Source organism: Novosphingobium sp. Sphag1I (genome assembly GCF_056279125.1).
Map to the genome: position 1 here is coordinate 286,726 of NZ_JBWBQS010000002.1, position 57,671 is coordinate 344,396.

Genomic DNA, 57,671 nt, shown 5'->3' on the forward strand with positions numbered 1-57,671 from the left:
AAAGGTCATCATCTGTTACGGCATGGGCATCACCCAGCATCGCCATGGCACGCAAAACGTTCAGGCAATTGCCAACCTGCTGCTGCTGCGCGGCAATTTCGGGCGTCCGGGCGCGGGCATCTGCCCCCTTCGCGGGCACAGCAATGTTCAGGGCGACCGCACCGTTGGCATCACCGAATTGCCGGCAGAGGATATGCTTGCGCAGCTGGACGCCGCCTTTGGCATCCGGTCCCCGCGCAAACATGGACATAATGCGGTCGAGGCTCTGACCGCCATGCGCGAGGGGCGCTCAAAGGCGCTGATCGCGCTGGGCGGTAATCTGGCCGTGGCCATGCCCGATCCCGACGCCTGTTTCGCGGCGGTGCGGGGGCTGGACCTTTCGGTACAGATCCTGACCAAGTTCAACCGCACCTGTTTGCTGACGGCACGCGAAACGCTGGTCCTGCCCTGCCTTGGCCGCACCGAACTCGACCTTCAGGCCAGCGGGCCGCAATGGGTCACGGTCGAGGACAGTATGTCGATGGTCCATGCCTCACGCGGAAAGCTGACCCCGCCGGGGCCGTTGGTGATGTCGGAACCGGCCATCGTCGCGGGTCTGGCCAAGGCGGCACTGGATGCCGAACACATCGATTGGGATGGCATGGTCGGCCATTACGACCTGATCCGCGACAAGATCGAGGAGGTCTATCCCGATTTCCACGACTTCAACCGCCGCGTGCGTGAACCCGGCGGCTTCAGCCTGACCGTCGGTCCCCGCCAGCGCGTCTGGAACACGCCCAGCGGCAAGGCGCAATTCATCACCCATCCTCATACCGAAACGACGCAGGCCCGCCCGCTTCTGCTCACCACAATCCGCAGTCATGATCAGTATAATACGACGATCTATAGTCTGGACGACCGCTATCGCGGGGTAACCGGGCGGCGCGACGTCATTTTTGCCAATGAGGTCGATCTGCACATGCTGGGCCTGAACCATGGCGACCGGGTCGATGTGACCACCGCCACGGGGCGCGTGCTGAAGGGTTTTACCATCGTGCGGCATGCCATCGCACGCGGATCGCTGGCGGCCTATTACCCCGAAGCCAATTGCCTTGTCCCGCTCGAGGATTTCGATCCGGTCAGTGGGACGCCTGCTTATAAATCGATCCCGGTATCGCTTAAACCGGCGGCGTGATGTCGGCGGAGCGATGAACCCCGCCGACATGGTTTTTTATGCGGCCACAGGCGCCTGAGCCAGAATGCGGCGGCACATTTCCTGATGGCGGCGCACCTGTTCAAAGGCGTCGGTGGTGCAATAGGCATGGCCTTCCCATTCCGACACGATCGTGCCGGTGAACCCGCCGTCGCGGAACAGCGGCAGAATGTCCTCATAGGGGATGGCTTCTTCAACGCCCTCGTCGCTCACGCCATAGAACTTGCCGTGGATGTGGATCGTGCGATCCACCATTTCGGCCCAGCTCTTGGGGTCATTGTTCGACAGGATGAAGAAGGAGAGCGTGCAGGCCTGAAGATGGGCCTGTTCATAGCCCTTCTCCTGCGCAATTTCGCGCAGCTTGCCGGCCTTAACATAGGACGGACCATCTTCGGCCCAGATTTCCTTGGTGATCTCGATCAAGGCCTCGGGCGTCCCGATTTCACGCGCGGCGTCCAGCAGGCTGGGCGGAATGGCGCGGGCGGTGCCGCCAAAGTCCGGAATCCAGCCCAGTGCGGGCGAGTTGAGCTTTTCATACATCTCGCGATATTCCAGCACCGCCGGATGGCGGGCCCACATCGGGGCGTGAACTTCCACGCCCATGCGGATGTCCAAATCCTCGCAGAAGGGCGCGAGTTCGGGCAGGAGGTGTGCGGGCAGCGCGAATTGCGAACGCGCAATCGAAAAGCCCAGCTTCTTGGCGCTGCGCAATTGACGTTTGTGATATTCGACCAGCGTGGCGTCATCGATCGGCTGTTGGCCGGGTTTCAGGAAACGGTCAGAATTGATCGCGCAGGACACCGGATTGAGGCCCGTTTCGGCAATCAGATCCTTGAAATAGGACGCGAAATCGTCCGACACATCGGGGAATTCCTTAAAGCTCTGAAAGCCGATGATTTCGATGTTCGGCCCCAGATTGCGACTGGCCACTTCGCGCAGCAGCGTGTCCAGTTCGAACTGGCGGGTCAGCCATTCATTGGTGAAGGAATACAGCGTTACGCCCATCTGCGGGCCGGTGGAGGCAGTCATTATGGCAACTCCTGTCGGATCAGTTGACGCGCAGCGTGGCGGTTTGCGGGTTCACGCGCTTCATACCCGGAATATAGGGCGGGTTCACATGCAGCAGCAGCGAGACTTCATGCTCGCTCTCAACCGCCAGTTCGACGCCGGGCAGAACCAGAAACGCACTGTCGCGCACGAACCAGAACGCATTGGTCTGCTCGCCGATTTTGCTCAGAGGGAAACTGGAATCGTCAAATTCCACCATCGCGTCCGACAGGTCGACCGGCGCGCCATCCAGCGTCACCCCCGCCACTTCCACCGTCGAAAACGGCAAGGAACGGTACCAGGGCAAACGCATGGCCAACCGCGCCCCACGCGGGGTTGCGGTTAACCCCTCCTCACCGATGATTCGTTCAACAGGCAGCATCGCGTACTCTCCCTTTTGGCTGATATTCCGGGCGGCGCCCTGATTGGGATGGCCGCGCTCCTTGATAGATTAGAATTCATCTTCTAAATGAGGCTTGACAGAGGGTCAAGCTCCGTGCTGAAGAAAAAAGAACGATGATTCTATTATAGGTTGAGAGAATCGAACGGGGATGCAGATGGCCAGTTTCGACTATATTATTGTGGGCGCAGGCTCGGCAGGCTGCGTGCTGGCCAACCGGTTGAGCGCCGATCCCCGTCATCACGTCCTGTTGATCGAAGAAGGCGGCGACAATCAGCATCCCTTCATCAAAATGGCGGGCGGCTTTGTCAAAATCATGGGCAAACCCGATTATTTCCGCGCCTATCCCGTGGTACAGCAACCCGGCCGCCGCAAGGAAATGCAAGCCTATGGACGGGGCCTTGGCGGTTCTTCGGCCATCAACGGCACATGGTATCTGCCCGGTCAGCCCGGCGACTATAATGACTGGGTCGCGCGCGGCCTTTCCGGCTGGGGCTGGGACGACATCAGCCGCTGTATCAAGGGTTTTGAATCCTATCGCGCGCCCGGCGGCCATGAAGGTCGTGGCCGCGATGGTGAATTGCAGATCACGCCATCGACCTATCACTCCCCTGTGTTCGACGCCATCGCACAGGCCGCCGCATCACTTGGCGCGCCGTGGACCGATGACATCACCGCACCCGGCAAGCCCGCCGCAGGACGAACCCAATATACCGTCGGCCGCAATGGCCAGCGCGCATCAGCCTATGAAGCCTTTGTCGCCCCGGTCCGCCATCGCCCCAATCTGACCGTCCTGACCAATAATCCGGTAAAGCGGGTGGTGATCGAAAATGGCCGCGCCACGGGCATCATTGTCGAACGCGACGGCGCCGATGTCACCATGGCGGCGCGCGGCGAAGTGATCGTGTCGGCGGGCGTTTATGGTTCGCCGCAAATGTTGCAATTGTCGGGCGTCGGGCCGGGGGCGGATCTGCAACGATTGGGAATTTCTGTTCAGGCCGAATTGCCGATGGTCGGGCGCAATCTGTTCGACCATCAAAAGATGGGCATTTCCTATGACCTGCACAACAATCCGGGCACGAACCGGGAATATGTCTCACCGCGCCTCTATTTCAACGCCTTGCGCTATTTCCTGACACGCAGCGGACCGTTGGCGCGGGTGGGCCTGCCCATCACCGTGCTGCTGCCTTCGCAGGGTACAGCGCCCGAATGGCCCGATTTTCAATTGGCCGCCGCCGCTTTTGCCATGCGCACGGTGCAGGAAATGACCGAAAAGCCCGGCAGCCCGATCAGCGATCGCCCCGGCATCACTTTCTCGGCCTATCACCTGCGTCCACGCAGCCGTGGGCATATTATCGTCACCTCGCCCGATTTTCGTGTCTCCCCCACGGTTGATCCGGCGATCTGGTCCGATCCCTTTGATCAGGAGAAGGCCATCGAATTGTTCCACCTCCTGCGCCGTTTTGCCGGGGCAGAGGCGCTGGCCCCCTATGTCGGGAACGAACGTGTGCCTGGCAACCATATCCAGAACGAGGCCGAATTGATCGACGCCGTGCGCGCCATGGCCGAACCGGGCCTGCATGGCATGGGCACCTGCGCAATGGGCACGGACCGGGCCACATCGGTCACCGATGCGCGGTGCCGGGTGCATGGCGTTGATGGGCTTCGCGTGGTCGATTGCTCGATCATGCCCTCGCCGGTTTCGGGCAATACCAATGGGCCCGCCATGGCCGTCGGCGCCCGCGCATCGGAACTCATTTTGCAGGACGCACGGTAAATCCGGGCTGGCCGCATCGGGTCTCTCCCCCGGTGCGGCCTTAATCCAGAGGCAGGCTCATACCCGCCTTGACCCGGTCCAGCGCGACCAGTGTCCGAAACCTTTCAACCAGATCGCTTTCAGAAAACAAACGCCGGGTCAGCGCCTCATAGGCGCGCATATCCTGACTGATGATGATCAGAACAAAGCTGATGCCGCCTGTGACGTAATAACATTGCTGAACCTCCGGCGCGGCGCGAAACAGCGCCTTGGCGGCGTCCACGGTGGCGGCGCGTTCGTCGCGCAAATGTACCTCGACAATCGCCGTGATCGGCAAGGCCAGCGCATCGGGATCTATCTGCGCGACATGGGCGGCGATCACGCCCACCTCCTCCATCGCGGCAATCCGCCTTTGCACCGCCGCGGCGGACAGATTGACCGCCTCGGCAATTTCGCGCTGGGGGCGTTTATTGTCGTGCTGAATGATCTTCAGGATCGCCAGATCGAAACTGTCGAGTGCGCGAGGCGATTTACCCATCACCTTGCTCTTTTACGAGTATTTGTTGCATTTATCCGCCCATATTTGCGCCAACAACCCGGCATGACGATGATATATCTCACACCATCCCTTATGGCGAGAATGATCACCATGCAGATTGCCCAAAACACCCCGGCCCCTCGCGGCCTATCATGGTTGGGCGTTGCATGCGGCGTGGGGGCGGGCGCGCTTTGGGGACTGGTGTTTCTGGCGCCCGAACTGACCGGCATGTTTCGGCCGCTCGAACTTACCATCGGTCGCTATGTCGCCTATGGCTTGATGGCCTTGGTGGCCGTGGCGCCGCGCTTGCCACGGTTGCTGCGGCATATTGGATGGGATGGTTTGCTGGCGCTGATCTGGCTCTCTCTGGCGGGCAATACGGTCTATTATTTCCTGCTTTCCGCGGCGGTACAGATGGGCGGCATTGCCATGACATCGCTGATCATCGGATTTCTGCCCGTCGCGGTAACGATCATCGGCAGCCGGGATCATGACGCGGTGCCCTTGGCGCGGTTGCTGCCATCATTGCTGCTCTGCGCCGGTGGAGGATTGTGCATCGGGTGGCAAGCGGTGCAGCAGGCCAACGCAACCCATTCGCTTGATCAGTTGTTGGGCATGGCCTGCGCGGTGGGCGCGCTGATCTGCTGGACCGCCTATGCGGTGGGCAATGCACGCTGGCTGTTGCGCTTGCACGGGATCAGCGCGCAGGACTGGAACCTGTTGATCGGCGTCATGACCGGGGCGCAGGCGCTGTGTCTGGTGCCTCTGGCGCTGGCCGCGGGCATTGCGCCCCATTCCGGCGCGGAATGGGCGCGCTATCTGGCGGTATCCTTGGGCGTGGCCCTGCTGGCCTCCATCGCGGGCAATGCTTTGTGGAACCGGATGAGCCGTCTTTTGCCACTGACGCTGGTGGGGCAAATGATCCTGTTCGAAACACTCTTTGCGCTGCTCTATGGTTTTTTGTGGGAGGGGCGCTGGCCGACCTTGGGCGAGGTCGCGGCCTTTACCCTGTTGGTGGCCAGTATATCGGCCTGCCTTGCCGCGCATCGGGGGCACATCACCAGCTAAATCTTGCGCGCAATAACGAATGCGACTTGACCAAGGGGGGAATTGTGGAGGAACTAAAGAGAACTTGAAAACGATACCAAAATGGAGGACCTGAAACATGGACAGACGCCGTTTCATCGCACAAACGGGCGCCATGGCCGCGCTTTTCACCGCGTCGCCGGCCTTTTCCGCAACAAAGCCCAAGCTGATCGGCATTCAGTTATGGACTGTGGCCAAACTGCTAGCGCAGGATTTTGAAAAGACCATCGCGATGTTGGCCGGTCTTGGTTACCGCGAATTGGAAATGTACGGCCCCTATGATTTCAGCGACGAGCGCAACAAGAAAAGCTGGGCCGCCGTCACCCCCGCGCTGGGCTTTTCGGGTAGCGGTTTCTTTGGCCGCAGCGCGTCGCAGGTCAAATCCGTCATGGATCGCCACGGGCTGAAAGTGCCCTCGCTCCACACCGACATTTACACGCTGCAAACCGGCATGGGCAAATTGGCCGAGGCCGCGCATACGCTGGGTTCGACTTATGTCACCCTGCCCTCGCTGCCCGCCGAAATGCGCAAAAACCTTGATGATTACAAGCGCGCCGCCGATCTGTTCAACAAGATCGGTCAGGATGCGCTGCGCCACGGGGTCCGCTTTGGCTATCACAACCACGGCTATGGGCTCAGCCCGGTCGATGGCAAAATTCCGCTGCGCACCATGCTCGACGCCACCGATCCCAAATCGGTTTTCCTTGAACTGGACGTCTATTGGAACTTTGCGGGCGGCGGCGATCCCAAGGAATATCTGGCGCGTTACAAGGGCCGCTACAAGATGGTCCACCTGAAGGACATGAAGGGCGTCCATCATTTCAAAGGCGACGGCGGCAACTCCGACGAATGGATCGACCTGTTCCCCTTCCTCACCTATCTGGGCGATGGCGATCTGGATATGGCCGGGATCATCAAAGCGGCCGAAGCATCGGGCGTCGAACATTACTTCGTCGAACAGGACCGCGCCGAAGACCTGATGGTGGCCATCAAGGGCAGCGCCGATTTCCTGAAAAAGAACGGTTTCCGTTGATACAAAATGGGGCGCCGGTTTGATCCGGCGCCCCTGTATTTTACCCGCCGATCCTGCGGGCGGTGAAATCCAGCCGCGCGGTATAGGGATCATCGACATGGGCCGCGCCTTTACCGTCAATCAACTGCAACGTGGTCGTTGTCGCCGTCGTCTGCGGCCAGGCCGGAACGCCCGAAGCATCAGGCTTGCCGGTCTTGACGAAATTCACCCAATAGCGATGCGTCAGGCTGGCCACCGGCTGCTCTTCGGCAATCGGCGCATCACCCTTGCGCGCGAGCACCGTATCGAAAACATAGGGCAATTCGCTGGCATGCGCGGCCCCGCCAATGGCCGCCGCCATGGATGGCACGGCATAGCCAAAGCGATAGAGCCACACCTTCTGTCCGCGTGCCGCCATCAAACGTGCAACGTGGCGCGCCGGTTCGATGAACATCTGATCCGCGCTTATGCCCATGGCGATATGGCCCGCTGGCTTGGTTCCATCGGGATCATAGACCTTGCGCGCAGCATCAGCATCGGGGCCGAACTGAGCAAAGACCTTGTCCTTATCCGTACCAAAGGCAAACCCGTCCGCCGAATTGGCGCCCACAATCACCGGCACATCGGCCGTCAGTCCCGCCGCAATCGCATCATCGGGAGCGCCAAGGATCGTGCGCCCGTCGACCATCGGGCCGGAATAGCCCTTCTGGCCCATCGACATCATCGAAAGGTCGCCCGTCACTTTGGCCTCAGGCAAGGCGCGCAATTGCGCCGCGGTCAGTCCAGGGGCAAATTCTGCCCCCACCCGCGCTGCCTTCGCCATCGTAGGTTGCGGCATGGTGCCATTGCGCCCGCCGCCGCTTTCAATCACCACCTGATTGAACAAGCCGCGCGCCAGAGGCGATTGGAGCAGCATATGCATGCTCATCCCGCCCGCGCTTTCACCAAACACGGTCACACGTGAAGGATCACCGCCGAATTTGGCGACATTGGCCCGCACCCATTTCAGCGCCTCGATCTGATCAAGGAAACCGAAATTGCCCCCCAACCCTTCGGCGGCCAGCCCCGGATGGGCAAAGAAGCCAAAGCGGCCAAGACGATAATTGAGGCTGACAAAGACTACGCCGTCACGCGCGAAATTCTGTCCCGAATAGACGCCCGGCGACGAACCGCCATTCACAAAACCGCCGCCATGTATCCACACCATCACCGGCAACTTGTCCCCGGCCTTGACCGAGGCGGGTTTCCACACGTTGAGATAGAGGCAATCCTCCGAAGGTGTGGTGGTGATGGGCGCCGCATCGGGCGGAAACGGCGCCTGCGCGCAATCATGGCCATAGGCGCTGCCGTCACGCACCCCCTTCCACGCCACAACCGGTTGCGGCGCGCGCCAACGGTTCGCGCCCGTGGGCGACGCGGCATAGGGGATGCCCTTGAAGGCCGTCACGCCTTCCGAGGTCACGCCCGAAACCGCGCCGCCTGTTACGGCGACGCTTTCGGCATGAAGGGATGCGGTGGTCGTCATAAGCGCTGCGGCCATCAACCATGATGAACGCATCGGCTTAATCCTTCCAGGTTTTGGCGGCAATCTTGGTCGTGACCGGCGTGCCCAGATGTTCCGCATCCTGCCCCAGCGCAAAGCTGTACTGACCGCCCTTCAGGCTCCAACCCTTGTCGGTCCAGTCGGACAGAATGCGCGGGTCAATGGTCAGCGTGACCGGCTTGCTTTCGCCCGCCTTCAACTCGACACGGGCAAAACCGGCAAGACGCTGCTTGGCCTCTCCACCACGCGAGGTCAGGTAAAGCTGGGCAACATAAGCGCCTTCGCGTGCGCCGGTGTTCTTGACCGTAAAGCTGGCCGATAGACCCTTCACGCTCAGACCATCAGCGGCAAAGCTGGTATAGCTAAGGCCATGGCCGAAGGGGAACAACGCCTTTTCACCCTTGCGCGCGAACCAGCGATAGCCGACATCGGAACCTTCGATATTGTAATTGGCCAGCAATTTGGTGTCGGGCGTGGGCGGGTCACCGGCAAAATTGGTTTCCAGATCCCAATAGCCATCCACCACCGGACGCGGCAATTGCGAGGCGCGGGCCGGGAAAGTGATCGGCAGACGGCCCGACGGGTTGGTTTCACCAAACAGCACGCTGGCAATGGCGTCGCCGCCACGGCTGCCGCCATACCATGCCTCGACCACGGCGGGCACCTTGTCCAGCCAGGGCATGTCCACCGGGTTGCCGGTTTCCAGCACGACGATCGTGCGCGGATTGGCGGCTGCCACCGCCGCGATCAGCGCGTCCTGACCATTGGGCAGGCTGAAATCGGCGTGGTCCTGTCCTTCGGTTGACCATTTGGTGGCAAAGACGATGGCGACATCGGCCTTCTTGGCCTGATCCACCGCATCGGCGATGACCGTGCCGTCGCGATAGGTCACATTGGCGTCCTTGGCCTGCGCCTTGATCGATGTCAGAGGGGCAACACCATGATAATGCTGGCTAAAGAAAGCGGCCCACGGACCATCTCCGCCCAGCGGGACGACCGCCTTTGGCCCGCCTTCTGGGTCGGTCTGGCTGGACCCACCACCCGACAGCACGCCCGAGGCAGCATAGCCGCCAATCACCGCAATGCGCTTGGCATTCTTGGCCAAGGGCAGCAGGTTGCCATTGTTCTTGAGCAGAACGATGCCCTGCTTTTCCGCCTCCAGCGCCACTTCGCCATTCTTGACAAAATCGATCTTGACGCCCGGCTTGGCGTCATTCTTGTCCAGATTGGTGGCGTAGATCGCGGTCAACACGCGGCGGTTCATGTCATCAAGACGCGCCGCCCATTTGGGATCGGCCTTGGCCTTGGCGGCCAGATCGTCGGTGAAGAAAACCTTGGGGTCGAGTTCGGCGCCCGACTGCTGATCCAGCCCGTGGATCGCGGTGTCGAGCGAAGGCACCGCGCCCCAGTCGGACATGACAAAACCCTTCCAGCGCCAGTCCTTTTTCAGCACCGTATTGAGCAGATAGTCATTGTCGCAGGCATTGGCACCATTAACGCGGTTATAGGCGCACATCACCGAAAGGGGCTGGCCCTGTTCGATGCCGATCTTAAAGGCCAGCAGGTCGCTTTCGCGCGCATTGGCGTCGGTGATCTGGATATCGACGAATTTGCGTCCGGTTTCCTGACCGTTCAGCGCAAAATGCTTGATGGTCGAGATGATGCCATTCGACTGAATGCCGCGAATGGCCGCACCCACCAGCATGCCCGACAGCAGCGGGTCTTCGGAAAGATATTCAAACGTGCGCCCGTTGCGCGGATCGCGGGTCAAATTGACGCCGCCCGCCAGCAGCACGTTAAAGCCCTTGGCGCGCGCCTCGGACCCAATCATCGCCCCGCCCTGTTCCAGCAGGGCCGGGTTCCACGAGGCCGCCTGTGCCAGCCCCGAAGGCAGCGCGGTAGAGCCGTCCTTGCGCGCACCGCCAACATAGGACACGCCCAGCGACGCGTCGGTTTCCTTCAAGGCGGGAACGCCCAGACGGGGGATACCTGCAATATAGCCTGCACCGGGAATCGCCCCTTCCGGGGGCTTGGCCGGATTGGGACCAAACGGCAAAGGCATGATACCATGGGTAAGGATCGTCTTTTCCTCACCCTTCATCGCCTTGACCGTGGCAGCCGCCCGCGCATCGGCGGCAGCGACATCGGCGGCCGTAGGAGCAGCAGCATGGGCCATGGTCGATCCGATCGCGATGATCGCCACGCCTGCGAGACATTGAAACTGAATTTTCATGGTCTTCTCCTGCCACTCCATGGGCCAGTGCATCAAAATTTCCTGAAATCAGCCGCAAGCCGGATAGTTGGCTTGCGGCTGATCCCTAACATACAAGCTTCAGATTTTTCTTAGAACTTCATCCCCGCACGAACGCCAAAAGTGCGCGGATCTTCAAACACGGCCGTCCCGGCAAAGGACGACGTCGGCGTCGTACCGGTCGCGCCGGTCAGCACAATGCGGTTTTCCAGGTTCTTGCCGAAGGCGCCGACATAATACTTCTTGTCGGGCGAGTTATAGGTGATCGAAATATCGGTCTTGCTGTAACCCGGCTGACGGAAGAAAAGGCCATTGCCAACGTCGGTCAGCGCATAGCTGGCCGAAACGCGGGTGCGAGCGTTCAGGACCACTTCGCCGCCATTGGCCAGCGGCTGGTTATAGGTATAGCCCAGAGCGACCACCGACTTGGGGCTGCGGTTCAATTGCAGCCCTGCAAAATTGGCATTCGCCCCGTTGATCGGCGGGGTGTAATTGCCATAACGCGCGTCAAGGAAAGTCACCATCGCATCAAACGTGTGGTTCTTGGCCGGGCGCAACACGGCTTCGAGTTCCACGCCGTCAACCTTGGCCGTGGCGGCGTTGGCCGTCACCTGGCAGGGGCCGCCGCAGACGTTCTGCACCGACGACACCTGAAGGCCGTTATAGTCGTAGTGGAAATAGTTGCCGTTAAAGCGCAGCACGTTGTCAGGCGTGTGGACCTTGAAGCCGGCTTCATAGGCAGTCAGCGTTTCGGGCGCATAATAGAGTGCCGATGCAGGCAGGGCGCAACCCGTGCCGGTGCCGATTTCGCAACCGTCGTTGAAACCGCCAGCCTTGTAGCCGGTGGCGACGCTGCCATAGAGCAGGCCGATGCCGGGCAGGTCATAGTCCACGCCCACACGCCACGTCGTCTTGCTGAAATTGCGGCTTGCGTTGTTGGTCTGGAACGTGGTGCGCGCGCCGGTCAGCAGGTTGTCATTGACGGTGGCGCCCACGCGGCTCTTGTCGTCGCTGGAATAACGAACGCCGGCCGTCAGCTTCAGATTGTCGGTGAAATTATACGACCCCTGGGCAAAGGCGCCCTTGGTGACGGCCTTGGTCGGATCCTGCGGGAAACCAAACCGGCTGTTGGGGCCGAAGAAGTCGAGGATGAAGAAGGCGATGCCCGACTGTTCCTTGAAATAGTAACCGCCGGCCTGAATAAAGATCGGCCCCTTTTTGAAAGCCAGACGCGCTTCATGGCTGGTCTGCCAATAGCTGCCGGTAAAGGTCGTGCGGTTGCCTGCACCCGCCGTGCTGGCCGAATAGAGCGAGCCCAGCGAATAGCGATCCATCGTGCGATACGAACCCAGATAGGTCGCCGTCAGCGAATCGCTGACGTTCCAGTCGACCTGGCCCATCACGCCAGCGCCCTTGTTGTGGTTCTTGCCCTGCCACTGTTCGGCAAAGTTGCTGCTGCGCAGCGCCGTGGCAGAAGCGTTGACGTTATAGGTCGGTGTGACCATCACGCCGGGCGTGGCCCCGCCCACGGTGCTGGTAAAGAAGTTGGTGATTGGCACCGAATTGACGCCGTAACCATCGTCGAGCGAATAGTCACCCTTGACCAGAACCTTGAGGTTCGGGGTCGCCTCCCACAGCGCCGACAGGCGGGCGGCGAAAACGTCCTTGAACGGACCCCAGCTGAACTTGTCGGTCGAGGTCTTGTTCACGAAAGTGTCGCGGCGGTCATAGTTGACAGCGGCGCGCAGGGCGAAGGTTTCCGTAACCGGAACGTTCACCGTGGCGGTGGCGTTAACGTGGTTGAAGCTTTCGTACATCGTGTCGACCGACGCGCCAAACTTGTGCTTGGGCGATGCGGTGATCACATTGACCACGCCAGCCGTGGTGTTGCGGCCATACAGCGTGCCTTGCGGACCGCGCAGAACTTCCACGCGTTCGACGTCAAAGAAGCTGACTTCCTGGGCCTGCGGACGGGCCAGATAGATGCCGTCGGCCAGAAATGCCGCCGAAGGGTCGCCCTTTTCGGTGCCGTCGGTGCTGGTCACGCCGCGGATGGTGATCTGAAGGCCGTTGCCGCGCACGATCGACACGTTGGGAACAGAGTCCGCCAACTGGGTCGTGTTGGTGATGCCCTTTTGCACCAGCTGATCACCGCTGACGGCCGTCATGGCGATCGGCGTTTTGGACAGCAGGGTCTCGGTACGGGTGGCGGTAACGATAATATCGCCGTCGCTGGTTACCTGGGTGGTTTGAGCATAAGCCTGCGATCCCGCGGTCAGCGCCATAGCTGACGCAACGCCCAAAAAGACGTTTTTCTTCATAGTCCCTCTCCATGTTTGAAAACGATCTTGTGTCGCTTCGCCTATCTTGATCCATCGTTCAGACATCGCTGTCAAGCGTGTCTGAATATTGCCCCCAAACTGTTGCGCAGTGAGCACAGGGGTTTTAACGGTTCAATTTATTACATTGTTTTTTATCAGAAAAATATGTCGCAAAATGCACAAGGTGTATCGTCGACCCCATTTTCGGTCTGGCGGATTTGTCGAAATGCATTGCTATTCACGCTAACTTTTGTGATCGATTACATGCTGCATTTGCACCTCGCAATCGCAGCGCACAGATAAATGGCGCCGGAGCGAATCCCCTCATGGCCGCTTGACATTCAAGTCAACGCACCCACAACCAGATGAAGACAAGAAGAACAGAACGACGGCCATCCGTCAGCCTCGATCTGGGGGTATTTGACTGTCTTGGCCGGATCTGGAAAATGAAATGACCGATACATCTGATCGCCCCGCCCCGCGCCCCCCCCATACCGGCCAACATGCCACCATGGCCGATGTCGCCAAAATAGCCGGGGTTGCGCTCAAGAGCGTTTCGCGGGTCATCAATAACGAACCCTATGTCTCGGCCGCCTTGCGGGAAAAAGTTCAGGCCGCGATCGCCCAGCTCAATTACGTGCCTGATACCGCGGCACGCTCGCTGGCCGGCACGCGCAGTTTCACAATCAGCGTGCTGTTCGACAATCCCAGCCCCAATTACACGATGAAGGTTCTGGGCGGCGCCTATCGGGCATGCCTTGCGCGGCAATACCATCTGCGCATCGACTCCATCGATACGACTGCCGATGCGACGACGCTTTACACCCAACTGGATGCCATTTTCCGTAACGCGCGATGCGACGGCTTTGTCCTGACTCCGCCGATCAGCGATGATCCGCGTGTTCTGGATGAGTTGGAACGCTATGGCGCGCGTTATGCCCGCCTGGCTCCGGTGCTGGATGCCGGGCGATCCATGTCGGTCACCATCAATGACGAGGCCGCCGCCGCCCATGTTGCCGATTTGCTCTACAAACATGGGCATCGGCGTATCGGTCTGGTCAATGGTCCCGAACAACATGGCGCAGCGCACACACGCCGCGTCGGTTTCATCAACCGGCTGCGCGCGATCGATCCGGATGTCGTGATAACCGAAGCGATGGGTGGCTTTGCCTTTGAAATGGGCATCCAAGCCGGGCGCGAACTTTTGACGGCGGCGCAACGCCCAACGGCCATTTTTGCCGCCAATGACGATTCGGCCGCAGGTGTTATGGCCGCCTGCAATCAGCTTGGCCTTTTGGTGCCCAAAGATGTTTCGATCTGCGGCTTTGACGACAGTTGGGTGGCGCGCACGACATGGCCCTATTTGACCACGGTTTATCAACCCATCGAGGCGATGGCCGAAACGGCAGCGCTCATGCTGATTGACCGCAAGGAAAATGATGAAGGCAACAACGGCTCTGAACTGGGTTTTGAGCTGATATTGCGGGATTCGGTCGGCCCTGCTCCGGCCTGAGGCCAGCCTCGTCACCCCACCTTCGAATATTCAAACCTTATGATAATTCGCGATTATTCCATCGGCGAAAGGTGTTGGGCTGCCTATGCTCTTTTGACTTGAAAATGCAAGTGAGTTGCAATAGCGAGTCGCGGCATAGATATTCATCCCCCTTGAAAGGTTGTCATGCCCCAGCGTCTTGCCCTGATGTCTTCCGTTGCTCTTTGCGCGTTTGCGGCCCCCTCCATCGCCAACGCCGCCGAAGAAAACGATGCCGGTGACGCCAATTCCATCGTCGTAACCGGTGCCGCCCAGCGCGAAACGCCCAGCGCCACCGGCCTCTCGCTTACCCTGCGCGAAACCCCGCAATCGGTGACCGTCATCGATCGCCAGCGTATCGACGATTTTGCTCTTACCAACGTGAATGATCTGCTGACGCAGGCCGTCGGCATCAATGTCGAGCGCGTTGAAACCGACCGCACCGAATATACGTCACGCGGGTTTGACGTGACCAATTTCCAGATCGACGGCATCGGCCTCCCCCTGCGCTGGGGCATTTCCTATGGCGAGGTCGACACGGTGCTTTACGAAAGGGTCGAAGCCATTCGCGGCGCCAATGCGCTGATGACCGGCATCGGCAACCCATCGGCCACGATCAATTACCTGCGCAAGCGCCCGACCAAGGACTTCCACGTCAAGGCTAATGCTCAGGCGGGCAGCTGGAACCAGTGGCGCGTCGATGGCGATGTTTCGGGCGCGCTGACCAAGGATGGTAAACTGGCGCTGCGCCTGATCTATGCCCATGATCAGCGCGACAGCTACCTGCGTTACAACCACGTGAACCGCAATGTTTACGGCGCTCTGGTGTCCTATGAATTCACGCCCCGCCTGACCCTCAACGCCGGATATACGCGTCAGGAAAACAACGCGCGCGGCGTGCTGTGGGGTTCGCTGCCGCTGCTTTACACCAATGGCACGCGGGTCAGCTATCCCGTCTCGGCCAGCACGTCGGCACCATGGACCTATTGGAACATCACCGACCAGACCGCCTTTGCCGAACTGGAATGGAAAGGCCAGAATGGCTGGCAGGCGCGCGGACGCTATACCTACAACCACCGGGAATCGAACGCAAAGCTGCTCTATGGTTTTGGCTATGCCGATGCGACGACCGGCCTTGGCAATGCGGCATGGCCGGGCATCTATCGCTCGCCCTATGACCAGAACCTGTTCGATGGTCAGGCGTCCGGCCCCGTCAAACTGTTCGGTCGCGAGCATCAGTTGTCGATCGGCGTGTCCCATGCCACGATGCATGGCCGCGAATATTCGCAATCGACGCTCTCCTATCCTTCCTATGCCTCGGTGACGGATTGGGCGGTCAATGGCATCTATCCGGCCGAAGGCTCCTATGCCTCCGAAGTCCTGTCCGAGGACAGCCGCGACAAATTGACCCGCATCTATGGCGCGATCCACGCCAATATCACCGACCGGTTAAAGGGCGTCTTCGGGGCCAGTGCCATGTGGCTGCGTTCATCGGGGGTGAATTACGATGTCGACCAGACCCGCCGCAATTCCGCGCTCAGCCCCTATGCCGGGCTGGTGTTTGACGCGACCAAAAACATCTCGCTCTATGCCAGCTATAACGACATCTATAATCCGCAGGTCGAAGTGGACGTCAACAACGTCCGCCTGAACCCGGCCAAGGGCACCAGCATCGAGGGCGGCATCAAGAGCGAATGGTTCAACAAGCGCCTGTACGCCAGCGCCGCCATTTTCCGCGCCCGCCAGACGGGTCTTGCCGAGGCCGCCGGCACATTCGGCGTGGGTGGCGCAGGTCGCGTCGGCACGACCTATTACCGGGGCGTGGACACGACATCGCGCGGCTTCGAACTGGAAGTCACCGGCATGATCACCCCGCAATGGTCGATCAGCGGCGGCTATACCGGGCTTGAAGTGCATGATCAGAACGGCGCGCCGACCCGCACCTATCTGCCCACCAAAACCTTCAAGCTGTCCAGCACCTATAGCGTGCCCACCTTCCATGACCTGAAACTGGGCACGCAATTGCGGTGGCAGAATGACATTCGCACAACCGACAGTTCGGTCGTCGCCTATGGCGTCGTCACTGATCCGGTCGTGATCACGCAAAAATCCTATGCCGTGCTGGATCTGATGGCCAGCGCCAGGCTCGCCCCCCATGTCCGCGCCAGCGTCAATTTGCGCAATGTCGGCAATGTCCATTATCAGGGCAGCCTGAAGTGGGGACAAGGCTTCTATGCCGCGCCGCGCAGCGTGTCGGGCACGCTTTCGGTGGCGTTCTGATCGATGATGGGGCGGCAATTCTGGGTTGTGGCGCATCGCTGGGCGGGGCTTACACTGGCCCTGTTTCTGGCCGTGGCGGGGTTTACCGGCATCTTCCTGTCGTGGATCGACGAATTGGAGGTGGCCACCGCGCCCCACCTGCAACTGGCCGCCCCGCCCTCGCCGGGCGCAGTTCCGCTCTCGACGCTGGAATTGCGGCGTCGGGTTTTGGCCCGCTATCCCGGCGCGCGGATCGATTACATCCCCATGGCGGTCGAGCAAGGCCATTCCCTTCGCCTTTACCTGACATGGCCCGACGCCAAGACCGGCCTGCCCCGCGCCGACGCCCCAGCTTGGGATGATCTTTTCATCGATCCCTATACCGGGGCGGAACTGGGCCGTCGCCAATGGGGGAATATCGCGCAAGGGTTCAAGAACCTGATGCCCTTCATCTATCGCCTGCATTACAGTCTGGCGTTGGGGCAATGGGGGTTGCTGGCCTTTGGCGTGGCGGCGCTGGTGTGGGTGGTGGATTGCTTTGTCGGCTTTTACCTCACCCTGCCCGTCGCGACAAAGGTGCCCGCGCGTCAGGGGTGGTTTGCCCGATGGGCGCCCGCATGGGCGGTCCGTTGGGGCGCATCGCGTTACAAACTCAATTTCGACCTGCACCGCGCGGGCGGCTTATGGATCTGGCCGGTGCTGCTGGTCTTTGCGATCTCCAGCGTGTCCTTCAACCTGCCGCAGGTCTATGGCCCGGTGATGCAGGCTCTGGGCGGCAAGGACAATAGCGCGATCTATCAATCGGCGCTGCTCCCCTCGCCGCGCTGGACCCCGCATTTGTCCTTTGATCAGGCTGTCGAGCGCGGCAAGGCGCTGGCGCAAAAGGAAATGGCGCAGGCCGGGCAAAAGGTGCTTGGCGAAGGCGAGACCTATCTCTGGTATATACCGTCCACCGGTGCCTATGTCTATGGCTTCACCTCGGACGCGGATATATCGCGCCATGGCGGCGGCTCTTTCGTCGGCTTTGACGGCAATAGCGGCGCGTTGCGCGCGGTGCAGATCCCGACAGGCCAGCGCAGCGCCAACACCATCACCACATGGGCCGAGGCCATCCATACCGCCCATGTCGGCGGCATGGTCTGGCGCATCGGGGTCAGTGTAATCGGGGCCATGGTGACGATGCTGTCGATCACAGGCGTCATCATCTGGATGAAAAAACGCAGCGGAAGGATCAGCCGGAAAGCGCGCGCCTAGAGCGCGCGCCCTGTATTCAGACCTTGGTCAAATAGAATTGACGCAGACGGAGGATCTCTCCGGCACCAAGGCCCAACTCGTCCTGAAGGTAACCCATCGCCCCGCCATTATGGCCGTCGATCACGGCAAAAACTGCTTCGATATAAGAGCGGTCCACACCTACCAGCAGCTTGAGCGCCTCAGGCGGCAAGGTTGCAAAGGGGCTGTTGGCCATCGCCTTGCCGCCCATCAATTTGGCCGGGTCCAGCGTTTGATTGGACAGCATGTAATCACCAATCACCGTTTCACGCGGCACGCCCAAAGCGGTCAGGATCAGCGCCGCACCAATGCCGGTGCGATCCTTGCCCGCCGAACAATTGAAGGCCAGCGGCGCGTGACCGGCCAAAAGCTCGCCAAACATGCGACGATATTGGCCGTTGAATTGCGTCAACAGGCGCGGATAGGACGAGGCCATCGCCCCGCGCACCTGATCGGCGGTAAACTGGCGCGGGTCGCCCCTGGGCAGGAATTGTCCATTATCCATCGCATAATCATCGGCCAGTACCCGCGGCAGAGCATGGGGCCATGCCACAGGTTCGGCCTGACGCTCGGCGGTGGAACGCAAATCGCAAACCACGCGAATACCGCGCTTTTCCAGCGCCGCGTAATCATCGGCGGTCAGGCCCGTCATCGAACCCGAACGATAGAGCAACCCCCATTTGACCTTGCGCCCATCGGCGGTGCGATAGCCGCCAAGGTCGCGGAAATTGCGCCCGCCCTGCAACGGCACCACGCGCGAGGGCGCAATGCCGGCGGGAGCGACAGGCCCAGAAACAGGCGCCACCGCAACGGGCCGCGCCTGCAAAGCAAAGCTTGTGGGACAAGCCAGCGCCAAAGCGCCAAGCATGGCTATCGAGGTGAATTGACGCATGGCTGTTCCCTTTTGCATCATCAGAACTTAATGTTGACTTCACCACCAAAGGTACGCGGATCGTTAAAGAAACCGCTGACTCCGGCCTGCGCGCTGCCCGATTTGTAGAACATGTGTTCTTCGTTGAACAAATTGCGCGCCCACAAGGCGATCGTCATTTTCGCGCCCGTCTGCGGCATTTCCATATCGGCCAGAGCGATACGGCCATTAAACACCAGCCCCGCATCGCCCTTGGGCTGGGCATAGCGGACGGCGCGGGTCACGCTGTCATAATTCGAATCCGTATAGTTGGCATAAAAACCGGAGTCATAATTGCCATCGATGTGGAAGCGCAGCTTCACGTCGCCCTGACCCACCAGTGTTTCGTAATCGATCGAACCGCTGGCCGAATGTTCAGGGGTATAAACCTGATAGATCGGCACGGGCACGGTGATGAACACGCCGCCGGTCTGGGGGAATGGGTTGACCGTCGCGGGGATCGAAACATGGTTATAGGCATAGGACGCGCTCATCGTCAGGCCCTTGACCGGGGCCAGCGTCAGTTCAGCCTCAATGCCCTTCATATGGCCGGTGCCCGGCGCATTGACGGTGTCGGTGGTGGTGCGGGTGGTGGCCACGCGCACGCCATTGACGACGTCTTCATACAGGCCGCTGAAGTCGAGCTGGATATTCTTGTAATTGCCCGCATAGGCGGCAATGTTGAAACGGGCGCGGTGATCGAAAAATTCGGTCTTGGCGCCGATTTCGAACATAGAAACCGTTTCCGGGTTGAACTGGCGATAGGCCAGCGAGCGCGAATTGGCGCCCCCTGCACGATAGCCCGTGCTCCATTTGCCATAGAGATGAACGTCGCGCGACGCGTCAATGGCCAGATTGATCATTGGATCTACGCGCGACCACGAAGCGTTGAGCAGAACCGGCGCCCGGACATTGACGCCATTGACCGGCACCACCGGCGTCGCGCCATTGACCAGGAACAGGCTGCCGTCCTTCTTGTCATTGGTCCAGCGTGCGCCGACCGTCAGATGCGCGGCATCGTTCAGCATCGGTGGCGTATAGGTGGCCTGACCATAGACGCCGGTGCTGGTGGTTTTCACATGGCTGGCGCGCTGGATGACCTGCCCGTTGTAATCGACCGAGAGGACCGAATAGGTGCTGCCTGCCGCATCATTGAAACGCACGGTGTTGAAGGCCTGCGCGGCGTCCTGCACACGCTCGACATAATAGAGCGCGCCGGCCTGATATTTCAGGCGCGGCAATTCGCCCACGGCCTGAATTTCCTGGCTGAACTGGTTCTGGCGGAACGGGGCCAGGCTGTAGCGACCAAAGGCGAAATTGGTGAAGGTGGCCGTCGAGGTATAACCCTGCTGCATCGAGGGGCTGGCCGAGCCATTGTCATACTGGGTCTGGGTCATTTCACGATAGGCCGTGATCGAACGCAGGCTCAGATGCTGGGCCACCTGCCATTCCAGACCAAGGCGCCAGCCATCGGCCTGCCCGACACTGGGCTGTTGCGGCACGCCGACGGCGGCCACCGATGAACGATGCGGCTCCAGCTTGAACATGGCGGCGGTGATGTTGGCGGGAACGGCCGCGCTGCCGCTGCTGGAAGCCGGAAGGCCGGTGCCCGCCGAAACCTGCTGCATATAGAGCGTGCTGGTCTCGTCATGCGAATTGTCATAGGACAGGTCAGCGCTGAAATTGCTGGCCGGGCGCCACAGGGCTTCGATGTGATAGCCATGTTTGGTATAGGCGTTAAAGCCCAACGCCCCCGCCAGCGGATTGCGGACAAAGGCGTCGCGATGCGCGGTGACGGCGTCCACCTTAAGCGCAATATTGGCGAATTCGGGCAGGTCGAGGTGGATCTCGGCCTTGTTGCTGCCATAATTGCCAAGGCCGCCGGTGGCGTTGAGCTTGAATTTGCCGCTGGGTTTCTTGGTCACGATATTGACCGCGCCGCCTTCGGTGTTGCGGCCAAACAGCGTGCCCTGCGGACCTTTGAGCACTTCGATATTTTCAACGTCGAATAATGCTGTGCCAAGACCCTGTGCGCGGCCCTGATAAACGCCATCGACATAAACACCCACGCCCTGATCGCGGGCGGGCTGGTTCGAGTCCGACAAAACGCCGACGCCGCGAATGTTGACGATCAACGCGCCCGGACGTGAAAAGAAGGGCGCAACCTTGAGGCTGGGGATCGCGCCATCGCCCAGATCGAGCAGCGAGGTGACGTGGCGATTTTCCAGAGCCGTGTTCGTCAACACCGAAATCGAGATCGGCGTCGATTGCAAATCTTCCTTACGCTTTTGCGCGGTGACGGTGATGGTTTCCAGACCATCGCCTTCTGCGGCGGCGGCATCGGCCGGGGCGGCTTCGACGGCGGCGGCGGTTTCAGCGTGCAACGGGCAAGCAGCGACAATCGCGGCCAGCGCGCTGGCCGCGAGCAAACGTGAAGAAAACATGAAGCAAGACCCCCTTATGATTCGTAAGGTGCCTTTTGCCGATGCGCGTGACAGGGGTTGGTCATTTCAGTGACATTTCCATGTCATGCACCAAATGTTTTGATTTCGCCCGACCGCTGGTCTACCCGCGCGCAGGAATGTTGCGGGCAATAGCAGACTGCGCGCAAGCTTTGGGCAGAGGATAGCATGGTTCACAATCGGGTTATGATCGCAGGCGGTGGTATCGGCGGCCTTGCGCTGGCGCTGACGCTGCATCAGATCGGGGTGCCCTGCACCGTGTTTGAAAGCACGAGTGAGCTTCGCCCGCTGGGCGTGGGCATCAATCTGCAACCCAATGCGGTGCGCGAACTCGAAGCCCTTGGCATTGGTGAGGCGGAAATGGATGCCGTCGGCATCGCCGCCAAGGAATGGGCGCTGGTCGGCCTGAACGGCAAGGATATCTACAGCGAGACACGCGGCAAGAGCGCAGGCTATCACTGGCATCAATATGCGGTGCATCGCGGGCGTTTCCACCTGCTGCTCCACGCCCATGCTATCGAGCGTCTGGGCGCGGACTCGGTGCGTCTGGGGCAAAAGGTCACGGGCTATACGCAACAGGCCGATGGCAGCGTGGTAGCCCATGTCACTCTGGCCGATGGTACGGTGGTGGATGAACATGGCGCGTTGCTGATCGGGGCGGATGGCATTCATTCCAGCGTGCGCGCGCAAATGCACCCGGATCAGCCGCCAATCCGTTGGGGCGGCACATTAATGTGGCGCGGCACGGCGCGGGGCGTGCCGATCCGTACGGGCTCGTCCTTTGTCGGCCTTGGCACACATCGCCACCGGGTGGTGATCTATCCGATCTCGGCGCCGGACGAAAACGGGCTGGCCGATATCAACTGGATCGCCGAGCAGACCTATGACGCCACGCATGACTGGACCAAGACCGGGTGGTTCCGGCCCTGTGACTTGTCCGATTTCGCGCATCATTTCGATGGCTTTGTCTATGACTGGCTCGATCTTCCGGCGCTGCTGGCCAAATCGGATGTGGCCTATGAAAATCCGATGATTGACCGCGATCCGATCTCCACATGGGTCGATGGTTCGGTGGGCCTGATTGGGGATGCGGCCCATCCGATGTATCCGACCGGATCAAATGGCGCGTCACAGGCGATGATCGACGCCCGCACCTTGGGCCGCTGTTTCATCGAACATGGCGTCAATGCCAAGGCTCTGGCCGCATTTGATGCCGAATTATGCGGGCCGGTCGGGCAACTGGCCATGCGCAATCGCGGGGCCGGGCCTTTTGGTCTGCTCAATCTGGTCGATGAACGTTGCGGCGGGAAATTCGACAATATCGATGATGTCATTCCCGAGGCTGAGCGCAAACAATTCATGCTGGCCTATCAAACCGCCGCCGGTTTTGCGCGTGATGCGCTCAATGCCGCGCCGCCGATCATCCCTGCCGGTGCGCGAGTAGAAGAAAGGCAGAGCGATGACGCCCTTGCTTGAGCCGGTTTGCAGGCTGGAAATTGCCCTGACCCGCCCGCATGAGATGGGCGAATGTCCGGGGGGCATTCGGCGGATCATCCCCATCGTGGGCGGCACGGTCACGGGCGAACGCATCAATGGACGCATCCTGAACATCGGCGCCGATTGGCAAACGGTTCAAAACGGCGGACTGGCGCAACTTGATGCCCGCTATGCTATGGAAACTGATGACGGCGCCGTGATAGAGGTCATTTCGCAAGGCATCCGCCATATGGCCCCCGAAACCGCCGCGCGCGCCGTGGCGGGCGAAGATGTGCCGTTTTCCGACTATTACATGCGCACCTTTATCCGGCTGGAAAGCGGTGATCCGCGCTATGATTGGGTCAATCGCTCGCTGTTTTTGGCCACCGGCGGGAAAAAGGGCGCGGCGGTGCATCTGGATATCTATCGTATCGCCTGAGTTCTTGCCAATTTTTGCCAAAGGCGCTATATTGCCAGCATGTCCACGATGAACATCTCGCTGCCTGACGCGCTCAAGGCCTTTGTTGACCAACAGGTCAACAGCCGGGGCTATGGCACGAGCAGCGAATATGTGCGCGAATTGATCCGCAAGGATCAGGATGCACAGGCCCTGCGCGAAATGTTGATGGACGGGGCACGTTCACCCGCGGGGGCACCGGTCGATGCCGGTTATTTCCAAAGCCTTCGCGAACGCGCCGCTCAACGCAAACCCTCGTAACCAACGTGAACACGCTTCCCGTTGTGCCCCGCGCCCGCGCGCTGGAGGATATTGAGCAGGCCGTCGATCATTATGTTCAGGAAGCAGGCCTCGACACGGCCTATGCCTTCATCGATGCGCTGGAACATGCCTATGCCTATATTGGCACCCATGCGCAGGCTGGATCGACGCGGTGGGCGCATGAACTCAATCTGCCCGGATTGCGGTCGGTTCGGTTAAAGCCCTTTCCATGGGTGGTTTTCTATATGCCCTACCCCACCCATGTTGATGTCTGGCGCGTGCTCCATGCCAAACGCGATATGGCCGCATGGATAGGTGACATGAACGATTGATCGCGGCCACGGCCAAGCTTTTGGCGCAGGCCCGGCGCGGTGCCGAAGCTGGACCGAATTGACGGGGGCCTGTTGATTTCCTTTGGCATGAAATTGGCGACATCAACAGCGGTACGATAGAATAATGTTTGCAACAATGACAATGTAATTTCAAAAAATCCTTATTCCATTGCTCATAAATCATTAGTAATTTTGGCAAAGATCCATTGCCGCTGCAAATGCGAAAAGAATGTGTGTCCCCAGCAACGCCGCGTGATAGGATCCCCTTTATTGAGGGCAATCACAATTTCCGAATCATATCCATCGCAACCTTGACATTTTCAGGGGGTCATTATGCGTATCCGTCGAATGAGATTATCACTTTCGATCGCACTCTACCTCTTGAGTATTCCGGCAGCAGCAGCAGCGGACAAACTGCCCGCGCTCCACGCCGATGCGACGCGCGTGTCGGTGTCGGGCCTGTCGTCAGGCGCCTTTATGGCGGTGCAATATGACGTGGCCTTTTCATCGGGTGTCATGGGCGTCGGCGTGGTGGCTGGCGGGCCATACAATTGCGCTTGGGTCAATCCGGGCGGCATCACCACCTGTATGCAGGGCACACCCAGCGGCCTTGCCTCTTTTGGCGCGGCCAACAGTTTCGCGATGATGGGAATGATCGACCCGGTGGGCAAAATAGCCACGCATAAGGTCTATCTGTTCAGCGGCACCAAGGACAGCGTGGTCAAGCAAAGCGCGATGAACGCGGTGCGCGATTTCTATGTCGCCGCGGGCATCCCCCAGACCAGCCTGCGCTATGTAAACAAGACCGCCGCAGGCCACGCCTTCATCTCCAGCAATTTCGGCAACACATGCAGCGTCAACGCGACGCCCTATGTCAATGAATGTAAATTGGGCACAACGCTCTACGATCAACCTGCCGCCGTGCTTTCGCACATCTACGGCAAACTCAGCCCCAAATCGGTTAGCCTGTCATCGACGCCCACCCCGTTTGACCAAACCGAATTTACCGGCGCCACCAGCAGCGGGATGGCCGCGCAAGGCTATGTCTATGTCCCGGCCGGTTGCAAGAATGGCGCAGGCCAATGCGGGGTCCATGTCGTTTTTCACGGATGCGGGCAAAGCGCGGATATGGTGGGCGATGCGGTCTATGGCCGGTTGGGCTATAATGCCTGGGCCGATACCAACCGTATCATCTTGCTCTATCCACAGGTGAACAAGAGCAATATGCCCGTCAATCCAATGGGATGCTGGGATTGGTGGGGCTATTCAGGCCTCAATTTCCAGACGCAAAGCGGAGCGCAATTGTCGGTCATTCACGCGATGGTGACGCGCCTGACGCAATAGTGTGGCCGGGCGCCAACGCCTTTTGCGGACAAACACCCACCGTCAAAGGGCGAAGGCCAATCTCCAGTCCGCCGGCCATCAAGGCTTCGGCCAGGGCCGATGTTGCCAACAGAAGTTCGGCGCCATGTTCAGCCCCCACCACTCCTTGCAACAATTGCTGGGCATGGTCGAACCGGCCATGTTGACAGGCCGAAACAAGGCGCAAAAGGCGCAGTTCATCTTCGCTTACATCCAGCGATCCGCATGGTTGCAGCCGGGGAAAGCCGCCACGCGCCGCGCAAAGGCAAGAGGCAAACAGGTCCAGCGCGCCCATGATCTCCATTGCGCCAGCGCCGCAAGCATCCAGCAATTCCGGCGCCAGATCATCATGGCTTTGCCGCCAATCAGCCGAACGCCGACAGGCCCAAAGGACCAGATGTTCCCCGCAGCCAAAAGCCAGCGGCTCGGCATCATTGGCCGGACGGGTGCGATCAAAGATCATGTCCTACCTCCTGCACGATTTCATTCTACCTCATCGCAAGGCCGGTCAAGCGATGGTTCAACACCAACCAGAACACCTATATTTTCCGGGCAGCGCCACTTGCCGCTTCGGGCCGCATCAGTTCCAGCCCAGCCGCTCGCATTGCGCGGTCCAATTCGCAAAAAGCCTGTATCAGGTGTTGCGCCGCCTCATCCTCGACAATCCGACCAACCATGGCACGAACGCGGTCCAAATCCCCTTCGCGCAAGCGCTGCATCATGGCCAGCAGGATCGCTTCATCTTCATGCACATGGTTGCACCCCGGATTGCCGAAGTGAAAATTGTTCAAACCGTAACGGTTGATCATGGCCATCGCATGCAGGAAAGGCTGAAGCCCCGCCAGCAATTGACGCGCACCAAAGAGCGGAACCATCTGGACCGACACGCATCGCCCCAAACCAACCGCAACGACCCAACGGCGCATGGCGGCGATCAGAAATCTCGCGCCTTTTGGCAGGTCTGCGATCGGGCAATCGAGATACTGATACATCAAAGCGGTTCCTCTGCTTGGTCCATGTGCCCGCTGGGCGCTGCGAAACCTTCACCCCCACCCATAGATGCAGGGGCGCAACCCCTAATTTGTTGCGAGTGACTCTCATTTACATTTATCGGCTGATTTGAAATTCCGTCAAGCCGTCACGAAAATTTATATCTCTTGCCCCTAACGCCCCATCGCGATTCAAATCGAACCAAAGGCTTCCGTCGCAAAACTCGCCAAATATGATGCTATTCGCCAATGATTCCGCAAAAATGGCAAATCTTTAACGAGAAAAGGTGGGATTCTTAAGGTAACCTCCATGCAAGAGGGGGCGCATGTCCAATCGTCCATCCTCCAACGAACATCTGGTGTCGGGGGTCTGCACAATGACGATTTGGAACAAGACATTCGCCAAGGCAAAGCGCGCAAAGATGGCAGGTATGGTCGCCCTCCTGCCCCTCGCTCTGGCCAGCAACGCCGCGCAAGCCGCAGCGCCTGCCGCTCTCAAGACCGAAGTCGCCGCCGACGTCGACGCGCAGACCAAGAACCTTCAGGTGATGATCGACACTGTGTTCTCATTCGCCGAACCGGGTTTTCAGGAGGTGCGAACCTCGGCCTATCTGGCGGACATACTGGAAAAGAATGGTTTCAAGGTAACGCGCGGCGTGGCCGGCATTCCCACCGCCTTTACCGCAACATGGGGCGAAGGCGGTCCGCTGATCGCTCTGGGCAGCGACATTGACGGACTGTTGGGCGTATCGCAAACCCCCGGTTCGCCCACCATCAAGCCTTTGGTGCCCAGCGCGCCGGGCCATGGTGAAGGGCATAATTCGGGCCTGCCGATGATGATTGCCGCCGCGATTGCCGCCAAACAAGTGATGATCGCCCACAAGATTCCCGGCCGCCTGATGGTCTGGCCCGGCGTTGCCGAAGAATTGCTGGCGACCAAGGCGTTCTATGTCCGCGAAGGCATGTTCAAAGGTGTCGATGCCAATATTTTTGCCCATGTGAATTCCGGTTTCGGCACCGGCTATGGCGATCTTGGCCTGAACGGCATGGTATCGGTCGAATATACATTCCATGGCAAGACCGCCCATTCCGCCGCCATGCCATGGGATGGCCGATCGGCTCTGGACGGGGTCGAATTGATGGACGTGGCGTGGAATTTCCGCCGCGAACATCTGCCTTTATCGCAACGTTCGCATTATGTGATCAGCGATGGCGGCGGCCAGCCCAATGTCGTGCCCGGCACGGCCAGCGTCTGGTACTATTTCCGCGACACCAGTTTTGCCGCCGTGCGCAACCTGTATGAAACCGGCAACCAGATCGCACAAGGCGCCGCACTGCAGACCGGCACGACGGTTACGCGTCAGGTTCTTGGCTATGCCGCGCCCAATTTCGGCAACAAGCCGATGGCCGAGGCCGCCTATGCCAATATCAAGGCCGTGGGCATGCCCAAATGGAGCGCGGACGACCAAGCCTTTGCCGCCGCCATTCAAAAAGCCAATGGTTTCAAGCCAGCACCGCTGCCCACAGAGGTCAGCCCGCTGTCCACCCCGGAAAACCGCAAGGGCGGTATGGGCGCATCCGATGACATTGGCGATGTGATGTGGACCGTGCCGACCATCACCATCGGCTATCCCAGCAATGTGCCCAATGTGATATTCCACCATGCCACGGCGGCCATGGCCATGGCGACGCCTATCGCCCATAAGGGGGCCGTAGTGGGCGCCAAGGCGGCGGCGATGACCATTCTGGACCTGATGACCACGCCCAAATTGCTGGCCGATGCCAAGGACTATTTCCAGAATGTCCAACTCAAGACCCAGACCTATGATCCGGTGATCGTGGCCAGCGACAAGCCCGCGATCCATCGCAATGAAACCACGATGGCGCAACTTCGCCCCTTCATGGAAAAATACTATTACGACGCGGCCAAATATCCGACCTACCTTGATCAGTTGGGGATCAAATATCCCAACCTCGACACCGGCCCTGCCAAGTAAGCATGTTGGCCACAGGGCGGGCGCGATGCCTGCCCTGTGGCATTTATCGATCAGATCACGACGATTTTCAGCGCCTCACCGCCATCGACGATGGTCAAAAGGCGGTCGATATTGGGATGGGCGCCCGGACGGTTGCGTGCATCCTGCGTATGTTCGCCAAAGATCAGCAGGCCATGCTGGGCCGCATCGACGCCAAGATCGCCAAATTCCTGCTTGAGATATTGATAGACCGCCAGCGAACCTTGCTTGCCGGGCTGATTTTCGATGCTGGCCACCACTTCGCCAGCCTGGTCGAGCAAATCGAGGCGTGCCACTCCATCGATAGCGGGCAATTGCGAGAGGTTGTCCTTGAAATTTGCGCCGGGTTGAAACATCGCCAATTATCCTGAATTTCGGCCGAATTCTTGCGGCCTGCGTTGGGGAAACGGCGCCCTCTAACATCATAATGCGCCATGGGCCATGTCGGGCGGCGCGTCATCGACATCAAATCAAATCAAATCAAATCAAATCAAACCCGCAATCCTTTTGCAAAAAATCGGCAAACTATGAATCCGGTTTCTGCTGACAGTACCTTGGTCGCATGGTAATCCTTGGCCCATGCTCGCGCAGTTTTTCACGACGCCTTATTTGCCATTTACGGTCGCAATTTTTGTGATGATTGGCATAGGGTTGATCGAGGCGGTCGGTCTTGGTCTGGGCAGTCTGGATCTGGATGGTGATCTGTCCGCCGATGGCATGCATGGGCTGCTCGATTGGCTGGGGTTGGGCCATGACATTCCCGTGCTGATCTGGCTCACCTCGCTGCTGGCGTGTTTTTCCATGGTTGGCGTTGCCATACAGCAAGTGGCAATGGCCCTGTTGGGCAACCCCGCCCCTTGGTGGCTGGCATCCGGGGCTGCATTTGTGGGGGGCGCCTTGCTCAACACTTTGGCAGCCAATGGGTTGATGCGAATTATTCCGGCCATGGAAACCAGCGTCATATCCACCGACGAATTGCTGTTGCGGCGCGGCAAAATCCTTGAAGGCAGCGCCCGTCGCGGCGCCCCCGCCCGCGCCAAGGTGATCGATCAGCACGGTCAGGCCCATTTCATCATGGTCGAACCGCATAGTGATATTGACGAAATCGCATCAGGCCAAAGCGCCCTGATCATCCGGCGAGAGGGGCAGATCTTCTTTGTCCTGCCCGATGAAAGCACGCCATTTCGTCCCGTTTAAAACACCAATCCACGTTTCGCTTGGGAGATGGCGTCATGCCGGAATCTATTATGGGTACCTTGATTTATGCGGGCATTATTCTTGCCGCGCTGGTCGTTATCGGCATCATCCTGACGCGTCTCTATCGTCGAGCGACCAAGGACGTGGCCTTGATCCGGACGGGTTTTGGCGGCGAAAAGGTGGTGCTGAACGGCGGGATCATGGTCATCCCGGTGCTGCATGAATTGATGCAGGTGCGCCTCACCACGGTAAAACTGGAAGTGTCGCGCCTGAACAAGGATGCGCTGATCACGCTTGATAAACTGCGCGTCGATGTGATCGGCCTGTTCCACATCAAGGTGAAGCCAGACGCCGGATCAATTGCCGCCGCCGCGCAAACATTGGGTGCGGCGGTCAACAGTTCGGATGCGGTCAAATCGCTGCTCGACGGCAAACTGGTTTCGGCACTGCGCTCTGTGGCCGCGACCATGACGATGGAGCATCTGCACGCCAACCGCGCCGATTTCATCCAAAAGGTGCAGGAAGCGCTGATGACCGATCTGGACATGAACGGATTTCAGCTGGAATCGGTCAGTATCACCCATTTTGACCAGACGGCTTTTGAACATTTCAACGAAAACAATGCTTTCGATGCCGAAGGCCTGACCGTTCTGACGCGCACCATCGAAGAGCGCAAGAAGATCAGAAACGACATCGTCGCCACCAACCGCGTCGAGATCGAACAGCGCAACCTTGAAGCCAACAAGCAATCGCTGGAAATCGCGCAGGCCGCCGAACAGGCACGTCTGACCCAAGAACAGACGCTGGCCGCACGCCGCGCCGAACAGGCCACCGCCATCGCCACGGCAGAAGCCGAACAGACCCGATTGGCCGAAATCGCCCGCATCACCGCCAATCAGGCGCAGGTTGTCGCACAGACCGAGGCCGACAAGATCATCCAGAGCGCGAATATCGCCCGCGACGGCGCGATCCAGACGGCTACGATTGAACGTGACCGCACCATTGAAATCGCGCGCATCACCACGGCAGTACAAACCGCCCAGAAATCCGAAGAAGAATCCACCGCCACTGCCGCCGCCAATGAGGCACGCGCTCTGGCCATCCGCGCGGAAGAAAGCGTGGCCACGGCCAAGGCAACCGAAATCGCCAATCGTAACAAGAATGTGGCCGTGATCGCCGCGACACAGCGCGCGCAGGAAGACGCGGTGGGCATCACCGTTGCGGCCAATGCCGAAAAGGAAGCCGCCGAAGCACGCGCCATCGCCATGCGCACCGAAGCCATCGCCGAGGCGGACGCAGAAAAGGTCCGCGCCGAAGGCCGTGCCGCCGCTTTCAAGGTCGATGCGGCGGGTCAAGCTTCACTCAACGAGGCGACCAATATCCTGAGCGAAGCGCAGACGGCGCTGCTTTTGCGCAAAGCGATGCTTGAAGCCCTGCCCGCCATCATTGCCGCAGCCAGCAAGCCGATGGAAAATATTGACAAAATCAGCATCGTCGATGCTCGCGGCCTGCACGGTAATACAACAGAAACCGGGCAAAGCGAGGGACAGAGCAATCTGGCCGACGCGGCGGTCGCGGCGGCCATGCGCTATCGCGTGGGCGGGCCGCTGATTGACGGTTTGATGGCGGAATTGGGCATGACGGGCGGGTCGCTCAACGGCATGTTGGCCGGGACAATTGCAAACAATGGCTCGCGCCAAAAGGAAGTCGAGTAGCCGTAAAAAGCGTTAGATATAGGCGGCGAGAGGTCGAGCGATGCGGTCTGGCAACCGCATCGCTTCCCAGCCCTGTAGAAACCGTCATCGAACCTATCGTCGCTTGAACCCCTCGCCCAAGTATCACAGACCCAAATCCGAAAGGCCGGGATGGTCGTTAGGCCTCCGCCCCAATGGCCAATGGAAAAGCCGATCCGCCGTTGCAATTGACAGGTCATTGATGCTGGCAATGCGGCGGCGCATCAATCCAGCTTCGTCGAATTCCCAATTTTCATTGCCATAGGACCGCCACCACTGGCCCCGTGCATCATGCCATTCATAGGCAAAGCGCACCGCGATCCTGTTTTGCGCATAGGCCCATACTTCTTTGATCAAACGATACTCATGTTCTCGCACCCATTTCCGGGTCAGAAATTCGACGATCTGCGTCCGACCCTGGATGAATTCGGCGCGATTGCGCCATTGGCTATCGGGCGTATAGGCCAGAGCCACTTTCTCCGGGTCGCGGCTGTTCCATCCATCCTCGGCCATGCGCGCCTTTTGCGCGGCGCCGTCGGCGGTATAGGGCGGCAGGGGTGGACGGCTCATTGCGCCGCCTCCAACTGAACCATCCGCCTGGCCGCCTCGCGCGCTTCGGTCTCGCGGGTGGGCATGATCTGCTCCATGCGCCGGACATAGGCGTTCAGGATTGCGGGCGGTGCGGCATCCGGCGTTCCTGCGTCAAAGGGCGGAGACGGCGCATATTCCAGCCCCAATTGCAGCGACTGCGCCACATCCGCCCCGCCCAATTCGGCCAAAACCGTCAAGGCAAAATCGATCCCCGCCGTTACGCCCCCGCCGGTGATTACATGCCCGTCGCGCACGACACGGGCGGTATCCGGCGTCGCGCCAAACAAGGGCAGCAGATGCCGCCAGGCCCAATGGCACGCGGCCCGCCTTCCCTGCAACAAACCGGCCGCCCCCAAAATCAGCGATCCGGTGCACACCGATGTCACATAACGCGCGCCCAAACCAAGCCGCCGCACCTGAGCCACAAATTCCTGGTCCAGCGCGACCTGTGTGGCCGCCACCCCGCCCGGAACGCAGATCACATCGCAGCCCTCGATTTCGGACAATCGCCACGTATGGGCAAACACCAGGCCTTCGGCGGCCACCTCGCCACCATCTCGGCTTGCCACAATGGTTTGGCTGTTCGGCATACGGGACAGGAATTGATGCGGGCCGGTAAAATCAAGCTGGGTCATACCCGGGAAAAGGGCAAAGACGATGCGAAAGGGCGTGTCGGTCATAGGTGTCTCCGTTTGGGAACATGGGCATCATCGCGCAGGAGCATGCTTGACGAAATGACAATGATCCCTCATTTCAGGCCATGTCTCGCACGGTCGCCCTTTATCTCTATGACGATTTTCAACTGCTCGACGCCTGCGGGCCGATCACCAGTTTCGAAATTGCCGGACGCATGGCCGAAGACGCCTATCGCCTGATCCTGATATCCGCCCAAGGCGGCGCAATACGCAGCTCGTCAGGCGTCGCATTGGACACGGTCGCCGCCGACGGCGTGGGCATGATCGATACGCTGATCGTGGTCGGGGGTAACGGCAGCCGCGATGCCATGCGCGTTCCGGCCAATGCCGCCTATCTGTTTCAGGCCGCAAAGATGGTCCGGCGCTTGTGCAGCGTCTGCTCTGGCGCGTTCCTGTTGGCGGGCGCCGGGACGTTGGACGGACGGCGCGTGACAACCCATTGGCGACAGGCCAAATTGCTCGCGCAACTCTATCCCCAATTGGTGGTCGAACCGGATCGCATCCATATACGTGACGGCAATATCTGGACATCGGCCGGGATTACTGCGGGCATCGACCTGTCCCTGGCGTTGATCGCCCAGGATCATGGCGAAGATATCGCCCGAGCCGTGGCCCAGGAAATGGTGGTCTATTATCGCCGTCCGGGCGGACAATCGCAATTTTCGGCACTGGCCCGGATCGGTGGAGATGCGGCGCAATTTGCCCCCTTGCTGGACTGGATCCGCGCCCATCTGGATCAGTATTTGACCATCGACAAACTTGCCGCACAAGCGGCCATGAGCCCGCGCAATTTCTCACGCGCCTTTACCCGCGAAATGGGGATGAGTCCCGCCAAGGCCGTCGAAAGGCTGAGGCTCGAAGTCGCGCGCGAGAGGGTTGAAAACACGGCGATGCCCATCGAACAGATCGCCGCAACGCTGGGCTTTCATGATCCCGAACGCATGCGCCGCGCCTTTTTGCGCGCCTTTGGTCAGCCTCCGCAAGCGATGCGCCGCCTTGCCCGTCAGGCTTCCCTCAATCCTGCGCGGCAACGAAGCCACGGCTCAACAGGCATTAAACCCGAATAAACGGACGCCCGGCCAGAACCGTAGCCCCGCCCAAGGCCAAGGCCGCCGCCAGATGCGCGACAAAATCGGTCACCGACATTTCCGCAGGGTGACAAAAAGCCAACAGACCAAAGGACATAAAGGCAATCCCTGCACCCGCGATCGACAGAGAACGTTTTGGTTCCAATGATCGCGTGCGGCGAAGCGCTGCTATGGCGACAAGGATCATCGGCGCCCCGGCGGTAATAACAAAGGTGAAGCAATAGCTGCCCACGCCGCGTTCAAAACTGATCGGGTTGGCTGAAATCCCAATGCTGATCATCGCCAACGCCAGCCATGCCGCAACCCCGCCGATGATCCACCCCTTCCCCCGGGCTCGACCGCCCGCAACGCTGATCGACAGGGCGGACGCAAAGATCGCCAGTCCAAGCGTCAAAGACAGCGCCACATTGGCCGCCGAAATCACCGCATAACTGGCCGTCCAATCCGTTGTGAAGCGATGCAGCATCCGTGTGGCCACAAATCCCGTCCCCAACGCCACGGGCGCCCAAAGCAACACCCGCCGCCACACCGGCGCCACACGTGCAACCGGGCGCATTTCGCGGGCCAGCGCATCAATAAGGGCATCAGAATTGCGCATATCAGGCATTTCCATCCTCTCTAAGCCGGGCCAAAGCGCGGTGGAGCAGCGATTTGACCGCCGAGACCGACATACGGCTTGCGCCTGCTGCCTCGTCCAGGCTCATCTCTTTCAGCTTGACCATTTCCACCATCATCCTTTGCCTCTGGGGCAATCGGCCCAGCAATCGTCCCACTTCACGTTCCTGGCCCCATGCCTCACCCGGATCATGGGCGGCATGGTCGGGGGCGGCGTCCATGGCGGCCTCGTCCATGATTTCAAACCGCCGGGCGCGGCCTGTCCGGCGCAGCCCGTCAATCGCGCGGCTTGTCGCAATGGCCGCCACCCACGGCATCAGTGGGCGCGCCGGATCATAGGTGTGACGCAAACGATGGATCGTCATCAACGTGTCCTGCAGCGCATCCTCGACCAGCGCTTCATCGAAAATCCGGCGTGCGACGATGCGCCGGATCGCCGGCACAATCGCGCGCAGCACCATGCGATAGGCCGCCTGATCGCCGTCCTGGGCACGGCGCATCCATTCGGGCCATTCCTCTTGCGGGGGGATTTCGCCGGACACGTTTGACCTATCTAACCCTTGGGCGGGGCTTGGGATCAAACCTTGCCACGCGCGGCCACCTCAAGGGCCTTGATGGCCAGATCCTTGGTCAAAACCTGCGGCAGGATGACAGGTTTGCCCCCTCTCGCCGGATAGACGAGGTAGAGCGGAAGCCCGGTTCGGCCAAGATCACTCATCGCTTTTTCGATTTCCGCATCATAATTGGTGGAGTCGGCAATCATAAAGGCTGTATCGGTTCGCGCTATCGCTTGTTTGAAATCGGGGGTCGAAAGAACCGCCTTTTCATTGACCTTGCAGGTCAGGCACCAAGCGGCTGAAAAGTCGACGAAAACTGGACGGCCTGCCGCCGTTTGCTGCGCCACCTGTTGTGGCGACCAGCGGATCGGGCGGTCACCATGGGCAACCGAGGCAACCGACTTGCCCGATGCCACCTCGAACGCCTGTCCCGGCATGGCAAAGGCGCCGCCAATCACCACAAGTCCAGCGACAGCGGCAAGCGTCAGCCCGCGTGCCGGTTTGCCCGACATCGCGCGGCGCTGGGCCAAGCCATAGATCCACGCACTGAACGCCAGCACCAACGCACAGCCAAGAATAAGGGGAAGCCCCGCCGAACCCGTCTGGGCATCGAGCACCCAGACCAGCCAAGCGGCGGCGGCCAACATCGGAAAAGCCAGCGCATGTTTAAGCGTGACCATCCACGGACCCGGCTTTGGCAATCGGCGCGCCAGGGCGGGCGAGAAACTGAGCAACGTAAAGGGCGCCGCCACCCCCACCGCCAGCGCGGCAAAGATCGCAAGTCCGGCAAGCGGCGGTTGCACCAGCGCATAGCCCAAGGCGCCCGCCATGAACGGCCCGGCACAGGGCGTGGCCACCACGACCGCCAGCGCGCCGGTCAAAGCCGCGCCCAGCAGGCCATCGCGCCCGCCCACGCTTTGTCCCGCGCGTTGCAGCCCAAGGCCCATTTCAAACAGGCCCATCAGATTGAGCGCCGACCCGATCATTACCAGCGCCAAGAGCGCCACGATCATCGGCGATTGCAATTGAAAGCCCCAGCCCACCGCCTCTCCACCGGCCCGCAGGGCAAGCAATACGCCAGCCAACGCCAGCATGGCCAACACGGAGCCTGCCATAAACGCCATGCCTTCACGGCGCAGGAGGGCCGGTTCGCCCCCCTGCCGCACGAGGCCGAACGCCTTTAACGATATGATCGGAAAGACGCAGGGCATGCAATTGAGGATCAACCCGCCCAGAAAAGCGGAAAGAATGGCCACCAGCATCAAAAGTCTCGCAACGACAGAGGGGCAACGACAGAGGAAAGGGCAATTCAGCGATCAGCCGTGCTTGGCTTTCCATTCGCGGACGGCGGCCATGGTCTTGTCGATATGGGCCTGCGGATTGCCGTCGGTATAGCTCATCAGGATCTTGCCATCGGGCGCGATCACAAAGGACGTGCGCTCGGACAGCAGGCGGTCCTTGAACGTCATCGTGGTCTTATATTCTGCGGCGATCTTGGCACCCGGATCGGCGGCGACGGCAAATTTGTCGCGGCATTCAACCTTGGAAAACTCGGCTACGCGTTCAACATTGCCTGCCGTCACGCCGACGACGGTTGCGCCCATCTTGCGGAAGCTGTCGGTGGATTCGGCAAAAAGATGCGCTTCAACGGTACAGCCGGGGGTAAAGGCCGCCGGGAAGAAATAGAGCACAACCGGCCCCTTGCGCAGCGTTTGATTGAGCGTGAAATGGAACGTCTTTCCGCCCTTTGCCGCCTCCAGCGAGAAATTGGGCGCGGCGCTGCCCGTGGGCAAGGCGGCGATGCCAGCGGTCGGAAGCGAGGCGGCAAGCAGCCCAAGCGTCAGCGAAAGGGCGAGGTTTTTCCGAAATTTCATCTGCTCTGCTCCAATACGAAATCGGTTGGAGGGGCCGGGCATCCCCGCGCCCCTCATATCCCGTTTCGCTGGAGGTCAGAGAAAAGTTGCGGTCAAAAAGCGTGCCTCGAAAAAAAATTTGCATAAGGTGATCGAGCCGAACCCAACAGCAGTTTCTGTTGTCGATTATGGTGCATCGCTCTGGATGGAATTTCATTTAAGATATTGATATATAGTGAAAATATAGTATGTCAAGGATAGTGATAATCCCATGGCCCGCTGTTATCCCCGGCGCTTCCGAAAAATGGCGGCCATCGCCGCAACCGCATGCTGCTCTGGCGCGATTACCGCAACCGGTCCTCCCAACGGCGACTGGGGCGTGAACAAGCGTAACACCAGGTGCCTTTCCGCCAAAGCCTGCCGTGCGGGCGCATCAAGCATCAGGCTGCCCTCACCCACCCTTCCCCGCGCGATCAGCATAGTGGCCAGTACCGGTCCCGGCTTGCCCTCGCCCATGCTGTGCAATGTCATGGCCGTGATCGCCGGGGCATGAACCGGCAAGTTCAATCGCAATACCGCAGTCGAAGGCGCGTAATTCAAGGAAACTCGGAACGCGCGCCCATGCCCATCGCTCACCTTTGCCGCATAGGTTTGGAGCGGTGGCGGCCCCTTCCCGGCGATCAACCGGGGCGTAGAAAAAGGCGCCATTCGAGGCTTTGCCGTCAATTCCCACGCCCGGCCCAACCAGAGCAGGCGCGCCTCAGACCAAGCCGGGCCCAACATTTCCATCCCGATCGGCAAGCCGTCGCGGGTAAATCCGGCGGGAAGAACGATCGCAGGTAACCCGGTTTGCGCGCTCAACCGGCAATTGCTGGCGGCCCCCTGATCATCGCTGCGGATCAGGGGTGGTTTGCGCAGGGTGGTTGGATAGATCAGCGCGTCAAGCCCCTGTGCAGCAAGGGACTGTTCCAGCAAAGCGCGCATACGCGCCTGATCGGCCAATGCGGCGCGATAGGCGGGCGCATCTCGGCCCGGATTGGCCTGTCGGTCATGCAATGGGCCATCGGATTCGGCATTGTCCATTCCGCCATTCAGGATCGCGCCGAGCGAACCCACCGGTGCGCCCGGGCGAGCGGCCAGATAGCGCGCAAGATCCTCGCGGAATTCGAACGGGATGACGGTTGAGCTACGCATCAGGGAGAGAAGTTCGGGCAGCCGCAATTCCACCACCTGTGCCCCAGCGCCGCGCAGTTTCGTGATGGCGGCGGCAAAGGTCTGTGCACCATCCTGATCCTCGGCCGCGTCACCCATTACGTCGCGCAGGAGCCCCAAACGCACGCCGGACAAGTTCGCCCCGCGCAAAGCAGCGCTGTAGCTGGCGGCACGGTGCGCCGCCGGATCCATCGTGACCGGGTCGGCAGGGTCGGCGCCAACGGTTGCATCCAGCAGCAGCGCCAGATCCTGAACATTTCGCGCAATTGGTGCGCCAATATCCTGGGTGTCGGACAAGGGCATGATACCGGCGCGGCTGGACAGGCCCCGCGTGCCCCGCAACGAAACCAAATTTTGATAGGCCGATGGGATCCGCAGCGACCCGCAGGTGTCCGTGCCAAGGCCGGCCGCCGCAAAGCTGGCGGCAACGCCAGCCCCTGTTCCCCCGCTCGATCCGCCGGGTGAGCGGCGCGGATCATACGGGTTGCGTGAATAGCCGGTCAGCGACGAGATTGTCCGCACCCCCAGCGCCAGTTCATGCATCGTGGTCTTGCCTAGAATGATCGCGCCGCCCGCGCGCAACCTCGTCACCAAAGCCGCATCACGCGGCGTCACCAATCCGGCCAGAGCCAGTGCCCCTCCTGATGTCGGCATATCGGCGGTGTCATAATTATCCTTGAGCAAAACGGGAATGCCATGCAGCGGGCCTCGTGCCCCCTTCTTCGTCCGTTCTGCATCCAGTGCTGCGGCCTCTGACATAGCATGCGGGTTCAGACGCAAAATGGCATTGAGCGCGGGGCCTTGCTGGTCATAGGCTTTAATACGGGCGAGATAGGCGCGCACAAGATCGCGCGAGGAATATTGGGCCGATGACAGACCGGACTGAAGCTCGGCAATGGAGGCTTCAAATACAACGTCCCTGGTACGGGACGGATGGAGGGCGGGCTTTGCCGTTGTCGCGTCGCCCAGCGTCAAGCTGGCAAGCAGCATGCCGGTCATTGCAAGGTTTTTTCCGCGCATCCTGAAACCATCCTTCGTGTGGAGAGGCATGGGCGGATCTGCGGGATTTGGAGAAGGAATGTCGATACGCGGAATTAAGGTGGCGTATCGTGTTCAGCCATCATCGCATTGGTGAGAGCGGTGAACTACCCGCTTTCTCGATAGGCGGCTGTGGGGAGCCGATTAGCAAAATTTGCGTGCTTGATTGCGCGATGCATTTCAGGTGTGGCCAGGCAGGGGAGCATTGCACCCCCCTGCCTGTTCCAATGGCTTAGCCGTTCAGCTTGTCCTTGACCGCCTTGGCAGCGGTGAAGCCCAGCTTCTTCGACGCGGCGATCTGGATCGTTTCACCGGTGGCAGGGTTACGGCCTTCACGGGCCGGGCTTTCCTTGACCTTGAACTTGCCAAAGCCGTTGAGCGAAATTTCATCGCCTTCAGCCGCTGCGTCGGTGATAGCGGCGAACACGGCATCAACATATTTGCGCGCGTCAGCCTTGGTGATGCCCTGCGAGGCAGCCAGCTTGTCGGCGAGATCGCTATTGTTCATCGTTTTGGTCCTTCAAGTGAAATTGGGTGGCCCCTGCTAATGCGTGTTTCGCCCGGGATCTATCGATTATTGGCGGTTTTTGGGGGTAAATGTTGCAGGCTTCCACAGTTTTGCGCTGATTTGACGGAAATTCGAGAAGGTTTGTCGTTGATGCCGTCGAAATTCCGGTGAGGTCACGGTTGGGTGCGTTCTCACGCTGATTGCTCGTTATACTCCCTTGTGCAGGTCTATTTGCGGAGGTCCTAAAATTGCAGCCCTGCAATTTTAGGCGCCGTTTGGCAAAAATCATATAGAATCAATTGCATAGGAGACGCACGGCGCCGCTTTTGCGGTGACGTGATGATTCAAGATTCTAATGATTCCTAATTCAGGCTTAGATTTCGTCGAAAATTCAATGACTTTCGATGACATTCCTGACCTAACGGGGGCTTCTGCCTGACCTCGTGGGGGATGTAACCTGTCCTTATGGGGGAGTTCGCCTGTCTGATTGGGGTATCCTGTCTTGATGGGGGCGAAGCGTTTATCCTAACGCTTTTTTTCTTAGATCGCCGATTTCCGGTTGTAATTGGGCGCGAGGGTGATCTCAAATTCGAATCAGTTTTGGGTTTAAATGTCCAATTTGTGGAGCCGCCCACTCTATCCTGTCCTTTTGGGGGCTATGCTGACCTGACTTGACCGCCTTGGTCAGGTCAGGCATCAGACTTGCAAACAAGGGCGCCGATTCATGGCTGAGGAAATGGAACTGGACATTGCCGAGGATGAAGGCAGCGCAGGCTCGGCGCGAGCCATGCGCGTGGCCGCTACCCTCGCCCGAAAAGGCGGCGATGAATTTGCCAAGCCCGGCAAATTGGTCGAGGTCCGTTTCGTCAAAGGTCAGTCACTCAGCCTGACCGCTTCACGTCTGCTGGCTTTGATGATCCTGACGGCGGGGGGCGATGCCTGGCGCGACACTTCGCATAAGTTGCGTAAGGCCGACATCCGGCGCGGACACAAAGGCAATGAGCGTATCGTTGATATGCTTGAGGAATTGCACCGCACGCTGTTTGCCGAGGATGACACGTCCTGGCGCGGGCGCAAGGCAACCAAGCGTTTCAGCCTGATTGAGTCGTCCTGGGAAGAAGTTGAGGAGGGCGATCGCGAAACCGGTTGGATCGAATGGCGTTTTACCCCCGATGCCCGTCGTTTGATTCAGGAATCTCAGACTTATTCGGTGATGAATCGCCAGGCTGTTCTGGGTTTCCGCTCCGCTTACGCGCTCAAGCTTTATGAAGAGGGGGCCTTGCGCCTGCACCGCCGGCAGCCGATCTGGCGCGTTGATATTCTGGGTCTTCGTGCGGCCTTGGGGATCGACCCTGATAAGTATGGTGATTTTGCCCAGTTGCGCCGAAAGGTGCTGACCGTGGCGAAATCGGAGATTGATCAACTGGCCCATTACAACCTTGAATGGAAAGAGATCAGGCGGGGCAGGGCGGTGGCCGAGATCGAGTTCCGTTTCGTGCCCAAGGACGCTCCGGCGCAGATCCAGACCGTGGGTGAGCTGGAGCGCCATTCCACAGGCCGCAAGGCGCGCCGCGAAGGTGATATCGAAGTGCTTGCCCTCGCGACAGAAATTCCGACAAAGCCCAAGCGGGTTACCGCCCAGCCATCGACGCCATGGGAGAAGTTTCCGGACGGTTCTTTGCGCTATGGCTCGTCTGAGGAAGTCTTTCGCGACGTCGCGCTGCGTTATGGCGGGGGTTGGGATATGGATGTGATCGCCGACGCTTACCGGCAACAGATGGGGGACCGTCTCGGCGCCTTGCGCGGGGCCAAGCTGGAAAAGTCGTGGCGCGGCTTTTGTGAAGCCTTCCTTGCGCGGCGGGGCCGTCCCTAACAGCAATTGCAGCCCTGCAATTTGCGGGGGAAGGGGGCAAAAGTCGCCCCCATAAGGTCAGGATAGACCCATCCATTTGCGCTCTGAATGGCGCGGAATTCCTTACTTTCGAATTATGCGTTGCGCTTGACGAAAAAGTGAAAATCAGGCAGGTGCTTCTTAACTTTCGAAAGGAGCACAAATGGCTTCCGCGCTAGACGAAGTTCGTATGGAAGAAGCGCTTGATGTGGCCGCTCTGGCCGACCGCTCTTCCCAGGTTTTGGAACGTCTCCGATCTTCTGCACGCAGCATGCGGGCCGAAGAAAGGCGCGAACCTTCCTTTCCCATCGGCAAGGCCGCCGAACTGGTTGGCCGCACGACCGCCGCGATTCGCGAGGCGGAAAGCGATGGCCGCCTTGAAGCACCGCCGCGCGGGGATAACAACCGCCGTTTGGGCTACACGTTGGCCCAACTCAACGACATGCGCGGCACTTTTGGCACACGGCCATGGCGCGCGCCCGAAGACCCGTGCTCCATTCTGGCGGTCCAGAACTTCAAGGGCGGCGTGGGCAAGTCAACGCTCTCGGTCCATCTGGCGCAATATCTGGCCATCCACGGCTATCGCGTCTTGTTGATCGACTGCGACAGTCAGGCCTCGGCAACGACCCTGTTTGGCTATGTGCCCGACCTCGATCTGGGTGAGGAGGACACACTTTATCCTTTCCTGCGGGAAGGGGAGCGCGCGACGCTGGAATATGCGATCAAGAAGACCCATTTTGACGGGCTGGACTTGATCCCGGCCAACCTGCGCCTGTTCCAGTCAGAATATGAATTGGCCGCCCGTATGGCGCGAGGGCAGGGGGCTTTGCTCAACCGCCTGTCGCAGGGGATCCAGTCGGTGCAGGATCTTTATGACGTGGTGATCCTTGATCCGCCGCCGGCTCTGGGCGCGATTTCTTTGTCGGTTTTGCGTGCCGCCAATGCGCTGGTGGTGCCGGTTCCGCCGACGGTGATGGACTTTTCCTCAACCGCGGCATTTCTGGCGATGCTGGATGAAACGATTCAGGATCTTCAGCAATATGACCTTGCGCCGCAATTGGCCTTTTTGCGCTTCGTCGCGTCCAAGGTTGATGAGAACAAGTCGATGCAGCGCGGTTTGCTCGATCTGATGCGTCAGCTTTATGGCAATGCGATGATCCGCACCCCGCTCAAGGATTCGGCAGAAATCGACAATGCTACGGCCCGTCTGATGACCGTTTACGAATTGTCCGGCCCGATGACCAGCAAGCAGGTGCGCGATCGCTGCCTGACCTATCTGGACGGTGTTTGTGGGGAAATTGAGGTCGATATTCGCCGGACATGGCCCAGCCATCTGGCCCGTTTGCGCAAGGAAGGATTGGCGTAATGCGCCAAAATTGCAGCCCTGCAATTTGTGAAGGGAACTTGTAAGATGAGCTCGAAAAACAAGAGCTTCATGGCCGATCTGGTGTCGGTCGTTGAACCGGCCGCCGATGCCAACAATCGCCCTTCGCGTTTGGGCGTTGGTGTGCTTTCGGGCCGCAACAACCGGCTTGCGGAATTGGCTTCGGGATCGGTCGTCAACAATCCGCAGGAATTGGTTGACCCAGAACGTTGCCGCATCTGGGAAAGGCATAATCGTGATTATGCCGCACTCAACGAGGCGCGTTGTTCGGATCTGATCGAAAGCATTCTTGCGCAGGGCAAGCAGGAAGTTCCCGCGATTGTGCGCCGGGTGCATAATCACCCCGACTACGATTATGAGGTCATTTGCGGGGCGCGCCGTCACTGGTGCGTCAAATGGTTGCGCGCCAATAATCATCCGGAAATCCGCTATCTGGTGGAAATCCGCGATCTGACCGATGAACAGGCGTTCCGCGTTTCGGACCTTGAAAACCGGGCGCGTGAAGACCTGAGCGATATCGAGCGGGCGCGTGATTATCTTCAGGCGCTGGGCCTTTATTACAACGGTCGCCAAAAGGACATGGCCAAGCGTTTGAACCAGTCGGAAGCATGGCTTAGCCGCTATCTCGATCTGGCGCGTTTGCCACAGGACATCCTCAACTCCTTTGCCGACCCTTTCGAACTGAAAATTTCACACATCGGCGCCATCAAACCTTTGCTGAAAGAAGATGATTGCCGCGCGGTTGTTCTGGCCGAAGCGCGCCGTATTCGTGCAGCCCGCGATGCGGGTGAAGACGATTTGCCCGCGACGGTGCCCGATATCATCCGTGCCTTTGGAGTGGTGGCGAACAAGGAAGCCGATGCGCGCAAGAAATCAGCCTTGGTCAAAGCCCCCAAGAAGTCAGGATCGGACCAGATTATCCTGAGAAATGGGGAGGGTGTTCCTTTGTTGCGGATCGAAGGCAAGGATCGCAAGGCCATCAGCCTGACCCTTTTCCCGCGGGAAGGGGGGAGCAAGGAAGAGGTCGAATTGGCGCTGCGCGACCTTTTGGATCGTTACTGGGACGCTTGAAATTGCACACCGCTCCAGCTTGCCTCGCGAGGGCCGGGTGGAGCGGTTGGTGACGCAATGGAACAAAATCAATCTGTGCGCTAAATAGCATCATCACCACCCAACAATATGGGCTTTTGCGCCTCGAACGCCCGCCATGTCGTCAATAGAATGAATAAAAACGGTTCAGGCGATAGATCGGGTGAAGTGAAAAATCTTGGAGGCCGTGTGGGGCAGGGCCTGTTGTCCTGACCTTGCCGGAAAAGCAAAAGCAGGACGCTGGAGAGATCCGCAGAGGCGAGGACTTCCTATCCTGACTTTTTGGGGGCGTCGCCGAAGCCAATATTCCAGCTATTCAACAGCACGTGTATTGACGCGATTAACGCCCAAAACCAATCCTGTGTTGGGTAGATTGATCCCTATCCGCTGAGGCAGATACAGTCGAAACGGCAGGCTTGCTTGGCGTCACCTGACGCAACGGCATAGGAGCTGCTTGCCGACCACTTTGCGCATGCTGGATCAACAAGCGCGCGGTTTCGGAACGATCGACCGCCGGAGAGAACAGATAGCCCTGACCAAAGGGACAACCCATTTCGCTCAATCGGGTGGCCTGATCGGCATGTTCGATCCCTTCGGCGGTGACGGTCGCCCCTCTTTTTCGGGCGATGGCCAATAGCGCGGCGATGATCGTGCTGCTGAGGTCATCGACGGTCAGCCGGTCGATGAAACTCTTGTCGATCTTGATACTGTCAAAAGGAAAGTCGAGCAGGTGGGTCAGCGAAGCATAGCCGGTGCCGAAATCATCAAGTGAAATACGAATACCATGTTGGCGCAGGGTTGCGATGGTCTGGGCCATGGCGCGGTCGTGACGGTCGATATAGACGCTTTCGTTGACCTCCAGTACTAACCGTCCGATCAGATCGCAGTCGCCCGCAAAAGCGTCCATGATGACCGGCAGCAGACGCCCGCCGCGCAGATCGGTCGCCGTGACATTGACCGCCATCGTGACCGGCGGAATGCCCGCATCGCGCCACATGCGCAAATCGGCCGCCACCATTTCCAGCATCACACGGGTCAATTCGCTGGCCACGCCCGGTGCGATGGTGGCTTCGGCAAAAGCGCCGGCCGGGATGATCGCGCCTTCGGGCGTCATCATCCGGCATAGGGCCTCTAACGCGACAATGCGGCGGTCGCTAAGACTGACGATAGGTTGATACCATGCGCGCAATCGCCCCTCACTGATTGCGGCCTGCAGCGTAGAGATCGAGGAAAGGCGGGCGGCCAGCGGGTCACTCATTTCCTGAGTATAGGCCATATAACCACCGCGATTGGCCAATTTGGCGCGATAGAGCGCGTGATCGGCATTGCGGGCGGTTGTGACGGCATTGGCATCATTTATGGACAGTGCCGCAAAGCCTATAGTTGCTTCTGGAATGATGGAAAATGACGCAAAATCAATTGGTTCGGTGATTTCCGCCAAAACCGAATCTGCAAAATCGCTCAGCGAGTTTAACCGTTCCGGCGCCACGATCAGGATCGCAAAACCATCACCGCCAATCCGAAACACTCGGTCCGGCGCGGCCAGTCGGGCCATCCGTGCTGCGCATTCCTGCAGCATAAGATCACCTGCGCCATGGCCGAATGTGTCATTGGTGGTTTTCAGATTGTCCAGGTCGATGATCATGATTGCCCATGCGCCCGGCGTATCGCAATCCAGATGGGCCAGCGTCTGATCAAACCCGCGGCGATTGGGCAGATCGGTCAACGCATCCATATTGGCGCTGCGTTCACGTTCGGCGATCCGTAAATGGCGCGCCATCGCCAGATCGCAAAGATGGATACAGATATCGACAAGACGCCGTTCTTCGGGAGACGGTCCCCGGCATTCACGGAAATAGAGCGCAAAAGTGGCCAGAACCAGACCTGAAGGATCCAGAATAGGCGAGGACCAGCATGCGCGAAGGCCCAGCGGCAGCACCGCATCCTTGTAATTGGCCCAGCGCGGATCGGTGGCGATGTCATGCACCTCAACCGGCGCGCGAATATAGGCTGCGGTTCCGCATGATCCGATATTGGGGCCGATGGCAATATTGTCGAGCGCCGCGCTGTATGTCATCGGCAGGCTCGGTGCGGCCAGTGGATGCATCATGCCGCCGCGATCCACGCTCAGAACCGAGCAGATGACGTGGGGGAAATTGGTTTCGAACGCGCGGCACAAATGTTCCATCACCCGGTCGAGCGAGTCGCCGCGTGCGATGTGTTCCAGCGTGGTAACCCTGAGATCAATCACTCGGGCATCCTTCGCAAACGGGCTTTGTTGCCCTGAATTGACGTATGCAGAGTATCGGCAGGGGATTAATCAATTCCTTCTATTGCGCGTCGCGAAAGTGCGCAAATAAGCAAAAATTAAGATTCTTGACCGGACGCGCCTGAAATTAAGGCGCTTTTAACCACAACGGACAAATATGGATCATGTTCGGGTTTTCCCCGATCAGGCGCGTTTATTACGCGCGCCGGGGCCCCTTTGTTTCATTCAGGCGCGGTTACCGGCGCTTGCGCTTCGTGAGTGTCGTCATGGTAAAGTTGAATATACGCACCCTTATTCTGGCCGGATTTGCCGGTATTCTGGCCACGATCCTGGGGGTGGGGCTTTACGCCCATTCAAGGCTGGCCGAAACGGAAAGCCATACCACTGCGCTCAGTTCCGATGCGGTGGCGGGCATGTATCAGAGCAGCCTGTTAAAGAACGCTTTGGTCAATGATTATCTGCGGGATCGACAGGGGGCCGAGGGTAAGATTTCGTCGGTGGAACCGTTGTATCCGGCCTTTGAGGCGACGATTTTCACCGCTGAGGATCGTGAGGCTTTTGATCAGTTCAAGAGCGACTATGCCGCTTATCGCACAGCTCTCGATGGTCCGGCCGATGTGCTGCAGGCGCGTTTCAGGACTGTGTTCGAGGACGCCAGCGCGTTGACGCAGGGTAATCACAAGCGGGGATTGGTAAAGATCGGCGAGATCCAGAAGCAGATCGTCTCGCTGCAAAACTCTCTGAATATGGGCTTTCTGGTTGCTCTGGGCGTGGCACTTCTGGCGGGCTATTTCCTGATGAGCGTCATCATTCCGCCGCTTAAGCGTCTGACGGGCCTGATGGATACGATGCGAGAGGGCGATTTTACCCAGCGCATGCCCATTCTGCGCGATGATGAACTGGGCGACCTGAGCGATGGTTTCAACCGCATGGCCGATGAGGTCATGCAATTGGTTGGCCATGTCCAGCGTTCGGGCATCCGGGTCAGCACGTCGATGACCGAAATTGCCGCCACGTCAAAACAGCAACAGGCCACCGCCGCCGAAGTGGCCGCCACAACGACCCAGATCGGCGCAACATCGCGTGAAATCGCCGTTACGTCCAAGGAATTGGTGCGCACCATGACCGACGTTGCCTCGGTTTCCGAAGCCGCCGCGGCTCTGGCGGCGGGCGGGCGCAGCGGTTTGGTCGAAATGGAGGAAACCATGGCGCAGGTCATGGAGGCGGCCAATTCGATCAATTCCAAGCTGGCGATCCTCAACGAAAAGGCAGGCGATATCAATCAGGTGGTAACCACCATCACCAAAGTGGCCGACCAGACCAACCTGCTTTCGTTGAACGCTGCGATCGAGGCGGAAAAGGCGGGCGAGTATGGGCGCGGCTTTGCCGTGGTTTCGTCGGAAATCCGACGTTTGGCCGATCAGACCGCCGTCGCCACCTATGACATCGAACAAATGGTCAAGGATATCCAGTCCGCCGTTTCGGCCAGTGTGATGGGCATGGACAAGTTTTCCGAGGAAGTGCGCCGCGGCATGCATGACGTTCATGCCATTGGCGACAAATTCTCGGATATTATCATGCAGGTACAGGCGCTGGCCCCGCGTTTTGAAAGCGTGAACGAAGGGATGCAGACGCAGGCCACGGGCGCCGAGCAGATCAGCGAAGCGCTGGTGCAATTGAGCGAGGCGACACAGCAGACGGTCGAATCCCTGCGCCAATCGACCTCGGCGATTGAGGAACTCAATCATGTTTCCACCAATCTGCATGGCAGCATCGCCCGTTTCAAACTGACGCCGGCATAAAGAGGGGCGCATAGCGACAGGACCTGCGACAGATGCTTTTCCTCCATTTCCGCATCGGTGAGGGCAATTTCGCACTGGCGGCGGATCGCATTGTCGAGATCGTCCCGCTGGCCCCGCTGTGCCAGATCCGTTCGGGGGCCGATACGGTCGGTCTGCCCACGGATCTGACCTTTGAATATCGGGGGCAATTCGTGCCGGTGGTGGACCTTTGCCAATTGGACCTTGGGCGGCCTGCACGTCGCAGGCTGAGCACGCGGATCATCGTCGTGCGCGATCCTGCGGGGCGGGGCGGCTTGTTGGGCATGATCGCGGAGAACGCGACGACAATGCTGCATTGCGATCCGGCTGATTTTGCGCCCTTTGCCAAAGGGCCAGAAGGATTTGTGCAACGCGTTGATCTGCCCGATCTGCTACCCCCCGCCTTTCTGGAAAATGCCTTGCGGCTTGGCGCCATGGGCGAGGGGCAGGGAGGATGAGCGACACCCGATTCGCCCAATTATTGGAACATGTCATAGGGTTGAGCGCGGCAACCATCGGCCCCAGCGCCATCAGCCGCGCGGTCGATGCCCGTCGCCGTGACCATGGCAATTGCAATCCGGATGCCTATTGGATGCTGCTCCAACGTTCATCGGAAGAATTGCAGCAATTGGTCGAAGCCGTCGTTGTGCCGGAAACGTGGTTTTTCCGCAATGCACAGGCTTTCGACGCGATGGTGCAGGACGTCCTGCTGCCCAAATTGCGCGCCGATCCCATGGCACAGGTCCGCTTGCTCAGCCTGCCATGTTCGAGCGGCGAGGAGGCCTATACGATGGCTATGGCCTTGATCGACGCTGGCATCCCTGCGTCTCGTTTCTGTATCGAGGCGATTGATATCAGCCAGCAAGCCATCGATCAGGCGCGGGCCGGCGTCTATGGCCGCAATTCCTTTCGCGGACAGGATCTGGCGTTTCGCGACCGCTATTTTCGTCCCGTGGCGCGGGGATGGGCACTGCGTGATGATGTGCGCGCCACGGTCCGTTTCAGTCAGGGCAATATCTTTTCCCCCAGCTTTTTGGTGCAGGCGCAGGGTTTTGATGTCATTTTCTGTCGCAACCTGCTGATTTATTTTGACCCCATTCGTCAAAAGCAGGCGATTGCCGTGCTGGGGCGCGTGTTGAAGGACGACGGCACTCTGTTTGTGGGCCATTCCGAAGCCGGGCTGATGCGCAGCGAAGGCTTTGCCTCGGCTGGTTTGGCCATGGCCTTTGCCTTTCAAAAAACCGTTGCCCAACCGGCATTGGGTGAACCCAAAGCGCAATTGGCCGCCTTTATCCCGGCGTCGCGCCATCGAACGCCCGCGCCGCCGCTCCGCCGCATGATGGTGACGCCAGCGGCAAGGCGGGATCGTCAATCGCCCGCTATCGTGACACAGAGCGTCTCGCCCCCGGATCTTCGCACCCTGCGCCGGATGGCCGACGATGGCCGGTTGGACGAGGCCGAACGCGGTTGTCATGCCCATATTCGGGCCAAGGGTGCATCGGCTGATGCCTTGCTCTTGCTGGCCCTGATCAGCGATGCATCGGGTCAGGGCAAGGTGGCCGCGCATTACTACCGCAAGGCGCTCTATCTGGACCCGGACAATGTTGAGGCGCTGGGTCATCTGGCGCTTTTGCTGCGCCGTGAAGGGGATCATGTCGGGGCGCAGCGTCTGGATGATCGTCTGCGCCGCCGCGATGATCGGAAAAACGTATGACGCAGGATTTTACCACGGGCCAACCGGTCATTGATGCCTGCTGGAAACGGATCGGCGTACAGGGTGATAAATCCTGCGCCGAATTGCCGCGCCATTCGCATTGCCGCAACTGTCCGCGCTTTTCCCATGCGGCGGCCCTGCTGCTTGACCGCGATTTGCCCGCCGATCATGACGCCGCGCCCGTCGCTCGATTGGGTGAGGACAGCGGGATCGGCAGCGGGGAATCGCTGATGGTCTTTCGCCTTGGCGCGGAATGGTTTGCGCTGCCCACGCTGGTTCTGGACGAGATCATACGCCATCGGCCTATCCATTCCTTGCCCCACCGCAACCATCCGGGGCTGTTGGGGCTGGTCAATGTGCGCGGGGAATTGGTGATCTGCGTGTCTCTGGCCCAGTTGCTGGTTGGGGCAATGCCGGTGACGGACGGTGGGCGTCTGGTCGTGCTGCGTCAGGACAATAGGCGTTTGGCCTTTCCCGTGGATGAGGTGCGCCACATGCGGTTTCACGATGATGGCCATATGCGCCCGGTTCCCGCGACACTGGCGCGCAGCGCCACGACCTTTACCCGCGGCCTCTTGGGGTGGGAGGGGCATCAGGTCGGCCGCCTTGACGAGGCGCTGGTCTTTGCCGCGATGGAGCGGTTTTTGGCATGAACGGCATCGATCCCTCCTCGCTTTCGCTGCGTGATCTGTTTCGGATTGAGGCGGAGGAGCAGACCAAAGTCCTGACCGACGCCTTGCTGGCGCTGGAAAAAGACCCTGAACAGGCCGAGATGCTGGAAAGCTGTATGCGCGCCGCCCATTCGTTAAAAGGCGCGGCGCGGATTGTCGGCATCCATCCCGCGGTCACCGTCGCCCATGCGATGGAGGACCTGTTTGTGATGGCGCAGGCGGGGCAATTGCGTCTTGTCCCGGCCCAAATCGACGTCCTGCTCAGCGGGGTTGACCTGCTTTCCTCCCTGGCGCGTCAGCCTGAGCCGAAAAGCGGCTTTGATGATGCCATTTGGCAGGAGGACGCGGAACGCTTTGTCGCGACGCTCAAATCCGCCCCGATGGCAAAGGGGGATGATGCCCCGAATATGGCGATTGTACCGGCTGCCGCCTTGGTTGAAACGCCCGCCATCCCGGAAAAAATGGGCGAGGCACAGGATCGCGCGCTTCGGGTCAGTGCCGAAAACCTCAATCGCCTGCTCGACATGGCCGGGGAATCTTTGATTGAAACCCGGCGTCTTGCCCCGCTTGAACAATCCTTGCTGCGTCTCAAACGGATGCAGCAACAGGCGGTTCATGCGCTCGAAGCCTTGCAGGCCGCCTTGCCCGCCGACATGCTGGACGAAAAGGCGCGCCTCGCGCTGGCGGAGACCCGCCGGCGTCTGCTCGATTGCCGCCGTCAATTGTCGGGCGGCATGGAAGAACTGGAGCAATCCAACCACCGCACCACCAATTTGGCCCATCGGCTGTATAATCAGGCCTTGATGGTGCGCATGCGTCCTTTTGCCGACGGGATGACGGGCTTTCCGCGCATGGTGCGCGATCTGGCGCGGGAATTGGGTAAACAGGTCCGTTTTGAAATTCAGGGCGAGCGCACACAGGTTGACCGCGACATTCTGGAAAAGCTGGATGCGCCGCTGGGCCATTTGCTGCGCAATGCGCTGGACCATGGCATGGAAAGCCCGCAGGAGCGCCGCACCGCAGGCAAGAGCGAGGAAGGCGTGATCCGCGTTGAGGCCAGCCACCACGCGGGCGCCCTGCAGATCATCGTGTCCGACGACGGGCGCGGAATCGACCCCGAAACCATCCGCGCCGCCATTGTTGCGCGTGGTTTGGCGGGCGCGGAAACCGCCCAGCGGTTGAGCGAGAGCGAATTGCTGGAATTTCTGTTCCTGCCCGGCTTTACCATGAAGCAGAATGTGACCGAGATTTCCGGCCGCGGCGTCGGTCTGGACAGCGTGCAGGACATGATCCGTCAGGTGCGGGGCCGCGTCCGCGTCCTCTCTCGCGCCGGGCAGGGCACGAGTTTCCGGCTGGAATTGCCGCTCACCCTGTCGGTCGTGCGGGCGCTTCTGGTGGAAATCGGGGGCGAGCCCTATGCCTTCCCCTTTGCCCATATTGCCGGTGCATTAAAGGTTACGCCCCAGCAACTGCGCAAGGTCGAAGGGCGTCAGCATATCGACATCGATGGCGAGGCGGTCGGTCTGGTGGGCGCGCATCAGGTGTTGGGCTGTGGGGCGGTGGACAGCGCGGCGGATGAATTATGTGTCGTCTTGCTTGGCGCGGCGGGACAGAGATTTGCCGTGGCGGTTGACCGCTTTTTGGGCGGGCGCGAATTGGTGGTGCAACCCCTCGATCCGCGTTTGGGCAAGATCAAGGATATCAGCGCGGCATCGTTGACCGAGGATGGCGCGCCGTTGTTGATCGTCGATGTTGAGGACATGCTGCGGTCGCTGGAAAAACTGGCCTCGGCCGATCGTCTGGCCCATGTCGGGCATCACGGCGCAGTGGTGGCCGGGGGGCGCCGCAAGCGTGTATTGGTGGTCGACGATTCCTTCACCGTGCGTGAATTGCAACGCAAATTGCTCGACCATCATGGCTATGAGGTCGAAGTGGCGGTTGATGGCATGGATGGCTGGAATGCACTGCGTGGCGGGGGTTTCGATCTGGTGGTCAGTGATATTGACATGCCGCGCATGGATGGCATCGAATTGGTGCGCCGCATCCGACAGGACCCGTCCTTGCAGGCCATGCCGGTGATGATCCTGTCCTATAAGGACCGTGAAGAGGACCGGATGCGCGGATTGGAAGTCGGGGCGGATTATTACCTGACCAAGGGCAGTTTCCAGAATGACGCGCTGATTGACGCGGTGATTGACCTGATCGGTGAAGCGGCATGAGGATCGGCATCGTCAACGACATGCCGCTGGCTATCGAGGCGTTGCGGCGGGTTCTGGCACAGGCGCCGCAGCATCAGGTGATATGGACCGCCGCCGATGGCGTAGAGGCGGTGGCGTTGGCCACACGCGACCGGCCCGATATCATCCTGATGGACCTGATCATGCCCCGCATGAACGGGGTTGAGGCCACGCGCCGGATCATGGCGCAGGCGCCTTGCGCCATATTGGTGGTGACAGCCGATGTTGACACCCATGCCGCCCTGGTTTTCGCTGCGATGGGCAATGGCGCGCTGGATGCGGTTGATACGCCGCTGTTGGGCCATGATGCGCCCGCAGGCCGCCATCCCCTGCTGAACAAGATCGAGAATGTCGGGCGGTTGATCCAGGTGGATAATGTCACCACCGCGTTTAAGGCCAGTCATCCGACCAACATGACGACCAACCGACTGATCGCGATTGGCGCATCGGCGGGTGGACCGGCTGCGCTGGCCGCCATTCTCAAGGGGTTGCCCGCGCAATTCCCCGCCGGGATTGTCATTGTCCAGCATGTTGACGCCCGCTTTGCCGCCGGTTTGGCCCATTGGCTGGATGACCAAAGCGCGTTGACGGTTCGTTTGGCGCAGGAGGGGGACCATGTCCGCCCCGGCAACGTGCTGGTGGCGGGAACCGATCAGCATCTGGTGTTCATATCGCCTGACCGTCTGGGTTATTCCAGCGAGCCTTCGGACCATACCTATCGACCATCGATCGACGTCTTTTTCCGCAGCGCGGGTCAGTTTTGGCCTGGCGCGATGACAGGCGTTCTTTTGACCGGCATGGGCGCCGATGGTGCGCGAGGTCTTAAGGAATTGCGTGATAAAGGTCATTATACAATTGCACAAAATCAGGAGACTTGTGCAGTTTATGGTATGCCCAAGGCGGCGGTTCAAATGGACGCCGCCAAAGAGATATTGCCATTAGACCAAATTGCCCGCCGGTTGATGGAAATTCCCGGCATGAAAATATCGACGAAAGGATTGTCACAATGAGTCTTCCGATCACGGACAGTCCCGAATTAAATGATCCCGAACCGCTGGTGGGCCAGTCGATCATGGTCCTGCTGGTCGATGATCAGATCATGGTGGGCGAGGCGGTGCGGCGTGCATTGCTGGAGGAAGAGGGGATTGAATTCCACTATTGCTCGAACCCGGTCGATGCTCTTGCCATTGCGCGCAAGGTGCAACCTACCGTGATCCTTCAGGATCTGGTTATGCCGTCGGTCAACGGGCTGGATCTGGTGCGGCAATATCGCGCCGATCCGCATACCCGATCGACCCCGATCATCGTTTTGTCGACCAAGGAAGAAGCCAGCGTCAAGAGCGAGGCTTTTCGCGCCGGGGCCAATGATTACCTTGTGAAATTGCCCGACCGCATCGAATTGATCGCGCGCATACGCTATCACTCGGCGGCCTATCTTTCGCAGATCCAGCGCGATGAGGCCTATCGCGCGCTGCGCAAGAGCCAGCAGGAGTTGATGCAGGCCAATTTCGAACTGCAACGGCTGACCAATGTCGACGGCCTGACGGGGTTGAGCAATCGGCGCTATTTCGACGAATATTTCGAGACCGAATGGCGTCAGGCCGCGCGCGAACGGCATCCTTTGTCGCTGCTGATCATCGATATCGATCATTTCAAACAGTATAACGACACCTATGGCCATCTGGCCGGTGACGAAGTGTTGCGCGCAGTGGCGCAGACCGTCCAGCGAACCTATCGCCGCCCCAAGGATCTGGTGGTCCGTTTGGGGGGAGAGGAATTTGTCGTGGTCCTGCCCGCAACGCCCTTGGCGGACCTGCCTATGTTGGCCCAGCGCGTGGTGGATGCGATCATCGCACTGGATTTGCCGCATAAATCATCACCCGTGATCAACCGGGTCAGTATCAGCGTGGGCGGCGCGTCATGCCTGCCGGGCCGTGAGGACAGGCGCATGATGTTGTTGGAGGCGGCCGACAAGGCCCTGTATCAAGCCAAGCGCGAGGGCCGCAATCGCGCCGTAATCCAGCCCGAAGAGGGATGAGGGCCTGCGTTTTAGCACCGCAAGCGCGTCGGAATGGATTGGCAGAGTTGCAACACGGCGGCGCAGGGGATTAGGGCATCCGTTCGCCGCGACCTGCTTCTAGCACGCCATACCATTCGCCCCGGCTCCATTCGACCTTGAACGCATCGGCGGAAGCCCCGATGCGTTCCGGGTTTTGCGTGCCGACAATGGGGATGATCCGCGCAGGATGGGCCATAACCCATGACAGCGCGGCGGCGGCGGCATCCACGCCGAATTTGGCCCCCTGTGCCGACAGCAGTTTTGCCGCCGGGTGATCGCCGGCCACCAGCGCTCCGCCGCCCAGCGGCGACCATGCAAGAACGGACAGATCACGCGCCATTGCCTGATCCAGCGTGCCGTCATAGAGCGGATGATAGCGCAGCGCCGAAAATTCCGGCTGGGTTGAAACCAGTGGGAAGGGCAAAAAGGCCTGAAGCGCCTCGACCTCTGCCGGGCTGTAATTCGATACGCCAATATGGCCCACCTTGCCCGTTTCGACGATGGCGATAAGAGCGGCGGCCACATCGCGCGGGTGCGAAAGGAAATCGCGGCGGTGGATCTGGTAAAGCTCGACCGTTTCCACGCCCAACCGTTCGAGCGAAGCATCGACCGCCTTGGTCAGATAATCGATCGAGGAATTGTAGGGCCAGCCCGGCCAGATTCCGCCCTTGGTGGCGATAACCATACGCGCGCGCAGATCAGGGCGAGCGGCCAGCGCCTTGCCCAACAGCAATTCGGCGCCGCCAAAGCCGATGGGTTCGCCTGCGCCGTAAATGTCGGCGGTGTCAAACAGGGTAATCCCGGCATCAAGCGCGGCCTCGATCCGGGCGATGATCGCCCCGACATCATCCTTTCCATCCGGGCTGGCCAATCGCCACATGCCCCAGGCGAGGGGGGAAACGTGCAATCCGCTCTTGCCCAAAGGCACAGGGTCGCGGGCTATCGAGATGATTGGATCAGACATGGGTGCTCTATGGCGCAAAGTGTGAGGGCAGGAAAGGGCAATGGTTTTACCAATCCACGATGGCCAAGAGCATGGGAGTCAAGGCGAGGAAATCGGGCGCTCTTTGTTGAAGGAGACAGGGGCAATGATTGGTTGATCAGGCCAATCTGTACAGATTTCGCCTGACCTATGCCGAGTTGATACGTGATATTGCCTATGCCTACCGTTTGATCACGAGGATGAAGCCCTTTTCTAGATTTCATCTTCGGGTGCGACGCATCGTAGAGAAGGCCTGCGCGAAAGGCGGAATTGACTGCTAAACGGCTACAATCATTTCGTTTTTGCCCGCCAAATGACCAAACGTACATTTTGTGTCAAACCGGTATTGCATCTGGTCAGGCCATTAGGTAAAACCTTCTTCGAACAAAAGGGACGAGTCAGTCCGCTATAATCAGGGGATGGTATGAAAAGCTTCCACAACTCGGTGTGCGTCGCGGCTTTGGCGACGGCAATTGGTCTGGTGGCATCGCCGGCTTTTGCGCAATCGGGCGGGCCCAAGGCAGCGGACTCGGGCGAAATCATCGTGACCGCGCAAAAGCGTGCCGAAAATGTCCAGAACGTTCCGCTGGCCGTTTCCGTGCTGGGTGCAAGCCAGCTGCAAGCCGCCGGTGTGCGCCAGTTTCAGGACCTTGGTGCGGTATCGCCCTCGCTGACGATCCGTCCGGCGGAACACCCGGTCAATGCCAACGTGTCGCTGCGCGGCGTGGGCACGTTTGCCTTTGGCATCGGCGTTGAACCCAGCGTGGCCGTGATGGTCGACGAAGTGCCGCTGGCGTTTCAGGCGCGCGCCTTTACCGATCTGCCGGATGTGGAGCGCATCGAAGTCCTGCGCGGTCCGCAATCGACCCTTTATGGCAAGGCGGCCTCGGCTGGTCTGATCAATATCATTACCCGCAACCCGACCGACACGTTGAAGGTTCGCGCCAACGCCAATGTCACCACCGACAATGAATATGGCGGCAATGTCAGCATTTCCGGCCCGATCAGCCCGACGGTAGGCTATGTCTTTTCGGCGGCCTATTCCAAGTGGGACGGTAATGTCCGCAATCTTTACAATGGGCAAAAGCTGAACGGGCGTGAGGCCGTCAACCTGCGCGGCAAGATCCGTTGGGAACCGACCAGCGATGCCAAGCTGACGCTGTCGCTCAATTACATGAACGGCAACACCAATGTCGGCCGTCCGATCATTGCGCAGGCCGCGGGTGCGAATTTCCGCGGCACGGCGGGGCAAACCATCAATGTCGTGCTGCCCGGTGTCGTTCCCGGCCTGAACAATCAGAATACCAGCATCAACTATACTTCGCGCACCAAATATCAGGGCGGTGGCGGCAATCTGCGCGGCGAATTTTCGCTGGGCGATTATTCGCTGGTGACCATCACCTCCTATGACAAATTCCGTTTGGACGACTATTTCGATTCCGACGAAACGTCCTCGCCGCTGGTAGCGTTTAACAATATCCAGACCGGCACGTTCAAATCGACGCTGTTTACACAGGAAGTCCGCCTCCTCTCCGATGGCAGCAAGCCGTTCCACTATACGGTTGGCGCCTATTACGCGAATGTGGACTTTGAACGTCCGTTCTATCGCGGTCCGGTTATTGCGACCCAAAACTGGTACGCGACTTCAAAATCCAGCCAGATCGCAGCCTTTGTTCAGGCCGATTGGCAATTCATGCCCAAAGCAACGCTGACTGGCGGCGGGCGTGTGCAGAATGAAAAGATCGGCTACACGTTCAACGATATTCAGGCAAACAACGCCCGCTTCAACGGCAGCGCAGAGGATACCGCTGCAACCTATCGCATCAGCGCACGTTATGAATTTACCCCGCGCATCAATGTTTTTGTGACCTATTCCACTGGTTACAAGGGGCAAACTTATGACCTGACCTCTGGTTTCAATCAGGGGCGCGCCGATGCTGGACCGATCAAGCCGGAAACCTCGCGCGATATCGAATTCGGCGTTCGCAGCCAGTTG

At 59.6% G+C, this 57,671-nt stretch carries 48 protein-coding genes (2 of these 48 only partly in view); 27 read left to right on the plus strand and 21 right to left on the minus strand.

The genetic code is table 11. The features are described from left to right. Positions 1–1,174: the 3' portion of an FdhF/YdeP family oxidoreductase gene (locus ACZ9HU_RS03330; protein WP_476102284.1), read on the plus strand. Its footprint begins 1,070 nt before the window's first position; only the last 1,174 of its 2,244 coding nucleotides appear in the window; its start codon lies off the left edge, out of view; its stop codon occupies positions 1,172–1,174. Positions 1,175–1,210: 36 nt separating this feature from the next. On the opposite strand, the gene ACZ9HU_RS03335 is transcribed toward ACZ9HU_RS03330, so the two are convergent. Then, positions 1,211–2,221 (minus strand): sugar phosphate isomerase/epimerase family protein, encoded by a 1,011-nt coding sequence (locus ACZ9HU_RS03335; protein WP_476102286.1) that lies wholly within the window; start codon positions 2,219–2,221, stop codon positions 1,211–1,213. A gap of 19 nt (positions 2,222–2,240) precedes the next feature. Then, a complete protein-coding gene (locus tag ACZ9HU_RS03340) occupies positions 2,241–2,621 on the minus strand; it encodes a C-glycoside deglycosidase beta subunit domain-containing protein (RefSeq protein ID WP_476102288.1) in 381 nt (126 codons plus the stop codon). A 175-nt stretch (positions 2,622–2,796) separates the two neighbouring features. On the opposite strand from ACZ9HU_RS03340, the gene ACZ9HU_RS03345 reads away from it, so the two are divergent. Next, a complete protein-coding gene (locus ACZ9HU_RS03345) occupies positions 2,797–4,416 on the plus strand; it encodes a GMC family oxidoreductase (RefSeq protein WP_476102290.1) in 1,620 nt (539 codons plus the stop codon). 40 nt (positions 4,417–4,456) lie between these two features. Here ACZ9HU_RS03345 and ACZ9HU_RS03350 read toward each other — a convergent pair whose 3' ends face one another. After that, on the minus strand, positions 4,457–4,933 hold the full coding sequence (locus ACZ9HU_RS03350) for an Lrp/AsnC family transcriptional regulator (protein WP_476102293.1): 477 nt from the start codon (positions 4,931–4,933) through the stop codon (positions 4,457–4,459). Between the two features lie 111 nt (positions 4,934–5,044). Here ACZ9HU_RS03350 and ACZ9HU_RS03355 point away from each other — a divergent pair, with 111 nt between their 5' ends. Further along, positions 5,045–6,001 (plus strand): DMT family transporter, encoded by a 957-nt coding sequence (locus ACZ9HU_RS03355; RefSeq protein WP_476102295.1) that lies wholly within the window; start codon positions 5,045–5,047, stop codon positions 5,999–6,001. A gap of 97 nt (positions 6,002–6,098) precedes the next feature. After that, positions 6,099–7,052, plus strand: coding sequence for a sugar phosphate isomerase/epimerase family protein (locus ACZ9HU_RS03360; protein WP_476102297.1), 954 nt, complete (start codon positions 6,099–6,101; stop codon positions 7,050–7,052). Positions 7,053–7,092: 40 nt separating this feature from the next. Here ACZ9HU_RS03360 and ACZ9HU_RS03365 read toward each other — a convergent pair whose 3' ends face one another. The 3 genes from ACZ9HU_RS03365 to ACZ9HU_RS03375 all read right to left on the minus strand — a co-directional run bounded on the left by ACZ9HU_RS03365 (position 7,093) and on the right by ACZ9HU_RS03375 (position 13,146). Beyond that, a complete protein-coding gene (locus tag ACZ9HU_RS03365; protein WP_476102299.1) occupies positions 7,093–8,589 on the minus strand; it encodes a carboxylesterase/lipase family protein in 1,497 nt (498 codons plus the stop codon). A 4-nt stretch (positions 8,590–8,593) separates the two neighbouring features. Then, positions 8,594–10,807, minus strand: coding sequence for a beta-glucosidase (locus ACZ9HU_RS03370; protein ID WP_476102301.1), 2,214 nt, complete (start codon positions 10,805–10,807; stop codon positions 8,594–8,596). A gap of 110 nt (positions 10,808–10,917) precedes the next feature. Continuing rightward, positions 10,918–13,146, minus strand: coding sequence for a TonB-dependent receptor (locus tag ACZ9HU_RS03375; protein ID WP_476102303.1), 2,229 nt, complete (start codon positions 13,144–13,146; stop codon positions 10,918–10,920). 451 nt (positions 13,147–13,597) lie between these two features. Here ACZ9HU_RS03375 and ACZ9HU_RS03380 point away from each other — a divergent pair, with 451 nt between their 5' ends. From ACZ9HU_RS03380 to ACZ9HU_RS03390, 3 genes are all read left to right on the plus strand, one after another. After that, complete coding sequence (locus tag ACZ9HU_RS03380; protein WP_476102306.1) at positions 13,598–14,659, plus strand: LacI family DNA-binding transcriptional regulator; 1,062 nt, start codon at positions 13,598–13,600, stop codon at positions 14,657–14,659. Between the two features lie 186 nt (positions 14,660–14,845). After that, positions 14,846–16,957 carry a TonB-dependent siderophore receptor gene (locus ACZ9HU_RS03385; protein WP_476102308.1) on the plus strand — a complete coding sequence of 704 codons (2,112 nt, stop codon included), beginning with the start codon at positions 14,846–14,848 and terminating at the stop codon, positions 16,955–16,957. A gap of 3 nt (positions 16,958–16,960) precedes the next feature. After that, on the plus strand, positions 16,961–18,190 hold the full coding sequence (locus ACZ9HU_RS03390) for a PepSY-associated TM helix domain-containing protein (protein WP_476102310.1): 1,230 nt from the start codon (positions 16,961–16,963) through the stop codon (positions 18,188–18,190). Between the two features lie 16 nt (positions 18,191–18,206). On the opposite strand, the gene ACZ9HU_RS03395 is transcribed toward ACZ9HU_RS03390, so the two are convergent. Together ACZ9HU_RS03395 and ACZ9HU_RS03400 are read right to left on the minus strand one after the other, a co-directional pair. After that, a complete protein-coding gene (locus ACZ9HU_RS03395; RefSeq protein ID WP_476102312.1) occupies positions 18,207–19,100 on the minus strand; it encodes a tyrosine-protein phosphatase in 894 nt (297 codons plus the stop codon). Positions 19,101–19,120: 20 nt separating this feature from the next. After that, positions 19,121–21,562 carry a TonB-dependent receptor gene (locus tag ACZ9HU_RS03400; protein WP_476102314.1) on the minus strand — a complete coding sequence of 814 codons (2,442 nt, stop codon included), beginning with the start codon at positions 21,560–21,562 and terminating at the stop codon, positions 19,121–19,123. A gap of 186 nt (positions 21,563–21,748) precedes the next feature. On the opposite strand from ACZ9HU_RS03400, the gene ACZ9HU_RS03405 reads away from it, so the two are divergent. The 5 genes from ACZ9HU_RS03405 (at position 21,749) to ACZ9HU_RS03425 (ending at position 25,450) form a co-directional block, all read left to right on the plus strand. Next, positions 21,749–23,056 carry a flavin-dependent oxidoreductase gene (locus tag ACZ9HU_RS03405; protein WP_476102316.1) on the plus strand — a complete coding sequence of 436 codons (1,308 nt, stop codon included), beginning with the start codon at positions 21,749–21,751 and terminating at the stop codon, positions 23,054–23,056. Continuing rightward, positions 23,040–23,495, plus strand: coding sequence for a DUF3237 domain-containing protein (locus tag ACZ9HU_RS03410; protein WP_476102318.1), 456 nt, complete (start codon positions 23,040–23,042; stop codon positions 23,493–23,495). Before ACZ9HU_RS03405 ends, ACZ9HU_RS03410 begins: the two co-directional genes overlap by 17 nt. Before the next feature lie 39 nt (positions 23,496–23,534). Next, positions 23,535–23,774 (plus strand): type II toxin-antitoxin system ParD family antitoxin, encoded by a 240-nt coding sequence (locus tag ACZ9HU_RS03415; RefSeq protein ID WP_476102320.1) that lies wholly within the window; start codon positions 23,535–23,537, stop codon positions 23,772–23,774. Positions 23,775–23,779: 5 nt separating this feature from the next. Next, positions 23,780–24,106: a type II toxin-antitoxin system RelE/ParE family toxin gene (locus ACZ9HU_RS03420; protein WP_476102322.1), complete on the plus strand. Its 327-nt coding sequence runs from the start codon at positions 23,780–23,782 to the stop codon at positions 24,104–24,106. A 348-nt stretch (positions 24,107–24,454) separates the two neighbouring features. Then, entirely contained in the window at positions 24,455–25,450 is a 996-nt protein-coding gene (locus tag ACZ9HU_RS03425) for an extracellular catalytic domain type 2 short-chain-length polyhydroxyalkanoate depolymerase (protein ID WP_476102325.1), read from the plus strand. Here ACZ9HU_RS03425 and ACZ9HU_RS03430 read toward each other — a convergent pair. Next, on the minus strand, positions 25,416–25,931 hold the full coding sequence (locus ACZ9HU_RS03430; RefSeq protein WP_476102327.1) for a hypothetical protein: 516 nt from the start codon (positions 25,929–25,931) through the stop codon (positions 25,416–25,418). The genes ACZ9HU_RS03425 and ACZ9HU_RS03430 overlap by 35 nt on opposite strands. 76 nt (positions 25,932–26,007) lie before the next feature. Next, on the minus strand, positions 26,008–26,460 hold the full coding sequence (locus tag ACZ9HU_RS03435; RefSeq protein WP_476102329.1) for a hypothetical protein: 453 nt from the start codon (positions 26,458–26,460) through the stop codon (positions 26,008–26,010). A 419-nt stretch (positions 26,461–26,879) separates the two neighbouring features. Between ACZ9HU_RS03435 and ACZ9HU_RS03440 the strand changes: the two genes are divergently transcribed. Next, entirely contained in the window at positions 26,880–28,454 is a 1,575-nt protein-coding gene (locus ACZ9HU_RS03440; RefSeq protein ID WP_476102416.1) for an amidohydrolase, read from the plus strand. Positions 28,455–28,504: 50 nt separating this feature from the next. Here ACZ9HU_RS03440 and ACZ9HU_RS03445 read toward each other — a convergent pair whose 3' ends face one another. Then, positions 28,505–28,828, minus strand: coding sequence for a DUF2322 family protein (locus tag ACZ9HU_RS03445; protein ID WP_476102331.1), 324 nt, complete (start codon positions 28,826–28,828; stop codon positions 28,505–28,507). Positions 28,829–29,051: 223 nt separating this feature from the next. Between ACZ9HU_RS03445 and ACZ9HU_RS03450 the strand changes: the two genes are divergently transcribed. Both ACZ9HU_RS03450 and ACZ9HU_RS03455 read left to right on the plus strand, forming a co-directional pair. Then, positions 29,052–29,669, plus strand: a complete 618-nt coding sequence (locus ACZ9HU_RS03450) for a YqiJ family protein (RefSeq protein WP_476102333.1) — start codon at positions 29,052–29,054, stop codon at positions 29,667–29,669. Between the two features lie 50 nt (positions 29,670–29,719). Beyond that, on the plus strand, positions 29,720–31,384 hold the full coding sequence (locus tag ACZ9HU_RS03455) for a flotillin family protein (RefSeq protein WP_476102335.1): 1,665 nt from the start codon (positions 29,720–29,722) through the stop codon (positions 31,382–31,384). 123 nt (positions 31,385–31,507) lie between these two features. Here the strand turns inward: ACZ9HU_RS03455 and ACZ9HU_RS03460 are convergent, their stop codons facing one another. Then, complete coding sequence (locus ACZ9HU_RS03460) at positions 31,508–31,972, minus strand: nuclear transport factor 2 family protein (RefSeq protein ID WP_476102337.1); 465 nt, start codon at positions 31,970–31,972, stop codon at positions 31,508–31,510. Beyond that, positions 31,969–32,673 (minus strand): DJ-1/PfpI family protein, encoded by a 705-nt coding sequence (locus ACZ9HU_RS03465; protein ID WP_476102339.1) that lies wholly within the window; start codon positions 32,671–32,673, stop codon positions 31,969–31,971. Before ACZ9HU_RS03465 ends, ACZ9HU_RS03460 begins: the two co-directional genes overlap by 4 nt. 80 nt (positions 32,674–32,753) lie before the next feature. Between ACZ9HU_RS03465 and ACZ9HU_RS03470 the strand changes: the two genes are divergently transcribed. Then, positions 32,754–33,755: a GlxA family transcriptional regulator gene (locus ACZ9HU_RS03470; RefSeq protein ID WP_476102341.1), complete on the plus strand. Its 1,002-nt coding sequence runs from the start codon at positions 32,754–32,756 to the stop codon at positions 33,753–33,755. On the opposite strand, the gene ACZ9HU_RS03475 is transcribed toward ACZ9HU_RS03470, so the two are convergent. From ACZ9HU_RS03475 to ACZ9HU_RS03500, 6 genes are all read right to left on the minus strand, one after another. Continuing rightward, on the minus strand, positions 33,742–34,374 hold the full coding sequence (locus tag ACZ9HU_RS03475; RefSeq protein ID WP_476102344.1) for a DUF1109 domain-containing protein: 633 nt from the start codon (positions 34,372–34,374) through the stop codon (positions 33,742–33,744). The two genes, ACZ9HU_RS03470 and ACZ9HU_RS03475, sit on opposite strands and share 14 nt — an antisense overlap. A 1-nt stretch (position 34,375) precedes the next feature. Further along, a complete protein-coding gene (locus ACZ9HU_RS03480) occupies positions 34,376–34,933 on the minus strand; it encodes a sigma-70 family RNA polymerase sigma factor (RefSeq protein WP_476102346.1) in 558 nt (185 codons plus the stop codon). A gap of 35 nt (positions 34,934–34,968) precedes the next feature. Beyond that, a complete protein-coding gene (locus tag ACZ9HU_RS03485; RefSeq protein ID WP_476102348.1) occupies positions 34,969–36,210 on the minus strand; it encodes a protein-disulfide reductase DsbD family protein in 1,242 nt (413 codons plus the stop codon). 54 nt (positions 36,211–36,264) lie between these two features. Beyond that, positions 36,265–36,822: a peroxiredoxin gene (locus tag ACZ9HU_RS03490; protein ID WP_476102350.1), complete on the minus strand. Its 558-nt coding sequence runs from the start codon at positions 36,820–36,822 to the stop codon at positions 36,265–36,267. 261 nt (positions 36,823–37,083) lie between these two features. Beyond that, positions 37,084–39,003: an amidase family protein gene (locus ACZ9HU_RS03495; protein WP_476102352.1), complete on the minus strand. Its 1,920-nt coding sequence runs from the start codon at positions 39,001–39,003 to the stop codon at positions 37,084–37,086. A 280-nt stretch (positions 39,004–39,283) separates the two neighbouring features. After that, positions 39,284–39,559, minus strand: coding sequence for an HU family DNA-binding protein (locus ACZ9HU_RS03500; protein ID WP_476102354.1), 276 nt, complete (start codon positions 39,557–39,559; stop codon positions 39,284–39,286). Positions 39,560–40,346: 787 nt separating this feature from the next. On the opposite strand from ACZ9HU_RS03500, the gene ACZ9HU_RS03505 reads away from it, so the two are divergent. The 3 genes from ACZ9HU_RS03505 to ACZ9HU_RS03515 all read left to right on the plus strand — a co-directional run bounded on the left by ACZ9HU_RS03505 (position 40,347) and on the right by ACZ9HU_RS03515 (position 43,905). Next, complete coding sequence (locus ACZ9HU_RS03505; protein ID WP_476102417.1) at positions 40,347–41,432, plus strand: RepB family plasmid replication initiator protein; 1,086 nt, start codon at positions 40,347–40,349, stop codon at positions 41,430–41,432. 181 nt (positions 41,433–41,613) lie between these two features. Further along, a complete protein-coding gene (locus ACZ9HU_RS03510) occupies positions 41,614–42,816 on the plus strand; it encodes an AAA family ATPase (RefSeq protein ID WP_476102356.1) in 1,203 nt (400 codons plus the stop codon). Positions 42,817–42,861: 45 nt separating this feature from the next. Then, positions 42,862–43,905 carry a ParB/RepB/Spo0J family partition protein gene (locus tag ACZ9HU_RS03515; RefSeq protein WP_476102358.1) on the plus strand — a complete coding sequence of 348 codons (1,044 nt, stop codon included), beginning with the start codon at positions 42,862–42,864 and terminating at the stop codon, positions 43,903–43,905. 358 nt (positions 43,906–44,263) lie between these two features. Here the strand turns inward: ACZ9HU_RS03515 and ACZ9HU_RS03520 are convergent, their stop codons facing one another. Continuing rightward, the gene (locus tag ACZ9HU_RS03520; RefSeq protein ID WP_476102360.1) at positions 44,264–46,174 is read right to left on the minus strand and encodes a putative bifunctional diguanylate cyclase/phosphodiesterase; all 1,911 of its coding nucleotides are present in this window, start codon (positions 46,172–46,174) and stop codon (positions 44,264–44,266) included. A 284-nt stretch (positions 46,175–46,458) separates the two neighbouring features. On the opposite strand from ACZ9HU_RS03520, the gene ACZ9HU_RS03525 reads away from it, so the two are divergent. Genes ACZ9HU_RS03525 through ACZ9HU_RS03555 form a run of 7 tightly spaced genes read left to right on the plus strand, consistent with a single transcriptional unit; the run spans position 46,459 to position 54,672 of the window. Then, complete coding sequence (locus tag ACZ9HU_RS03525) at positions 46,459–47,994, plus strand: methyl-accepting chemotaxis protein (RefSeq protein WP_476102362.1); 1,536 nt, start codon at positions 46,459–46,461, stop codon at positions 47,992–47,994. Between the two features lie 32 nt (positions 47,995–48,026). After that, positions 48,027–48,470: a chemotaxis protein CheW gene (locus ACZ9HU_RS03530; RefSeq protein ID WP_476102363.1), complete on the plus strand. Its 444-nt coding sequence runs from the start codon at positions 48,027–48,029 to the stop codon at positions 48,468–48,470. Next, positions 48,467–49,726: a CheR family methyltransferase gene (locus tag ACZ9HU_RS03535; RefSeq protein ID WP_476102365.1), complete on the plus strand. Its 1,260-nt coding sequence runs from the start codon at positions 48,467–48,469 to the stop codon at positions 49,724–49,726. The genes ACZ9HU_RS03530 and ACZ9HU_RS03535 overlap by 4 nt, the downstream gene beginning before the upstream one ends. Next, a complete protein-coding gene (locus ACZ9HU_RS03540) occupies positions 49,723–50,379 on the plus strand; it encodes a chemotaxis protein CheW (RefSeq protein WP_476102367.1) in 657 nt (218 codons plus the stop codon). Before ACZ9HU_RS03535 ends, ACZ9HU_RS03540 begins: the two co-directional genes overlap by 4 nt. Continuing rightward, complete coding sequence (locus tag ACZ9HU_RS03545) at positions 50,376–52,616, plus strand: hybrid sensor histidine kinase/response regulator (RefSeq protein WP_476102369.1); 2,241 nt, start codon at positions 50,376–50,378, stop codon at positions 52,614–52,616. The genes ACZ9HU_RS03540 and ACZ9HU_RS03545 overlap by 4 nt, the downstream gene beginning before the upstream one ends. Beyond that, positions 52,613–53,644, plus strand: a complete 1,032-nt coding sequence (cheB, locus tag ACZ9HU_RS03550) for a chemotaxis-specific protein-glutamate methyltransferase CheB (protein WP_476102371.1) — start codon at positions 52,613–52,615, stop codon at positions 53,642–53,644. The genes ACZ9HU_RS03545 and cheB overlap by 4 nt, the downstream gene beginning before the upstream one ends. Then, positions 53,641–54,672, plus strand: a complete 1,032-nt coding sequence (locus ACZ9HU_RS03555; protein ID WP_476102373.1) for a diguanylate cyclase — start codon at positions 53,641–53,643, stop codon at positions 54,670–54,672. Before cheB ends, ACZ9HU_RS03555 begins: the two co-directional genes overlap by 4 nt. A gap of 70 nt (positions 54,673–54,742) precedes the next feature. On the opposite strand, the gene ACZ9HU_RS03560 is transcribed toward ACZ9HU_RS03555, so the two are convergent. Beyond that, entirely contained in the window at positions 54,743–55,657 is a 915-nt protein-coding gene (locus ACZ9HU_RS03560; protein ID WP_476102375.1) for an aldo/keto reductase, read from the minus strand. Positions 55,658–56,099: 442 nt separating this feature from the next. Between ACZ9HU_RS03560 and ACZ9HU_RS03565 the strand changes: the two genes are divergently transcribed. Beyond that, positions 56,100–57,671, plus strand: partial view of a TonB-dependent receptor gene (locus tag ACZ9HU_RS03565; protein ID WP_476102377.1) — the 5' portion only. The gene runs 666 nt beyond the window's last position; only the first 1,572 of its 2,238 coding nucleotides appear in the window; its start codon is at positions 56,100–56,102; the stop codon falls past the right edge of the window.

Coding starts and splice junctions, on each gene's coding strand:
- ACZ9HU_RS03335 (WP_476102286.1), bottom strand. CDS start 2,221: ATGACTGCCTCCACCGGCCCGCAGATGGGCGTAACGCTGTATTCCTTC.
- ACZ9HU_RS03340 (WP_476102288.1), bottom strand. CDS start 2,621: ATGCTGCCTGTTGAACGAATCATCGGTGAGGAGGGGTTAACCGCAACC.
- ACZ9HU_RS03345 (WP_476102290.1), top strand. CDS start 2,797: ATGGCCAGTTTCGACTATATTATTGTGGGCGCAGGCTCGGCAGGCTGC.
- ACZ9HU_RS03350 (WP_476102293.1), bottom strand. CDS start 4,933: ATGGGTAAATCGCCTCGCGCACTCGACAGTTTCGATCTGGCGATCCTG.
- ACZ9HU_RS03355 (WP_476102295.1), top strand. CDS start 5,045: ATGCAGATTGCCCAAAACACCCCGGCCCCTCGCGGCCTATCATGGTTG.
- ACZ9HU_RS03360 (WP_476102297.1), top strand. CDS start 6,099: ATGGACAGACGCCGTTTCATCGCACAAACGGGCGCCATGGCCGCGCTT.
- ACZ9HU_RS03365 (WP_476102299.1), bottom strand. CDS start 8,589: ATGCGTTCATCATGGTTGATGGCCGCAGCGCTTATGACGACCACCGCA.
- ACZ9HU_RS03370 (WP_476102301.1), bottom strand. CDS start 10,807: ATGAAAATTCAGTTTCAATGTCTCGCAGGCGTGGCGATCATCGCGATC.
- ACZ9HU_RS03375 (WP_476102303.1), bottom strand. CDS start 13,146: ATGAAGAAAAACGTCTTTTTGGGCGTTGCGTCAGCTATGGCGCTGACC.
- ACZ9HU_RS03380 (WP_476102306.1), top strand. CDS start 13,598: ATGACCGATACATCTGATCGCCCCGCCCCGCGCCCCCCCCATACCGGC.
- ACZ9HU_RS03385 (WP_476102308.1), top strand. CDS start 14,846: ATGTCTTCCGTTGCTCTTTGCGCGTTTGCGGCCCCCTCCATCGCCAAC.
- ACZ9HU_RS03390 (WP_476102310.1), top strand. CDS start 16,961: ATGATGGGGCGGCAATTCTGGGTTGTGGCGCATCGCTGGGCGGGGCTT.
- ACZ9HU_RS03395 (WP_476102312.1), bottom strand. CDS start 19,100: ATGCGTCAATTCACCTCGATAGCCATGCTTGGCGCTTTGGCGCTGGCT.
- ACZ9HU_RS03400 (WP_476102314.1), bottom strand. CDS start 21,562: ATGTTTTCTTCACGTTTGCTCGCGGCCAGCGCGCTGGCCGCGATTGTC.
- ACZ9HU_RS03405 (WP_476102316.1), top strand. CDS start 21,749: ATGGTTCACAATCGGGTTATGATCGCAGGCGGTGGTATCGGCGGCCTT.
- ACZ9HU_RS03410 (WP_476102318.1), top strand. CDS start 23,040: ATGACGCCCTTGCTTGAGCCGGTTTGCAGGCTGGAAATTGCCCTGACC.
- ACZ9HU_RS03415 (WP_476102320.1), top strand. CDS start 23,535: ATGTCCACGATGAACATCTCGCTGCCTGACGCGCTCAAGGCCTTTGTT.
- ACZ9HU_RS03425 (WP_476102325.1), top strand. CDS start 24,455: ATGAGATTATCACTTTCGATCGCACTCTACCTCTTGAGTATTCCGGCA.
- ACZ9HU_RS03430 (WP_476102327.1), bottom strand. CDS start 25,931: ATGATCTTTGATCGCACCCGTCCGGCCAATGATGCCGAGCCGCTGGCT.
- ACZ9HU_RS03435 (WP_476102329.1), bottom strand. CDS start 26,460: ATGTATCAGTATCTCGATTGCCCGATCGCAGACCTGCCAAAAGGCGCG.
- ACZ9HU_RS03440 (WP_476102416.1), top strand. CDS start 26,880: ATGGCAGGTATGGTCGCCCTCCTGCCCCTCGCTCTGGCCAGCAACGCC.
- ACZ9HU_RS03445 (WP_476102331.1), bottom strand. CDS start 28,828: ATGTTTCAACCCGGCGCAAATTTCAAGGACAACCTCTCGCAATTGCCC.
- ACZ9HU_RS03450 (WP_476102333.1), top strand. CDS start 29,052: ATGCTCGCGCAGTTTTTCACGACGCCTTATTTGCCATTTACGGTCGCA.
- ACZ9HU_RS03455 (WP_476102335.1), top strand. CDS start 29,720: ATGGGTACCTTGATTTATGCGGGCATTATTCTTGCCGCGCTGGTCGTT.
- ACZ9HU_RS03460 (WP_476102337.1), bottom strand. CDS start 31,972: ATGAGCCGTCCACCCCTGCCGCCCTATACCGCCGACGGCGCCGCGCAA.
- ACZ9HU_RS03465 (WP_476102339.1), bottom strand. CDS start 32,673: ATGACCGACACGCCCTTTCGCATCGTCTTTGCCCTTTTCCCGGGTATG.
- ACZ9HU_RS03470 (WP_476102341.1), top strand. CDS start 32,754: ATGTCTCGCACGGTCGCCCTTTATCTCTATGACGATTTTCAACTGCTC.
- ACZ9HU_RS03475 (WP_476102344.1), bottom strand. CDS start 34,374: ATGCGCAATTCTGATGCCCTTATTGATGCGCTGGCCCGCGAAATGCGC.
- ACZ9HU_RS03485 (WP_476102348.1), bottom strand. CDS start 36,210: ATGCTGGTGGCCATTCTTTCCGCTTTTCTGGGCGGGTTGATCCTCAAT.
- ACZ9HU_RS03490 (WP_476102350.1), bottom strand. CDS start 36,822: ATGAAATTTCGGAAAAACCTCGCCCTTTCGCTGACGCTTGGGCTGCTT.
- ACZ9HU_RS03495 (WP_476102352.1), bottom strand. CDS start 39,003: ATGCTGCTTGCCAGCTTGACGCTGGGCGACGCGACAACGGCAAAGCCC.
- ACZ9HU_RS03500 (WP_476102354.1), bottom strand. CDS start 39,559: ATGAACAATAGCGATCTCGCCGACAAGCTGGCTGCCTCGCAGGGCATC.
- ACZ9HU_RS03505 (WP_476102417.1), top strand. CDS start 40,347: ATGCGCGTGGCCGCTACCCTCGCCCGAAAAGGCGGCGATGAATTTGCC.
- ACZ9HU_RS03510 (WP_476102356.1), top strand. CDS start 41,614: ATGGCTTCCGCGCTAGACGAAGTTCGTATGGAAGAAGCGCTTGATGTG.
- ACZ9HU_RS03515 (WP_476102358.1), top strand. CDS start 42,862: ATGAGCTCGAAAAACAAGAGCTTCATGGCCGATCTGGTGTCGGTCGTT.
- ACZ9HU_RS03525 (WP_476102362.1), top strand. CDS start 46,459: ATGGTAAAGTTGAATATACGCACCCTTATTCTGGCCGGATTTGCCGGT.
- ACZ9HU_RS03530 (WP_476102363.1), top strand. CDS start 48,027: ATGCTTTTCCTCCATTTCCGCATCGGTGAGGGCAATTTCGCACTGGCG.
- ACZ9HU_RS03535 (WP_476102365.1), top strand. CDS start 48,467: ATGAGCGACACCCGATTCGCCCAATTATTGGAACATGTCATAGGGTTG.
- ACZ9HU_RS03540 (WP_476102367.1), top strand. CDS start 49,723: ATGACGCAGGATTTTACCACGGGCCAACCGGTCATTGATGCCTGCTGG.
- ACZ9HU_RS03545 (WP_476102369.1), top strand. CDS start 50,376: ATGAACGGCATCGATCCCTCCTCGCTTTCGCTGCGTGATCTGTTTCGG.
- cheB (WP_476102371.1), top strand. CDS start 52,613: ATGAGGATCGGCATCGTCAACGACATGCCGCTGGCTATCGAGGCGTTG.
- ACZ9HU_RS03555 (WP_476102373.1), top strand. CDS start 53,641: ATGAGTCTTCCGATCACGGACAGTCCCGAATTAAATGATCCCGAACCG.
- ACZ9HU_RS03560 (WP_476102375.1), bottom strand. CDS start 55,657: ATGTCTGATCCAATCATCTCGATAGCCCGCGACCCTGTGCCTTTGGGC.